The 57671-nt window shown below is 29.9% G+C and carries 59 protein-coding genes, 1 tRNA gene and 5 pseudogenes (1 of these 65 running past the window's edge); 43 read left to right on the top strand and 22 right to left on the bottom strand.

Going from position 1 to position 57671, the window contains the following annotated elements:
* From AJN64_RS00410 to AJN64_RS00365, 10 genes and pseudogenes are all read right to left on the bottom strand, one after another.
* Positions 1-1078 carry the 5' portion of an aspartate aminotransferase family protein gene (locus AJN64_RS00410; RefSeq protein WP_072223577.1) on the bottom strand. It extends 110 nt beyond the left edge of the window, so only the first 1078 of its 1188 coding nucleotides appear in the window; the start codon lies at positions 1076-1078; the stop codon falls past the left edge of the window.
* 3 nt (positions 1079-1081) lie between these two features.
* Positions 1082-1927: pseudogene (argB, locus tag AJN64_RS00405) on the bottom strand (acetylglutamate kinase).
* A 3-nt stretch (positions 1928-1930) separates the two neighbouring features.
* Positions 1931-2377: a GNAT family N-acetyltransferase gene (locus AJN64_RS00400; protein ID WP_044778734.1), complete on the bottom strand. Its 447-nt coding sequence runs from the start codon at positions 2375-2377 to the stop codon at positions 1931-1933.
* Between the two features lie 9 nt (positions 2378-2386).
* Positions 2387-3415 carry an N-acetyl-gamma-glutamyl-phosphate reductase gene (gene argC / locus AJN64_RS00395; protein WP_052949953.1) on the bottom strand — a complete coding sequence of 343 codons (1029 nt, stop codon included), beginning with the start codon at positions 3413-3415 and terminating at the stop codon, positions 2387-2389.
* A gap of 163 nt (positions 3416-3578) precedes the next feature.
* Positions 3579-4670: a DNA adenine methylase gene (locus AJN64_RS00390; protein WP_044778732.1), complete on the bottom strand. Its 1092-nt coding sequence runs from the start codon at positions 4668-4670 to the stop codon at positions 3579-3581.
* A 38-nt stretch (positions 4671-4708) separates the two neighbouring features.
* Positions 4709-5227, bottom strand: coding sequence for a translation initiation factor IF-3 (gene infC, locus AJN64_RS00385; RefSeq protein WP_002851726.1), 519 nt, complete (start codon positions 5225-5227; stop codon positions 4709-4711).
* Entirely contained in the window at positions 5224-7032 is a 1809-nt protein-coding gene (thrS, locus tag AJN64_RS00380) for a threonine--tRNA ligase (RefSeq protein WP_053872230.1), read from the bottom strand. The genes infC and thrS overlap by 4 nt, the downstream gene beginning before the upstream one ends.
* A gap of 130 nt (positions 7033-7162) precedes the next feature.
* Positions 7163-7966, bottom strand: coding sequence for an undecaprenyl-diphosphate phosphatase (locus AJN64_RS00375; protein WP_002861013.1), 804 nt, complete (start codon positions 7964-7966; stop codon positions 7163-7165).
* A gap of 73 nt (positions 7967-8039) precedes the next feature.
* Positions 8040-10037: an OPT family oligopeptide transporter gene (locus AJN64_RS00370; protein WP_079264243.1), complete on the bottom strand. Its 1998-nt coding sequence runs from the start codon at positions 10035-10037 to the stop codon at positions 8040-8042.
* Between the two features lie 182 nt (positions 10038-10219).
* Positions 10220-11560: a CitMHS family transporter gene (locus AJN64_RS00365; RefSeq protein ID WP_053872232.1), complete on the bottom strand. Its 1341-nt coding sequence runs from the start codon at positions 11558-11560 to the stop codon at positions 10220-10222.
* 321 nt (positions 11561-11881) lie between these two features.
* Here AJN64_RS00365 and AJN64_RS00360 point away from each other — a divergent pair, with 321 nt between their 5' ends.
* From AJN64_RS00360 to purF, 5 genes are all read left to right on the top strand, one after another.
* Positions 11882-12229 carry a hypothetical protein gene (locus AJN64_RS00360; RefSeq protein WP_002861010.1) on the top strand — a complete coding sequence of 116 codons (348 nt, stop codon included), beginning with the start codon at positions 11882-11884 and terminating at the stop codon, positions 12227-12229.
* Between the two features lie 134 nt (positions 12230-12363).
* On the top strand, positions 12364-13491 hold the full coding sequence (locus AJN64_RS00355) for a hypothetical protein (protein ID WP_053872233.1): 1128 nt from the start codon (positions 12364-12366) through the stop codon (positions 13489-13491).
* Entirely contained in the window at positions 13491-14672 is a 1182-nt protein-coding gene (locus AJN64_RS00350) for a replication-associated recombination protein A (RefSeq protein ID WP_070292526.1), read from the top strand. The genes AJN64_RS00355 and AJN64_RS00350 overlap by 1 nt, the downstream gene beginning before the upstream one ends.
* Before the next feature lie 62 nt (positions 14673-14734).
* Positions 14735-15463: a 4-hydroxy-tetrahydrodipicolinate reductase gene (gene dapB / locus AJN64_RS00345; protein WP_052802346.1), complete on the top strand. Its 729-nt coding sequence runs from the start codon at positions 14735-14737 to the stop codon at positions 15461-15463.
* Between the two features lies 1 nt (position 15464).
* The gene (gene purF, locus AJN64_RS00340; RefSeq protein WP_002870672.1) at positions 15465-16802 is read left to right on the top strand and encodes an amidophosphoribosyltransferase; all 1338 of its coding nucleotides are present in this window, start codon (positions 15465-15467) and stop codon (positions 16800-16802) included.
* A gap of 2 nt (positions 16803-16804) precedes the next feature.
* On the opposite strand, the gene fliI is transcribed toward purF, so the two are convergent.
* Together fliI and folE are read right to left on the bottom strand one after the other, a co-directional pair.
* Positions 16805-18190: a flagellar protein export ATPase FliI gene (fliI, locus tag AJN64_RS00335; RefSeq protein WP_002854283.1), complete on the bottom strand. Its 1386-nt coding sequence runs from the start codon at positions 18188-18190 to the stop codon at positions 16805-16807.
* Positions 18190-18762 (bottom strand): GTP cyclohydrolase I FolE, encoded by a 573-nt coding sequence (gene folE / locus AJN64_RS00330; protein WP_002880936.1) that lies wholly within the window; start codon positions 18760-18762, stop codon positions 18190-18192. Before folE ends, fliI begins: the two co-directional genes overlap by 1 nt.
* Positions 18763-18905: 143 nt before the next feature.
* Between folE and tig the strand changes: the two genes are divergently transcribed.
* From tig to AJN64_RS00280, 10 genes are all read left to right on the top strand, one after another.
* Positions 18906-20240, top strand: coding sequence for a trigger factor (gene tig, locus AJN64_RS00325; protein WP_070239802.1), 1335 nt, complete (start codon positions 18906-18908; stop codon positions 20238-20240).
* Positions 20240-20824: an ATP-dependent Clp endopeptidase proteolytic subunit ClpP gene (gene clpP, locus AJN64_RS00320; protein WP_002861003.1), complete on the top strand. Its 585-nt coding sequence runs from the start codon at positions 20240-20242 to the stop codon at positions 20822-20824. Before tig ends, clpP begins: the two co-directional genes overlap by 1 nt.
* 35 nt (positions 20825-20859) lie before the next feature.
* Positions 20860-21387 carry a peptide deformylase gene (gene def, locus AJN64_RS00315; RefSeq protein ID WP_002870676.1) on the top strand — a complete coding sequence of 176 codons (528 nt, stop codon included), beginning with the start codon at positions 20860-20862 and terminating at the stop codon, positions 21385-21387.
* Entirely contained in the window at positions 21384-22889 is a 1506-nt protein-coding gene (locus AJN64_RS00310) for a YifB family Mg chelatase-like AAA ATPase (protein ID WP_052949939.1), read from the top strand. The genes def and AJN64_RS00310 overlap by 4 nt, the downstream gene beginning before the upstream one ends.
* A 1-nt stretch (position 22890) precedes the next feature.
* Positions 22891-23589: an NYN domain-containing protein gene (locus tag AJN64_RS00305; RefSeq protein ID WP_002826913.1), complete on the top strand. Its 699-nt coding sequence runs from the start codon at positions 22891-22893 to the stop codon at positions 23587-23589.
* The gene (locus tag AJN64_RS00300; RefSeq protein WP_002851837.1) at positions 23573-24943 is read left to right on the top strand and encodes a bifunctional ADP-dependent NAD(P)H-hydrate dehydratase/NAD(P)H-hydrate epimerase; all 1371 of its coding nucleotides are present in this window, start codon (positions 23573-23575) and stop codon (positions 24941-24943) included. Before AJN64_RS00305 ends, AJN64_RS00300 begins: the two co-directional genes overlap by 17 nt.
* Complete coding sequence (purN, locus tag AJN64_RS00295; protein ID WP_002851620.1) at positions 24934-25500, top strand: phosphoribosylglycinamide formyltransferase; 567 nt, start codon at positions 24934-24936, stop codon at positions 25498-25500. Before AJN64_RS00300 ends, purN begins: the two co-directional genes overlap by 10 nt.
* Positions 25501-25571: 71 nt before the next feature.
* Entirely contained in the window at positions 25572-26291 is a 720-nt protein-coding gene (locus tag AJN64_RS00290; RefSeq protein WP_053872464.1) for a TerC family protein, read from the top strand.
* Positions 26284-26493 (top strand): alkylphosphonate utilization protein, encoded by a 210-nt coding sequence (locus AJN64_RS00285; protein ID WP_002933768.1) that lies wholly within the window; start codon positions 26284-26286, stop codon positions 26491-26493. The genes AJN64_RS00290 and AJN64_RS00285 overlap by 8 nt, the downstream gene beginning before the upstream one ends.
* A gap of 9 nt (positions 26494-26502) precedes the next feature.
* Positions 26503-27687, top strand: a complete 1185-nt coding sequence (locus AJN64_RS00280; protein ID WP_052781292.1) for a metallophosphoesterase — start codon at positions 26503-26505, stop codon at positions 27685-27687.
* Positions 27688-27699: 12 nt separating this feature from the next.
* Here the strand turns inward: AJN64_RS00280 and AJN64_RS00275 are convergent, their stop codons facing one another.
* Entirely contained in the window at positions 27700-29058 is a 1359-nt protein-coding gene (locus AJN64_RS00275; protein WP_053872465.1) for a hemolysin family protein, read from the bottom strand.
* Between the two features lie 98 nt (positions 29059-29156).
* Positions 29157-30356 (bottom strand): putative transporter, encoded by a 1200-nt coding sequence (locus AJN64_RS00270; RefSeq protein ID WP_002866340.1) that lies wholly within the window; start codon positions 30354-30356, stop codon positions 29157-29159.
* Between the two features lie 192 nt (positions 30357-30548).
* On the opposite strand from AJN64_RS00270, the pseudogene AJN64_RS00265 reads away from it, so the two are divergent.
* The 5 genes and pseudogenes from AJN64_RS00265 to AJN64_RS00245 all read left to right on the top strand — a co-directional run bounded on the left by AJN64_RS00265 (position 30549) and on the right by AJN64_RS00245 (position 35435).
* Positions 30549-30679, top strand: a pseudogene (locus tag AJN64_RS00265) (hypothetical protein).
* Positions 30676-31680: a Fe(3+) ABC transporter substrate-binding protein gene (locus tag AJN64_RS00260; RefSeq protein WP_053872467.1), complete on the top strand. Its 1005-nt coding sequence runs from the start codon at positions 30676-30678 to the stop codon at positions 31678-31680. The pseudogene AJN64_RS00265 and the gene AJN64_RS00260 overlap by 4 nt, the downstream one beginning before the upstream one ends.
* Positions 31680-33296 (top strand): ABC transporter permease, encoded by a 1617-nt coding sequence (locus AJN64_RS00255; RefSeq protein WP_070292525.1) that lies wholly within the window; start codon positions 31680-31682, stop codon positions 33294-33296. The genes AJN64_RS00260 and AJN64_RS00255 overlap by 1 nt, the downstream gene beginning before the upstream one ends.
* The gene (locus tag AJN64_RS00250; protein WP_083271904.1) at positions 33280-34188 is read left to right on the top strand and encodes an ABC transporter ATP-binding protein; all 909 of its coding nucleotides are present in this window, start codon (positions 33280-33282) and stop codon (positions 34186-34188) included. The genes AJN64_RS00255 and AJN64_RS00250 overlap by 17 nt, the downstream gene beginning before the upstream one ends.
* A 41-nt stretch (positions 34189-34229) precedes the next feature.
* Positions 34230-35435 (top strand): saccharopine dehydrogenase family protein, encoded by a 1206-nt coding sequence (locus AJN64_RS00245; RefSeq protein ID WP_053872469.1) that lies wholly within the window; start codon positions 34230-34232, stop codon positions 35433-35435.
* A gap of 12 nt (positions 35436-35447) precedes the next feature.
* Here AJN64_RS00245 and AJN64_RS09630 read toward each other — a convergent pair whose 3' ends face one another.
* From AJN64_RS09630 to sodB, 3 genes are all read right to left on the bottom strand, one after another.
* Positions 35448-35810 carry a hypothetical protein gene (locus AJN64_RS09630; RefSeq protein ID WP_002870694.1) on the bottom strand — a complete coding sequence of 121 codons (363 nt, stop codon included), beginning with the start codon at positions 35808-35810 and terminating at the stop codon, positions 35448-35450.
* Between the two features lie 125 nt (positions 35811-35935).
* A complete protein-coding gene (locus AJN64_RS09625) occupies positions 35936-36139 on the bottom strand; it encodes a hypothetical protein (RefSeq protein WP_070292523.1) in 204 nt (67 codons plus the stop codon).
* Between the two features lie 68 nt (positions 36140-36207).
* Complete coding sequence (gene sodB / locus AJN64_RS00230; protein WP_053872470.1) at positions 36208-36870, bottom strand: superoxide dismutase [Fe]; 663 nt, start codon at positions 36868-36870, stop codon at positions 36208-36210.
* A gap of 267 nt (positions 36871-37137) precedes the next feature.
* On the opposite strand from sodB, the gene AJN64_RS00225 reads away from it, so the two are divergent.
* Positions 37138-37320 (top strand): hypothetical protein, encoded by a 183-nt coding sequence (locus tag AJN64_RS00225; protein ID WP_002851904.1) that lies wholly within the window; start codon positions 37138-37140, stop codon positions 37318-37320.
* 135 nt (positions 37321-37455) lie between these two features.
* Here AJN64_RS00225 and AJN64_RS00220 read toward each other — a convergent pair.
* Positions 37456-37530, bottom strand: a tRNA-Glu gene (locus tag AJN64_RS00220).
* Between the two features lie 147 nt (positions 37531-37677).
* On the opposite strand from AJN64_RS00220, the gene AJN64_RS00215 reads away from it, so the two are divergent.
* Positions 37678-38241 (top strand): manganese efflux pump MntP family protein, encoded by a 564-nt coding sequence (locus AJN64_RS00215; RefSeq protein WP_002851996.1) that lies wholly within the window; start codon positions 37678-37680, stop codon positions 38239-38241.
* Here AJN64_RS00215 and miaA read toward each other — a convergent pair.
* The gene (miaA, locus tag AJN64_RS00210; RefSeq protein WP_002851982.1) at positions 38227-39096 is read right to left on the bottom strand and encodes a tRNA (adenosine(37)-N6)-dimethylallyltransferase MiaA; all 870 of its coding nucleotides are present in this window, start codon (positions 39094-39096) and stop codon (positions 38227-38229) included. The two genes, AJN64_RS00215 and miaA, sit on opposite strands and share 15 nt — an antisense overlap.
* Before the next feature lie 70 nt (positions 39097-39166).
* Between miaA and mqnP the strand changes: the two genes are divergently transcribed.
* The 21 genes and pseudogenes from mqnP to AJN64_RS09860 all read left to right on the top strand — a co-directional run bounded on the left by mqnP (position 39167) and on the right by AJN64_RS09860 (position 55231).
* Positions 39167-40051, top strand: a complete 885-nt coding sequence (mqnP, locus tag AJN64_RS00205) for a menaquinone biosynthesis prenyltransferase MqnP (RefSeq protein WP_053872471.1) — start codon at positions 39167-39169, stop codon at positions 40049-40051.
* A complete protein-coding gene (locus tag AJN64_RS00200) occupies positions 40042-40539 on the top strand; it encodes a hypothetical protein (protein WP_053872472.1) in 498 nt (165 codons plus the stop codon). The genes mqnP and AJN64_RS00200 overlap by 10 nt, the downstream gene beginning before the upstream one ends.
* Complete coding sequence (locus AJN64_RS00195; protein WP_002860982.1) at positions 40536-41051, top strand: DUF6115 domain-containing protein; 516 nt, start codon at positions 40536-40538, stop codon at positions 41049-41051. Before AJN64_RS00200 ends, AJN64_RS00195 begins: the two co-directional genes overlap by 4 nt.
* A 12-nt stretch (positions 41052-41063) precedes the next feature.
* Positions 41064-42026 carry a GTP 3',8-cyclase MoaA gene (moaA, locus tag AJN64_RS00190; protein WP_002860981.1) on the top strand — a complete coding sequence of 321 codons (963 nt, stop codon included), beginning with the start codon at positions 41064-41066 and terminating at the stop codon, positions 42024-42026.
* A gap of 2 nt (positions 42027-42028) precedes the next feature.
* Positions 42029-42772 (top strand): 7-carboxy-7-deazaguanine synthase QueE, encoded by a 744-nt coding sequence (locus AJN64_RS00185; RefSeq protein ID WP_044794467.1) that lies wholly within the window; start codon positions 42029-42031, stop codon positions 42770-42772.
* Positions 42769-43350, top strand: a complete 582-nt coding sequence (locus AJN64_RS00180; RefSeq protein WP_002858675.1) for a 6-pyruvoyl trahydropterin synthase family protein — start codon at positions 42769-42771, stop codon at positions 43348-43350. Before AJN64_RS00185 ends, AJN64_RS00180 begins: the two co-directional genes overlap by 4 nt.
* A complete protein-coding gene (locus AJN64_RS00175) occupies positions 43350-43775 on the top strand; it encodes a c-type cytochrome (protein WP_002933342.1) in 426 nt (141 codons plus the stop codon). The genes AJN64_RS00180 and AJN64_RS00175 overlap by 1 nt, the downstream gene beginning before the upstream one ends.
* Positions 43775-44182: a membrane protein gene (locus AJN64_RS00170; protein WP_002851635.1), complete on the top strand. Its 408-nt coding sequence runs from the start codon at positions 43775-43777 to the stop codon at positions 44180-44182. The genes AJN64_RS00175 and AJN64_RS00170 overlap by 1 nt, the downstream gene beginning before the upstream one ends.
* A 1-nt stretch (position 44183) precedes the next feature.
* Positions 44184-44840: a 16S rRNA (uracil(1498)-N(3))-methyltransferase gene (locus AJN64_RS00165; protein WP_002871515.1), complete on the top strand. Its 657-nt coding sequence runs from the start codon at positions 44184-44186 to the stop codon at positions 44838-44840.
* A 78-nt stretch (positions 44841-44918) separates the two neighbouring features.
* Complete coding sequence (gene rpmE, locus AJN64_RS00160) at positions 44919-45119, top strand: 50S ribosomal protein L31 (RefSeq protein ID WP_002860977.1); 201 nt, start codon at positions 44919-44921, stop codon at positions 45117-45119.
* 2 nt (positions 45120-45121) lie between these two features.
* Positions 45122-45946 (top strand): 16S rRNA (cytidine(1402)-2'-O)-methyltransferase, encoded by an 825-nt coding sequence (rsmI, locus tag AJN64_RS00155; RefSeq protein WP_044778709.1) that lies wholly within the window; start codon positions 45122-45124, stop codon positions 45944-45946.
* A gap of 13 nt (positions 45947-45959) precedes the next feature.
* Entirely contained in the window at positions 45960-46643 is a 684-nt protein-coding gene (gene rlmB, locus AJN64_RS00150) for a 23S rRNA (guanosine(2251)-2'-O)-methyltransferase RlmB (RefSeq protein WP_044779788.1), read from the top strand.
* A complete protein-coding gene (locus AJN64_RS00145; protein ID WP_044779789.1) occupies positions 46636-47574 on the top strand; it encodes a membrane protein in 939 nt (312 codons plus the stop codon). Before rlmB ends, AJN64_RS00145 begins: the two co-directional genes overlap by 8 nt.
* On the top strand, positions 47568-48374 hold the full coding sequence (locus AJN64_RS00140; protein ID WP_070243038.1) for a hypothetical protein: 807 nt from the start codon (positions 47568-47570) through the stop codon (positions 48372-48374). The genes AJN64_RS00145 and AJN64_RS00140 overlap by 7 nt, the downstream gene beginning before the upstream one ends.
* Before the next feature lie 11 nt (positions 48375-48385).
* Complete coding sequence (locus tag AJN64_RS00135; protein WP_044778706.1) at positions 48386-49588, top strand: LL-diaminopimelate aminotransferase; 1203 nt, start codon at positions 48386-48388, stop codon at positions 49586-49588.
* Between the two features lie 3 nt (positions 49589-49591).
* Entirely contained in the window at positions 49592-50839 is a 1248-nt protein-coding gene (locus AJN64_RS00130; RefSeq protein WP_044778705.1) for a homoserine dehydrogenase, read from the top strand.
* Complete coding sequence (locus AJN64_RS00125) at positions 50839-51177, top strand: YraN family protein (RefSeq protein ID WP_044778703.1); 339 nt, start codon at positions 50839-50841, stop codon at positions 51175-51177. Before AJN64_RS00130 ends, AJN64_RS00125 begins: the two co-directional genes overlap by 1 nt.
* A gap of 56 nt (positions 51178-51233) precedes the next feature.
* The gene (gene trxA, locus AJN64_RS00120; RefSeq protein WP_002778629.1) at positions 51234-51548 is read left to right on the top strand and encodes a thioredoxin; all 315 of its coding nucleotides are present in this window, start codon (positions 51234-51236) and stop codon (positions 51546-51548) included.
* Between the two features lie 133 nt (positions 51549-51681).
* Positions 51682-52620 (top strand): thioredoxin-disulfide reductase, encoded by a 939-nt coding sequence (gene trxB / locus AJN64_RS00115; RefSeq protein WP_002857228.1) that lies wholly within the window; start codon positions 51682-51684, stop codon positions 52618-52620.
* Positions 52621-52789: 169 nt separating this feature from the next.
* Positions 52790-53506 (top strand): annotated as a pseudogene (locus tag AJN64_RS09900) (gluconate 2-dehydrogenase subunit 3 family protein).
* A 70-nt stretch (positions 53507-53576) separates the two neighbouring features.
* Positions 53577-55231 (top strand): annotated as a pseudogene (locus AJN64_RS09860) (GMC family oxidoreductase).
* Positions 55232-55269: 38 nt separating this feature from the next.
* Here AJN64_RS09860 and AJN64_RS09895 read toward each other — a convergent pair.
* The 3 genes and pseudogenes from AJN64_RS09895 to AJN64_RS00095 all read right to left on the bottom strand — a co-directional run.
* Positions 55270-55392: a hypothetical protein gene (locus tag AJN64_RS09895; protein ID WP_407919714.1), complete on the bottom strand. Its 123-nt coding sequence runs from the start codon at positions 55390-55392 to the stop codon at positions 55270-55272.
* An 83-nt stretch (positions 55393-55475) separates the two neighbouring features.
* Positions 55476-56623 (bottom strand): annotated as a pseudogene (locus AJN64_RS00100) (PhoX family protein); the annotation flags it as partial.
* A 133-nt stretch (positions 56624-56756) separates the two neighbouring features.
* On the bottom strand, positions 56757-57671 hold a 915-nt coding region (locus AJN64_RS00095), incomplete at its 5' end, for a methyl-accepting chemotaxis protein (protein ID WP_002934477.1).

The following is a 57671-nucleotide window of genomic DNA, read 5'->3' as shown; positions in this document are numbered from 1 at the left end:
GCAAAAGTGCATTTTCTTGGCATTTTTGAATGACCTTGGACACTTTTACACTTTTATCAAGACTAAGCCCTTGCATAAACCCTAAGCCTTTGCGTTTTTTACAAAAATCAAATTCTTTGATCAACTCATCTAAACTTTGCTCTAAATAAGGCGTGAGTTTATTGACATTTTCTAAAATTTTTTCTTCTTTAAAAATTTCAAAAACCGCATCCACTCCTGCACAAACCAAAGGATTTCCCCCATAAGTGCTACCATGATCGCCTGCTTCTAAAGAATTGTTTGCTACTTTTTGATTAATCACAAAAGCACCCACACTAAGCCCACAGCCTAAGGCCTTAGCTGAAGTCATGATATCAGGCAAAATTTGTGCGTGCTCATAGGCAAAAAATTTTCCACTTCTACCCATACCACATTGAATTTCATCAGCGATTAATAATATATCTTTTTCATCGCAAAGCTTTCTTAAGGCTTTGTAAAAATCTTTATTTGCAGGATTTATCCCACCTTCTCCTTGTACGCTTTCTAAGATAATAGCACAAGTTTTTTCATTTACCAGTTTTTCAACGCTTGAAATATCATTATATTTTGCAAATTTAACCCCTGAAATTAAAGGTTTAAAAGGCTTTTGATATTTTTCATTAGCAGTAAGCGATAAAGCCCCTAAAGTACGCCCATGAAAAGAATGCTTAAAAGCGATAAATTGTCCACCCTTAATACCTTTGTTAAAGGCGTATTTTCTAGCTGTTTTCATCGCTCCTTCTATACTTTCTGTACCAGAATTTGTAAAAAAAACACGCTCTAAAGCACTAGCTTTGGCTAAATTTTTAGCTGCAGCGGCTATGTTTTCATTATAATATAAATTGCTAGTATGTAAAAGTTTATCCACTTGAGCTTTGATTTTAGCATTAAATTTAGCATGATTATATCCTAAAGCACAAACACCTATGCCACTTGAAAAATCAAGATATTTTTTAGCCTTATCATCAAAAAGATAAACCCCTTGCCCTTTTTCTAAAACTATATCAAAACGCTTATAAGTAGGGATAATATGACTTTGTTCTTTATAATCCATTTTCATCCTTTAACCCACCAAAGTGCCTATACCTTCATCGGTAAAAAACTCAAGCAACAAAGAATGCTTCACGCGTCCATCTAAAATATGCACCTTTTTAACTCCATTTTCACAAGCATCAATGCAAGATTTTAATTTTACATGCATACCACCTTCTATTTTAGGAGCTAAAATTTTAGCCTGTTCAAGACTGATTTTAGAAATTAAAGAATTTTTATCATTAAAATCCTCATAAAGCCCTGCAGTATCCGTTAAAAAAGCAAGTTTTTCAGCCCTTAAAGCCTTAGCAATCGCACAAGCTGCGTCATCAGCGTTGATATTATAAGTATTAAAATCCTCATCCATACCAATAGGAGCAATGATAGGTAAAAAATCTTTTTCCAAAAGCTCTTCTAAAATTTTCGAATTTACCTTTTGTATCGTGCCAACAAAAGCTAAATTTACATCTTTTTTCACACATTCTAAAAGTGCACCATCTTTACCACAAAGCCCTATGGCTTTAACTCCTAAATTTTGTAAACTATGGGCTAAATTTTTATTGATATGATTTAAAACCATACTGGCTACTTCAGTAGTGGCTTTATCACTAACCCTAAGACCGTTTTTAAACTCACTCTTTACGCCTAATTTTTCACACATAGCAGAAATATCTTTTCCTCCACCATGTACGATGATAGGCTTTAAACCCACGAGTTTTAAAAGAGCTATATCTTGCATCACGCAATGCTTTAGCTCTTCATTTTCCATAGCTGATCCACCCTATTTTATAAGTATAATCTTGGAATTAAATTTGCGTATATAAGGCAAAGCTTCGATTAAGACATTAGCTTTTTCTAAATATTTTTGCATGATCATTCCTTAAGCATTAAAGCTAGTTTGATTATACTCGTTTAAAGAAAGATCGTAATAATTCGCATCTTCTCTTAAAGTAAAACCATAATGTTTCCAAAACTCATTGCCCAAATCATTGTTTTTAAAAGCGATTAAGGCGATTTTATTGATCTTTTGAGCTTTTAAAGCCTCAAGACAAAATTTCGTCATCTCGTGTGCTATACCCTTTTTTCTATGATCTTTATGTACACATACATGATAAAATCCCCCTGTACGTCCATCATGCCCGCAAAGTATACTTCCTACAATTTCTTCATCAATCACTGCTACAACGCTAAGATTTGGGTTTCTATCTAAAAAATTTTCTATATTTTCTTTGCTATCATCAATGCTTCTTATCCCAAAGCCTTTTATCTCGCACCAAAGCTTATAAACGACTTCATAATCGCTTTTTTGCATAGCTCGTATTAACATTTTTATCCTTTACAAATTTGCAAAGAATTTAAGTCCTTCATCTTCATCAAAATCAAACATTAAATTCATATTTTGAACAGCTTGTCCTGCTGCACCTTTGATTAAATTATCAATAGCACCAAGCACAATAACACGCCTTGTGCGTTGATCTATACTAACATTGATATCCGCAAAATTGCTTGATTTAACCCACCGAGTCTGCGGAAACGACTGCGGCGGTAAAAGCCTTATAAATTTATTGTTTTGATAGTATTTTGTATAAATATCGCGTATATCTTGTTCTTGCAAATTCTCTTTTAAATTTGCATAAGCACTGATTAAAATTCCTCTTTGCATAGGTACAAGATGAGGGGTAAATTGTAAAGTGATTTTCTCTTTGGCTGCATAGCTTAAATGTTCTTCAATTTCAGGAGTATGACGGTGTGAAGCCAAACCATAAGCTTTGATATTTTCATTAACTTCACAAAAAAGATTTTCCACCTTTGCACTTCTTCCTGCTCCACTTACTCCACTTTTTGCATCAATGATAACTGAGCTAAAATCAATGATCTTTTCTTTAAAAAGCGGATAAAGACTTAAGATAGAACAAGTGGTATAACAACCTGGATTTGCCACTAAACTTGCTTTTTTTATCTCTTCTTTATAAAGCTCGCAAAGTCCATAAACTGCATTTTGCAAAAGCTCTTGATTAGGATGAGTAAATTTATACCAAAGCTCATAATCTTTAGGATTTTTAAGACGAAAATCTGCACTTAAATCAATGATTTTCATCTTTTTTAACAAATTCTCATTTAAAAGCTTAGCGCTAAATTCATGCGGAGTAGCCAAAAATAAAAGATCAAGTTCAAGTTCATCTAAATTTTTATTTTCAAAACATAAATTTAAAGGGGTATTAGGATAAAGATCTTGATAATTTTGTCCCACGCTAGAACTCGAACCTAAATAAGAAATTTCAACTTTGGGATGATTAAGCAAAATGCGTACAAGCTCATTACCTGCATAACCACTCGCTCCTAAAATCCCAACTTTTATTTTCATCTTTATCCTTTAAATGTAAAAGGAAGTATTATAAACAAAAAAAGTTAAAAATTTTAACTATTATTCTCTTCAACCTTATCTTTATTGCTCGAAAATCAAAACATCTGAAAAAATAAAATTAATTTAATCATGCAAAATAAAAAATAATTTTAGCAACAAGAATTTAATTTTTAACTAAAATATAAAGTTGTTCATGAAGATGGATATTACGATTTTTAAGATTGCGAGAAGCTCTAAAAGTATTATATTTTTGTTCTAAAATCCGACATTTTCCAAGAGTACTTAAACGCTTTAAAAAAATTTCTTTTTTTACAAAACCTTCACAATTATAAGAAAGTAAAATCACTCTTGCTTTTAAATCATTAATGAGTTCAAATAAAGCGTCTTGGGCAAATTTTGACTTATTAAAAGTACTACGATTCCAATCTTTTGGAATGCCACTGATTTTAGAAATTTCTTCAGGTTTTTTATAATTTGCGATTAAATTTAACATAAAATAATTAGAACTATAAGGATGTTGATTATAAGGAGGATCAAGATAAACCACATCAAAAAAATCAAGTTCTTTTGCAAGCATGCTTGCATCCTTTTGCATCACTTCAAATTCACAAGAAAAATTTGAAAAAATAGGCATTTTAAGCTCTATTTCTCCTTTAATACGTTTAAGTGCATTTTGTCCTTCGCCACCAAATTTTCCGATACCATCCTTACCCTTATAAAAACCTTTAAAAACTCCACTAGTATTTGAATGCACACTAGCTTCATAAATTAAAGGGGCTATAAAGAAATGTCTCAATTCTTTTGGAATTTCATTTTCAATTCTTTGTCTCATAGTATCAAGATATAAAGCATTTTTAAAAGTATAAAAAACCCTTTCATTTTTTTTAATATCATCATCATCTTTTGGAGCATAAAGCTCACTGATAAAACCTTTTTGAAAACCTAAATTTTGGATTAATTTTTTATAATACTTTTTTATATTTTGAAGCAAATCTTTGTCTTTATTAGCAAGATAACACTCATTGATGAGTTTTGAATAATCTTCTAAATCATTGGCTAAAATATAATTTGAGTGTGCTTTTGCAAAACGACTTACAACACCTGAGCCACTAAATATATCACAAAAACTAAATTTATCTTTACCAAGTTCTTTTTTAGCTACCTTAAAGCCCTTATTTAAAAAACTTAAAAGCGCTCTTTTATTTCCAAGATAAGTTATAATTTGCTCTTTTAAAAAAGAAGGATTTTCTTTCAAAATTTAAAACCTTTAAAAGCCTTATCCACAAAAGTGGATTAAGCTTTTTTTGGAGTTACAAGCATATTTACATAACGACCTTCAAAATTTGGCTCTTTGTCACGATTAGCTTCATTTTCTATCATAGTCCAAATTTTTTCAAGCAAAGCTACACCTGCTTCAGGAGTTGCCATTTCACGTCCTTTTAAGAACACACGAAATCTCACATGCTTACCTTGTTCTAAAAATTCTAAAGCATGTTTTACCTTGTAGTTAATATCATTTTGAGCAATTTTTACAGAAAGTTTGATTTCTTTTATATCAATCACTTTTTGTTTTTTCTTTGCTTCTTTTTGTTTTTTCTCTTGTTGATAACGGAATTTACCATAGTCCATGATCTTGCAAACAGGTGGCTTAGCATCTGCAGCTATCATTACAAGATCAAGTCCTAAACGATTTGCAATTTCTAAAGCTTCATCACTACTAATAATACCATAAACCTTGCCATCATCGCCAACACATCTGATTTCATCCGCTCTTATTTCTTCATTGAGCAATACTTCTTTTTCTTTACTCAAAAGTGTACCTCACTCATTTTCTCCTTAACTAATTTAATAAATTCATCCAAGCTAAGATTTTTTTGTTCTTTAGCTCTTCTATCTCTTAAAGCAACGCTACGCTTTGCCACCTCATCATCGCCTAAAACTAAAATCATAGGTAATTTTTGTTTTTCAGCGATACGAATTTTCTTACTTAAACTCTCATTTTTTTCATACACCTCGCTATCAATATTAAGCTCTAATAATTCTTTTTGAATTTCTTTTGCGTAAGCAATATGTGCTTCGCCTATTGGCACTATACCCACCGCAGTTGGTGCGATAAAAAATGGAAACTCACCCGCACAATGCTCGGTTAAAATTCCTATAAATCTTTCAAAAGAACCTAAAATCGCACGATGCAACATTACAGGTTGTTTTTTTTCATTATCACTATCAGTATATTCGAGTTTAAAACGACTTGGCAGGTTAAAATCAACTTGTATAGTTCCACATTGCCACTTTCTTTTTAAAGCATCGGTGATTTTAATATCAATCTTTGGCCCATAAAAAGCCCCTCCACCTTCATCAATGCCATATTTTAGACCTTGTTCATCTAAAGCTTCCTTTAAAGCCTTAGTTGCCACTTCCCAAATTTCATCATCACCTATGGCTTTGTCAGGTTTAGTTGAAATTTCCATCTCATAGCTAAAATCAAATAATTTCATCAAATTATCCACAAAAGCTAAAATTTCTAAAACCTGCTCTTTAATCTGACTTGGCATACAAAAAATATGTGCATCATCTTGAGTGAATTCTCTCACTCTAAAAAGTCCGTGCAAAACCCCACTTTTTTCATGACGATGCACCACGCCATATTCAAAAAATTTCAAAGGCAAATCACGATAACTTCTTACATCACTTTGATAAATTTTAATATGCCCCACACAGTTCATAGGCTTAATACCATATTCTTGTTCATCAATTTGTGTAAAATACATATTTTCTTTATAGTTTGCATAATGCCCACTGATTTTCCATGCATCTGCTTTTAAAAGCTCAGGCCCACGCACAGGCTCATAACCACGCAAACGATGGATCTTATAAAGCATATGTTCAAGTTTAGATCTAAGTCTTGCACCATTACTTAACCAAATAGGAAGACCTCCTCCGATCTCATCATCAAAAGTAAAAAGCTTAAGCTCTGTTCCAAGCTTTCTATGATCGCGTTTTTTAGCTTCTTCGATAATGGTTAAATACTCTTTTAAACTTTCCTTATCTGCAAAAGCAGTCCCATAAATTCGAGTAAGCATTTCTCTTTTTTCATCACCACCCAAATACGCTCCTGCAACACGAGTGAGTTTAAAAAAGCGTAAAAATTTCGTATTTGGCACATGAGGACCACGACACAAATCTTCAAATTCACCTTGCTTATAAATACTTACAGCTCCATCAGGAATACGCAATAAAACTTCTTGTTTTAAATCATCATTTTGAAATTTAGCCAAAGCTTCGTTTTTTGTGATTCCGTATTTTGAAATTTCAATCTTTGCTTCAGCAAGTTCTTTCATCTTTTTTTCAATTTTTACTAAATCTTCTTCGCCGATCTTACTTTCTACACGAAAATCATAATAAAATCCATCTTCTATAACAGGACCAACGAAAAATTTAGCTTCAGGATACAAACTCTTAATCGCCTGTGCCATTAAGTGTGCACAAGAATGGCGGATTACTTCTAAACTTTCTTTAGAATTATCAAAATAAATTTCTTTTAAATTTGTATCTTTTACACTTTGAGAGTCAATTATTGTCTCATTGTCCAAATACGCAATAACTTCTTTTTCCATATTTTTAACCCTTTGTCGCTCACTTACCCTGTGAGTGTTTATAAAGTTCTAATTTTAACTTTCTAAGACTTAATTATTTTTGAAATTCAGCTTATTTTTAAAAAAATCTTAGAATAAATTTAATATTTATTTATAGCTTAAACTCACTTCCAGCATTTAAAATCCCACTATAATACAAATAAAAGAAAACAAATCCTAAAATAATACGATAAATTCCAAAAGGGATAAAGTCGAATTTAGAAATAAATTTTAAGAAAAATTTTATAACTAAAACTGCAACAATAAAAGCAGTGATAAAACCTATGCTTAAAGGAATTAAAGAATTTGCGTTACTCAGTAATTCAGGCTCTTTATAAATACTATAAGCTGTAGCGATAATCATCGTTGGAATGGCAAGCAAAAAACTAAACTCAGCCGCAACTTTTCTATTAAATCCTAGCAAAAGTCCACCAATAATACTTGCTCCACTTCTTGAAGTTCCAGGAATCATGGCTAAAGATTGAAAAATACCTATACAAAAAGCTTGTTTAAAGCTTATTTCTTCTAAAGAATTAATACGATATTGTTTATTTTTGTGCGCAAGTTCTATAAGAATAAGCACAACACCACCAAAAATGAGCATTCCAACCACAACCCAACCATTAAATAAAGCATTTAAGTATTTTGCCACAAAAAGCCCTATAACTCCAGTAGGAAAAAATCCCACTGCAAGTTTTAACCAAATATCAAGCCCTTGAAACAATTTACGCCAAAATACAAAAATTACCGCCAAAATAGAACCAAGCTGGATAATAATCAAAAAACTTTTCCAAAACTCATCTATATCAATACCTAAAATAGTCGCACCTAAAATCATATGTCCTGTTGAAGAAACAGGTAAAAACTCAGTCAGACCTTCTATAATTCCAAGTATTAAAGCATATAAATTTTCCATTTTAATCCTTGAATGATAATTGCAAAAGAAAAATTATATCAGAATGGATTAAATGGGGTTTTAACCCCAAAAATTAAGCATCTTTTTTAACAATACGCTTAATGAAATATAATACAACTCCCACAAAAAAGATAAGTGCTAAAAGCTCGCTATCATGAAAATTTGTTAAATTTAAAGCTAAAGGATTTTCACTACCACCCATGCTTACTGAAAATACAGTAATTCCTGCGATAATTACCCCAAAAATACTTTCACCCACTATAAGCCCTGAAGCAAAAAGCGTGCCTCTTTGCTCACAACTTGCAAGTTTTTCTTCTTTATGAGAATTTTTTGTATATTTTTTAGTTAAGTATTGCATTACAATATATTTTAAAATTCCGCCTATAACTAAAGGTATATTTACAGCAGGTGGAAGGTAAATACCTATTCCAACGGCTAAAGGTGGCAAAGACATCTTCTGTGTTCTTCTTAAAATTTTATCTATAATAATCATTAAAATTCCTACAAATACACCAAAAGCCATATAACCCCACTCTATATTGTGATGAAAAATTCCTTGAGCGATAGTACTCATTAAATTCGCTTGCGGTGCTGCTAAAGCCGATGAAGCATCCATACCTTCTCTTGGCATTGCCCCAACAAAACCATAGGCTTGATAAAGCAAATTTAAAACAGGAACTATAGCCAAAGCACCAAAAACACAGCCTACAAGTAAAGCAACTTGTTGCTTCCAAGGAGTAGCTCCAACTAAATGTCCTGTCTTTAAATCTTGTAAATTATCATTCGAAATAGCAGCTGTAGCCAAAATAACACTAGTAGTAAAAATAGCTAATGCTACTGCAAATTTAGAAAGCATAGGATCTTGAAAAAGTTCCACACCTAAAACCAAAAAAACAATAGAAGAAATAATAACACCAATAAGTCCGATTCCAGAAATAGGACTAGAAGAAGATCCTACAAGTCCTGCCATATATCCGCAAGCTGCTGCAACAAAAAAACCTATTAAAACAGAAACTAAAGTTCCAACAAATGAAAATAGCATTTGATAATAAATACTTAAGTTAGCATCTTCAACAAAACTATAAAAAGTAATAAATAAACCCACAACCATTAAAACAAAAAGTATAAAAATACTTTTTAAAGAAAGATCTATATTTGTTCTTTCATTTTTTTCTTGATTAGTAATTTTAACATTTTTAACAATTTCTTTAATACCTTCAATAACGGGTTTTAAAAGTTCTATTAAAGTCCAAAACGCTGCTATAGCAATAGCTCCTGTTCCTATAAGCCTTACTTTAGAACTCCATACACTAGAAGCTAAATCTACGGCATTTTTTGCACTATCGAATTCAAAATTTGAAAGATAGGGAGTAAAAATACCCCAAGCTAAAAACATACCTACAAAAAGAGCTATAGCACCTGCTAAACCAACTAAATAACCTGCTCCTAAAAGTGCCAAAGAATATCCCATAGAAAAACCAAAAGCCATTTTATTCCAAATAAAAGCAAAACTACTCTCACTTGCAGCGAGTTTAAAACCATTGCTTAATAAACTAAAAATAGCAGCTATAAAAGAGCCTAATGCTATTTCTTTAATGCCTTGTTTTCCTTTTTTATTACTCTGATCTTTATTGGCTACTTTTAAAATTTCAGCTGCGGCTCTACCTTCAGGATAAGCAAGTTTACTTTCAACTACCATAGCCCTTCTTAATGGTATAGTAAAAAGCACTCCAAGTCCGCCACCACAAAGACATATCATAAAAGTTTGCCAAAGTGGAAATTCACTCCAATACCCACACATAAAAAGCCCTGGGATAACAAAAATAACTGATGATAAAGTTCCTGCTGCTGAAGCTTGAGTTTGAACCATATTATTTTCTAAAATATTTGAAGTCTTAAAAAGACTCAAAACCGCCATGGAGATGACCACAGCTGGAATTGATGATGAAAAAGTAAGTCCCACTTTTAACCCCAAATATACATTTGAAGCTGTAAAAATAATAGTTAAAATACTTCCCAAAATCAAACCCCTTAAGGTAAGTTCTGGTAAATTTTGTTTTTTGTACATCACTTCTCCGTTTTAAAATTTACTTTCAACTTAAAAAATATTCTTATAAGTTTAAATTTATAATTTTTCTCTAAAGCAAAATAAAATAATACAAAAAAACGCTTATATTTTTATAAATTTTTGACTCAAAAATATCATAAAACAATGAACCAATCATTGAAAAATTAAAAGTTCTTTTATTTTAATTATATTATCCCAGCTACCTCAGCAAAAATCAAGCAAATAATACTTATACCCCATATATAAAAAAAGCTTCTTTTGATATGATCTTTAATATTAACCTCTGCTAAACCGCAACCTAGCAAAGTTGCAGGCACAACAGGAGAAATAAATGTCGCACAATTTCTTGCTATCACCATGATAATAGCTATAGTCAAAGGTTCAGCGCCAAAAGCCTTAGTTACACTCAAAACTATAGGCATCACTCCATAAAAATAAGAATCTGTACAAAAAATAATTGCCATTGGAACAGCCAATATCCCTACCATCAAAGGAATATAAGCACCTAAATAATCTGGAACAAAATTTAAAATCAAAACACCCATTTTCTCCATAATACCACTTTTATCAAATACACCTATTAATATCCCAGCACCAATTAAAGTAATATACATAAGCATTGCACCAGCACTTGCACGATCTAAAACTTTTTTAGCTATTTTTAAATTAGGATAATTAAGCGGTAAAATTATTGCAAGTCCTATCATAAAGCAAATATAACTAGGAAAAATACCACTAATTAAAAGCCCAATAACCCCAATAGCTACAAGTAAATTTAACCAAAACCATTTTTCATTATGGTGTTCGCTTTTTTCTATATTTAAATTTATTCCAGACAAGTTACCTGCGCCTGCACCTCTTTTTATTTCTATCTTAGCAATCCAAATTGCCAAAAGAAGGGATAATACCAAACCTACAATCTGAATAGGTATAATATGGTGCCAAAGCAAATTTGCATCCATTCCTATATTAGTAGCCGCTCTTAGAGTAGGACCACCCCAAGGAATAACATTCATAACCCCCATAGCCGAAGTAATAATCAATAACATTGAAGTCTTTCTTATACCTAGGCGCTCATAAATAGGTAATAATGCAGGTATTACAATAAGAAAAGTAGAAGCACCTGAACCATCTAAATGTACAGCAGCAGTAATAAAAACAGTAAGAATGCAAACTTGATATACATTAGCTTTCATTTTTGATAAAAACGCATTTAAAATTTTAGTAAAAAAACCACTTGCATTTAAAACACTAAAAAAGAGTATAGAAAAAACAAACAAAGCTGCCGTATCCGTTACGCTTTTGACTCCATCTTTAATAAAAGCAACCAATGTTTTAATATCAAAAACACCTCCTTTAACCCCTAAAGCTGCACCCACGCCAAAACCAAGCTGTTCAAGAATAAGTAAAATACAAGCTACGCTAATACTTACACTTATAAAAGCTAATGCCGGAGTAGTATAATCTTTTAGCAAAAGCCAAACTATCAATCCTAATGAGAAAAAACCCAATAAAGCTAAAAAAATTCCATATCCTATCCTTTTGTATCATTTTTATTCAATAATAAAATGGATATTTTAAGTCCAACTTATATGTGTTTAAATTTATAGCTTTTTGGAAAAAATATATTTTCTAATGTAACTATTTTAAACAAGAATAAAAAATAATTTTTAATTATTTTTGATAAAGTATTCACTCTTTTAAATTTACAACTAGAAGTAACGATAGTCAAAATATAATAAGTTGCATAATATTATCAAAACTAAAAAGTCAAAATTTTAACTTCACATTCACTTCACTTAAAAAGTTTATAATGTTATCACTTTACATTACAAGGAGAAATAATTATGAAAAAAAGTATTTTATTTACATCAGCACTTTTAGCTAGCTCAATGCTTTTTGCAGATAGTCTAAAACTTGAAGGTACTATTGCACAAATTTATGATAACAATAAAACCTTGCTTATTGACTCTATTTATGGCGGACAAATGGCTATAAAAGTTCTACCAAATACCGAAATAGAAATGGATGATTGTGGTATTTTTGGAACAGATAAAGATGGAACTTTTAAAGATTTACAGGTTGGAAATTTTTTAGAAAGTAAAATTTCTTATGGAACACCTGCTACGCCAAATACTCAGGCTATTCCAGTAGCTAGAAAAATTGAAATTCAATGTTATAAAAAAGCTTATTAATATAAATCCCTTAACAAGGGATTTATAAAAATCATTCTTTACTAAACTACTTCATCACTCTTAAATAAAAATTTAAACTCTTTTTTAACAAGCAATTTATAAAATAACACTTATATTTTCATCTAAGGCAAATAATGAAAAAATGGATTTTTATTGTTTTTTGTTTTATATTAGGTTTTATTATTCATATATTTTATATAGGATACACTAACGAACTTTTATTTAATAAATTTATTAAAAACAGCAATCCTGATTATACAATTACAGATATTTACTTCAAAAAAGGTTTTTTAACTTCTAAAGGAAGTTTTACTTTAAATCACTCTCATACACAGCTTTCAACCAAAATCAACCTTAAATTTAATAATTATTTTTTCTTAAATAAAATTATAAAAGGAAATTTTACAAATCCTTTTGATTTTTTAGATGAAGCATTAAAAAACAATAAATTAGGAACTTTTACTCTTAAATTACACGATAACAACTCTAAAATATTTCTAAATATTAAAGATATAAATTTAAGCAATGGAGGTGGAGATACCATCATAAACGGCGGATATATTGAAGCTTTAATGAATAAAAATTTAGAAATTAAAAACATTAAAATACATTTTGATATGATTGATTTTTCTCAATTTTATACTAAATTTGTATTGCAAAATTTAAATTACGAACAATTTTTTAACAATCCTGTACAATTTTATGAGTTAAATTTATTTAGCGATAGCCAACAAGAGATCAACTTTGATTATCTTGTGCTAGATAACAATAAAATCAATTCTTTTTATAGCAAAAACCAAGTAAATTTTAATGAAGAAAATTCAACAATAAACTTAAACATACAAGGAAAATCCAATGAAATTAATATTGATCTTAAATCTTTATTGGGTCAGAATTTGAATTTTGACAAAACAAAATTTAACATAACCATAAATAAATTTCTTAACTCAAATTTCAATATCTCTCATTTTATTCAAAAAAATCTTGATCTAAAAATACAAAATTTAATTCTTGAAAAAAATAAACAAAATATCAGTCTACAAGGCAATTTAAATATTAACAACTCTTATCAAGCAAAATTACAAGTTATCAGTTCAGATGAGCCAGATGAAATTTTTCCTTGGACAAAGGATTATGGAGGTTTAAATCAATATTTTTTAAAAGAAAATAATAACTTTTTTCTAAATTTATCTTATGATAGCTTAGCCAATCCTCAGCTAAAAATTAATGGTAGTGAATTTTCAAATATGGATTTAAATTAATGAGCCTAGCTTTAACCTTTCGCCCTGAAAATTTTGATGATATTTTAGGACAATATGAGCTTATAGAAATTTTCAAAAAATTTACTGCTTTACAAAAACTTCCTCATAGTATTTTTTTTGGAACAGCAGGTTCTGGAAAAACAACTTTTGCTAGAGTTGTAGCCAAAGAATTTGGCTTAGATTTTTATGAATTTGATGGAGGAAATTTTAAACTCGAAGAACTAAGAAAAATTTTAGATAATTATAAAAATAGTCTTTATAAGCCTTTAATTTTTATTGATGAAATTCACCGCCTTAGCAAAACCCAACAAGAAATGCTTTTAATTCCTATGGAAAATTACCGTTTAATTTTAATCGGCGCAAGCACTGAAAATCCCTATTTTGTTTTAAGTTCTGGCATAAGAAGTCGTTCCATGCTTTTCGAATTTAAATCTTTAGGGGTAAAGGAACTTGAAACTTTACTTTTGCGTGTACAAGAAAAAATGAAATTTAGTATTGATAAAGAAGCTAAAGATTTTCTACTTAAAAGTGCTGATGCAAGAGCTATGCTAAATTTGCTTGAATTTGTCTTGGTTTTAGATGAAAAACATATCAGTCTTGAAAATCTTAAAAAACTTCGCAACACCATAAATAGTGAAGGTGTTAGCTCAAAAGATACACATTATATTTTAGCAAGTGCAATGATAAAAAGTTTACGCGGAAGTGACGTTGATGCAGCTATTTATTATCTTGCAAGACTTATTGATGCAGGAGAAAGTGCGGATTTTATCGCTAGGCGTTTGGTGATTTTTTCAAGTGAAGATGTCGGAAATGCCGATCCAAATGCTTTAAATTTAGCGGTTTCGACTCTAGAGGCTGTTAAAAATATAGGTTATCCTGAAGCAAGAATTATCCTAGCCCAATGCGTAGTTTATTTAGCAAGCACAATCAAATCTAATGCAAGCTACAAAGCTATCAATGAAGCTTTAAACTATGTAAAAAATAATGAAGCTTTAGAAATACCTAATTATCTTAACAACAATCATCAAGAAAAACAAAACTATCTTTATCCGCATGATTTTGGTGGCTGGGTAGAGCAAAAATATCTTAGTAAAAATTTAAAATTTTATCATAGCAAGGGCTTAGGAGAAGAAGCAAAATTGTTAGATAATTTATATAAATTAAAAAACCATAAAGCTTAATTTTATTATTTAAAATTTACAAAATAAATGCTAAAATCAATATTTTATTTTCAAGGAAAAAGATGATTAAAATAGGAATTTATGGCGCTAAAGGACGCATGGGAAAACAGATTGAAGAATGTTTAAAAAGCGAAACGCAAGCACAAATTTCGATACTTTATGATAAGGGTGGAAATTTAGAAGAGCTTTTTGAAAAAAGCGATGTGATTATTGATTTTTCTTCCCCAAGTGGAACTCATGAACTTTTAAATTATGCAAGAACTATGCCTAAACCTTTGGTAATAGGTACAACAGGACTTGATGAGAAAATTTTACATTTGATGCAAAGTGCTAGTGAAGTGATGCCGATTTTTTATGCGACCAATATGTCTTTAGGTGTTGCGGTTTTAAACTATCTTGCTAGTAAAGCCAGTCAAATGCTAAGAAATTTTGATATAGAAATTTTAGAAATGCATCATCGCCATAAAAAAGATGCCCCAAGTGGTACAGCTATGACTTTAGCCCAAAGTGTAGCAAAAGCTAGAAATTTAGAACTTGAAAAAGTAAGAGTAAGTGGAAGAGATGGCATTATAGGTGAAAGAAGCAAAGATGAGATTGCCGTGATGAGTTTAAGGGGTGGCGATATAGTAGGACGCCATACAGTAGGTTTTTATGAAGATGGAGAATTTTTAGAACTTAATCATACCGCTACTTCAAGGGCAACTTTTGCTAAAGGTGCGATTAAAATCGCTATTTGGCTTAGCAAGCAAGAAGCAAAAATGTATTCAATCAATGATTTTTTAGGAATTTAAAATGTGTGCAGTTGTAGGAGTTATCAATTCAAAAAATGCTAGCACTTATGCGTATTATGCGCTTTTTGCTATGCAACACCGTGGGCAAGAGGCAAGTGGTATTAGTGTGAGTAATGGTAAAAATATTAAGACTATTAAAGCCAAAGGTGAAGTGAGTCAAATTTTTAATCCTGATAATCTAAAAACTTTAGAAGGTGAAATCGCTATAGGGCATAATCGCTATTCTACAGCAGGAAATTCAAGCTTAAATGACGCTCAGCCCATAGCAGCTACTTCAGTTTTAGGTGATATTGCTTTAGCGCATAATGGAAATTTAGTCAATAAAGAAGAGGTAAGATCAAGACTTATTCAAGATGGGGCTATTTTTCAAACCAATATGGATACAGAAAATGTTGTCCATCTTATCGCAAGAAGTAAGCAAGAAAGCTTAAAAGATAGATTTATTGAGAGTTTAAAAGAATGTATAGGGGCTTATTGTTTTGTTTTAGCAAGCAAAGATAAACTTTATGTTGTAAGAGATCCTCATGGAGTACGTCCTTTATCTTTAGGACGTTTAAAAGATGGAGGCTATATAGTTGCTAGTGAAACTTGTGCTTTTGATCTTATAGAGGCTGAATTTATTCGTGATGTTAAACCAGGGGAAATGCTTATTTTTACTCAAGGAAATGATAAATTTGAAAGTATAGAACTTTTTTCTCAAACTCCTAGAATTTGTGCTTTTGAATACATTTATTTTGCTAGACCTGATAGCATAGTAGAAGGTAAAAGCGTGTATGAAGTGCGTAAAAAAATGGGCGAAGCTTTAGCTAAAAAATTTGTTTATAAAGCAGACTTTGTCGTGCCTGTGCCAGATAGTGGAGTAAGTGCAGCTATAGGTTTTGCGCAATATTTACAAATCCCTCTTGAAATGGCAATAGTAAGAAATCATTATGTAGGAAGAACCTTTATAGAGCCAACTCAAGAGCTTAGAAATTTAAAAGTAAAACTAAAGCTTAACCCTATGCGTAAAGTTTTAGAAGGCAAAGAAATTGTAGTCATTGATGATAGCTTGGTGCGTGGCACTACTTCTAAAAAAATAATTTCTTTACTGCGTGCTGCAGGAGCGAGCAAAATCCATCTTGCTATAGCTTGTCCTGAGATCAAATTTCCTGATACTTATGGCATAGATACTCCAACTTTTGAAGAACTTATCAGTGCAAATAAAAATGCTGAAGAAGTGCGTGAATATGTAGAAGCCGATACGCTAAGTTTTTTAAGCATAGAAGAATTAACCCAAAGCATAGGCGATGAAAGGAAATATTCTTTAATCAGTTTTGATGGAGATTATTTTATTAAATAATTTTATTTTAAATTAGGATTAGGCAAGGTTGCACTTGCACTTCCTACATTTATATTTTGAGTTGGTGGCAAAGGAGTATTTGGTGTATCAATTTGACTTAAAAGCTCTAAAGTTTGATTAAATTCGAAGCTTTCTTCAGGATTTTGTCCTAAGAATTTTTGCATAAATTCTTTTTTAGAAATAGCTTCATCAAGTTCTTTATCACTTCCTTTCTGATAAGCACCGATGCGAAGCAATACTTCATTTTCTTTTAAAAGCGAGTTTAAACGCTTAAATTTTCTTGCCCAAAGTTTATGTTCAGGACTTATAATGTCACTCATCACCCTTGAAGCGGAGTTTTGTATATTAATAGGAGGATAAATTCCAAAGTCTGTTAATTCACGGCTTAAAACAATGTGTCCATCTAAGATAGAACGACTTTGATCGGCGATTGGATCGCTCATATCATCTCCATCTACCAAAACGGTAAAAAAGGCTGTTATAGTGCCTTTACCTTCTTCTTTACCCGTTCTTTCCATGAGTTGAGGCAAAAGACTTAAAACACTTGGCGGATAACCTTTGGTTGTAGGAGGCTCCCCAAGAGCTAGTCCAATTTCTCTTTGTGCCATAGCAAAACGCGTTACACTATCCATGATAAAAAGTACATCTTTGCCCTGTTCTTTAAAGTATTCTGCCACACTCATTGCGCAAAAAGCACCGTATTTACGCATCAAAGCACTATCATCACTTGTAGCAACAATAATCACTGTATCATCGAGCTTTCCGCCTAAATTTTTTTGTATAAATTCAGGAATTTCACGCCCCCTTTCTCCTATGAGCGCCACTACCTTTATAGGAGCTTTGGAATTTTTAACTATCATTCCCATAAGAGTGGATTTTCCTACCCCACTTCCTGCAAAAATACCAAGTTTTTGCCCTACACCACAAGTTAAAAGTGCGTCTATAGTTTTAACACCCACGGGAAAAACTTCTTCTATAAGCCCTCTTTTCATCGCATCAATAGGTGCACGCATTATAGGCATATATTTACTTACTTCTATAGCTCCTTTACCATCTTTTGGACGCATAAAAGGATCTACTACTCTGCCTAAAAGTTCATCGCTAACGCCTATTTGCATACCTGCATCACTTATGAAAGCACGATCGCCTATTTTAAAACCTTCTATAAAAGAAAAAGGGCTTAAATAGCTAAATTGTTCTTTGATTTCTACAACCATAGCTAGAGTGTTTAAATTTTCATTTTCATTGGAAACTAACTTCACTATATCTCCAACCCCTGTTTTAAGCCCACGAATTTCTATGCTTGTAGCAGAAATTTTTGTAATCTCTCCAAAAATAGCACTTAAATTTTCTTTACCGAGTTTAGAGCGTAATTTTTCAAGATTCATTAAAATCTTACCTGTTTAGCAGAGTTTATGAGAGAAAAAAATTCCTCTCTGGTTTTTTCATTTTTCAAGAAAATTCCACGCAAAGCTGAAGTTGTAGTGGTGGAATTAGCTTTTTGCACTCCACGCATTTCAACACACATATGTCTTGCTTCTATGACTACACCCACACCTTTTGCATCGACATTTTCCATTAAAGCTTGTGCGATTTGTTCGGTAAGTTGTTCTTGAATTTGAAGTCTTCTTGCAAACACTTCTACAAGGCGTGGAATTTTGCTTAAACCTACTACTTTTTTATTAGGGATATAGGCTACATGAGCACGCCCAAAAAAAGGTAAAAGATGATGTTCGCAAAGACTGTAAAATTCTATATCACGCACCAAAACCATTTCATTATTAGAGCTTTCAAATAAAGCATTATTTAAAATATCTTTGACATTTTGCGTATAACCACTAGTAAGAAATTCATAAGCTTTAAAAACACGATTTGGTGTTTTAATCAGTCCTTCACGATTTGGATTTTCTCCTATAATTTCAAGCATAGTTTTAACACAATCTTCAAATTTTTTTTGCAAACTTTTCTCCAAAAATATTTTTATTATTTTAATAATAATGTAATATTGCAATTTTATCATAAATTACTTTAAAATTTTATGCAAGTAATAAGGAAAAATTTGCTATGATTGAAAGCAAATTTTATTTTATAAGGAAAAAAACTATGGAAGTAAAGGCAAAGCAACTAGATTCTGTTAATGCGACTGCTAGTGTAAAAATTCCTTCAGGAATCATTAAAAATGAAGTAGAAAATTTAGCAAAAAAAGCTTCTAAAAGCGTAAAAATGGATGGGTTTAGACCAGGAAAAGTTCCTGTAAGTGCTGTACTTAAAAGATATGAAAGAGAACTCACTCAAGACGCAGAACAAAATCTTTTTAAATCTGCTGTAAATAGTGCTTTACAAGAACTTAAAAAAGAAAGTAAAGAGCTTGTAGGTGAGCCATATTTTGAAAAATTTGATCGTAAAGATGGAGAAATTATTGCTGAGTTAATACTTTCTTTTAAACCTGAAATTAAACTTGAGGGTTATGAAAAACTCATCCCTGAATATCAAACTCCAAAAGTAAGTAAAAAAGAAATTGATGAGAAAAAAGATGAACTTTTAAAGCGTTTTGCTACTCCTGAAGCTATAAAAACAAAAAGAGCTTTAAAAGAAGGTGATTTTGCAAAATTTGATTTTGAAGGTTTTGTAGATGATAAAGCTTTTGAAGGTGGTAAAGCTGAAAATTATGTTTTAGAAATTGGTTCTAAGCAATTTATTCCAGGTTTTGAAGATGGTATGATAGGAATGAAAATAGGTGAAGAAAAAGATATCAAAGTAACTTTCCCTAAAGAATACGGTGCAGCGCATTTAGCAGGTAAAGATGCGGTATTTAAAGTAAAACTACATGAAATTCAAGAGCTTAAAATTCCAGAGCTTGATGATGAAATGCTTAAAAAACTTTTACCAGGAGAAGAAAAAACTAGTGTTGAAGTTTTAGATGAAAAATTAAAAGAGCAAATCAAAAATGAAAAGCTTTTTAAACTTGCAAATGACGAATTAAAAGGTAAATTTGCAGATGCTTTGATTGAAAAATATAATTTTGATTTACCTAAAAGCATAGTAGAACAAGAAACTGATATGCAAATGCGTGCAGCTTTTAATACTTTTAGTGAAAAAGAAATTGAAGAGCTTAAAGCAAGTAAAGAAAAATATCAAGAAAAACGTGATTCTTTTAAAGAAGAAGCGCAAAAAAGTGTAAAACTTACTTTTATTATTGATGAGCTTGCAAAATTGCGTAAGATTGAAGTAAATGATCAAGAATTGATTCAAGCGATTTATTTTGAAGCATATCGCTATGGTATGAATCCAAAAGAGCATTTAGAAAACTATAAAAAACAAGGAGCTTTACCTGCTGTGAAAATGGCTTTAATTGAAGAAAAACTTTTTAATGATATTTTTATGCCAAAAACAGAAAAATCGGAAAAAGCGAGCAAAAAAGAGAAAGAAGATAAATAATGTTTATTCCTTATGTTATTGAAAAATCCAGTCGTGGTGAAAGAAGTTATGACATTTATTCACGCCTTTTAAAAGATAGAATTATTATGCTAAGTGGCGAAATTCATGATGAACTTGCTGCTTCTATCGTAGCACAACTTCTTTTTTTAGAAGCTGAAGATCCTACAAAAGATATTTATCTTTATATTAATTCTCCAGGCGGTGTCATTACAAGTGGTTTTAGTATTTATGATACTATGAACTATATCAAACCTGATGTTTGTACGATTTGCATAGGACAAGCTGCTTCTATGGGAGCATTTTTGCTTAGTTGTGGCGCAGAAGGAAAGCGTTTTGCTTTGCCTAATTCACGCATTATGATTCATCAACCTTTAGGTGGAGCTAGAGGTCAAGCCACAGATATTGAAATTCAAGCTAAAGAAATTTTAAGACTTAAAACTATACTTAATGATATTTTGGCAAAAAATACTAAGCAAAAAGTTACAAAAATAGCAAAAGATACAGAAAGAGATTTTTTCATGTCAGCACAAGAAGCTAAAGAATATGGACTGATTGATAAGGTTTTGGAAAAAAGTTTTAAATGATTTCTTTGGAGATCATTTAAAACAAAGGTTTTTTAATGGTTAGAAAAATTATCACTTATCCTAATCCTAGACTTTTTTTAAACTCTGAAATTGTAAATAAATTTGATGCAGAACTTCACACCTTGCTTGATGATATGTATGAAACTATGATAGCAAGTAATGGAGTAGGTTTAGCAGCTATTCAAGTGGATATTCCTTTGCGTGCTTTACTTGTGAATATTTTTGATGAAAATGATGAACAAAAAAAAGAAGATTTGCTAGAGATTATTAATCCTGAAATTATTCCTTTAGATGAAGAAATGATCACTTGCACAGAAGGGTGTTTGAGTGTGCCAGATTTTTTCGAAGAAGTAAAACGCTATAATCATATCTTACTTAAATATCAAGATCGCTTTGGAGAATTTAAAGAACTTGAAGCAAAAGGTTTTTTAGCTGTGGCCATTCAACACGAAAATGATCATTTAAATGGACATTTATTTATAGAAAAAATTTCTTTTGCTAAGCGTCAAAAATTCGATAAAGAATTTAAGAAAAAGAAGAAAAATCATAAAAAAGAGAAATGAAAAAACTAAAGTGCATAAGCTTTCATGAAGGCTTAGACATTATAGAGGTAGAATCCACTTTTACAAGAGGTTTGCCAAATTTAAGCATAGTAGGACTTGCAAGTGTAGCGATTAAGGAAAGTATCGAACGCATCAAAGCCACGCTTTTAAGTTGTGATTTTGCTTTTCCTGCTAAAAAAATTACTATCAATCTTAGTCCTTCAGGCATCCCAAAAAAGGGATCTCATTTTGATTTGGCCATTGCTTTATTAATCCTTTTGCAAAATGAAGAATTAGATGACTTTTTTGTAGTAGGAGAATTAGGACTTGATGGAAGTATTAAAAGCACTAACGAGCTTTTTTCTTTGCTTTTGTTTCTCTCTGCTAAAATTAAAAAAGCTAAAATCGTTGTTCCAAAAAGCATAGCTCAAAAAGCTTCCATGATACCAAATTTGGAGGTTTATGGACTTGAAAATTTAAATGAAGCAATAGAGTTTTTTAAAGAAAAAAATTATGAAAATTTTCACTTCTCGCACAATCATCCTTTATTTACAAACCCTTTGCAAATAGAAAATGAAATTTTTTTACAAAATATGGATTTTAAACTTGATTTTAAAGACATCAAAGGGCAGGAAAAAGCTAAAAGAGCTTGTATGATAGCTGCTTTAGGTATGCATAATATCTTATTTGAAGGAAGTCCAGGAAGTGGTAAAAGTATGTGTGCTAAACGCCTTGTTTATATCATGCCTCCTCAAAGTTTAAGTGAAATTTTAATGCAAAATGCTTATATGTCTTTAGATTCAAAAGATTGTGAATTTACTAAAATTCGTGCTTTTCGTCATCCTCATCATACTTCTACAAGAGCAAGTATTTTTGGCGGAGGAACAAAAAATGCTAGAATTGGAGAAGTCGCACTTGCAAATGGTGGAGTATTGTTTTTTGATGAATTTCCACATTTTAACAAGCAAATCATAGAGAGTTTAAGAGAGCCTTTAGAGGATCATAAAATTCATATTTCAAGAGTAAATTCTAAAATCACTTATGAAACAAAATTTAGCTTTATAGCTGCCCAAAATCCTTGTCCTTGCGGAAATTTATTTTCTAAAAATCTTTCTTGTGTTTGTAGTGAAAATGAGATTAAAAAATACAAAAATCACATTTCAGCTCCTATTATGGATAGGATTGATCTTTATGTAGCTATGGATGAGATCAGCAAGGATGATAAAACGAGTATAAGTTCTAAAGAAATGAGTGAAAAAATTTTACAAGCTTTTATTTTTGGTAAAAAACGGGGGCAAAAAGAATTTAATGGGAAATTAAAAGATGAAGATTTAAGTCGTTTTTGTGTATTGGAAAAAGATGCCAAAGATACACTAGATTTAGCAATTTCACGTTATAATCTTTCTTTGCGATCACTCAATAAAATTTTAAAAGTTTCAAGAAGTATAGCGGATTTAGAACAAAGTCTTAATATTAACAAAACCCATATTTTAGAAGCTTTAAGCTTTAGAGCAAGGAATTAAAATGGAAAATAAAAGTATAGCTATCTTTATAGATGCAGAAAATATCCCTGCAAAATACGCTAAAAGTATTTTTGATATCGCTTCAGATTATGGAGAGGTTATCATTAAACGCATTTATGGAGATTGGACTCAAAAAAATATACAAGGTTGGAGAGAGCAAATTGCTGAATATTCTTTAATTGCTATGCAACAATTTAATTTTGCAGCCAACAAAAACTCAAGCGATATGTATTTAATCACTGAAATCATGTCCATATTTTATGAAAAAAACATAGATATTTTTGTTATTGTTTCAAGCGATAGCGATTATACTTCACTCATTCAAAAATTAAGAGAAAATAAAAAACAGGTTATAGGAATGGGGCTTGAAAAGTCTATAAAATCTTATGTAAATGCCTTTAGTGAATTTTTTTATTTAGATAAAGATGAGAGTAAAAAAGAAGATATTTTAAGTAAGGATTATTTAAGAGCTTTAATCAATATCACCGAACAACTTATCGATGAAAAAGGACGTGCCGAATACGCACAAATCCGTACTAATATGAACCGCAAATACTCGGATTTTCATCCGCAAAATTATGGTTTTAAGAATTTTCGTGCTTTGATCCAGAAATTTTTACCCAAAATGAAAAAATTTGAAGAAGAAAGAGAAAAAAATATATATTTTTTGGTGAAAAAAGATTATGAAAGCTATTATTGATAATATAAAAATTTTAGAACAAAATGCTATAAATAAAGGCTTAGATGAGCTTATTTTAATGGAAAATGCGGGATTAAATTTAGCCAAGCTAATTAAAAAAGAAGCTAAAAAAATTCGCATTCAACGCAAGATTAGAAAAGTAAAAATACTTTTTTTATTAGGCGGGGGTAACAACGCTTCAGATGGCTTGGTGGCTTTAAGAAATTTAAAACACGCTAAAGCTTATAAAATAGGCTTTAAAGAAAATACGCTTTTTAAAAAACAAGAGCAAATTTTACAAAATTATGCTTTTAAATTTTGTAAAAAAGAACCCAATTTTAAAAAATTTCATATTATCATTGATTGTATTTTAGGTACAGGTTCAAATCGTTGTTTAGATGAAAAAACAAGTTTAATTATTCAAAAAGTTAATCAAAGTAAGGCTTTAAAAATAGCTTGTGATATACCTACAAATTTGGGATTTTATCCTTGTTTTAAAGCTGATATTACATTTTGTATGGGAGCTTTAAAGGAAATTTTACTTGAAGATTTTGCTAAGGAATTTGTAGGAAGGATTAAAATAGCCAATTTAGGCATTAGATCTAAGAAATTTTACCCTAATTCTCAAGCTTTTTTGCTTGAAAAAAAAGATTTAAAAACTATAGATAGAAAAATCAACGCCAATAAAGGAAATTTTGGCCATATTTATATAGTTGCCAATGCAAGTGCTGGAACTTTAGCAGGACTTGGAGCCTTAAATTTTGGAGCAGGTCTTGTTTCTTTAGTAGCACAAAAAAGTTTCTCGCCTCTTTTGATGTTAAAAGAAAAAATTGAAAATAATGCAAGTGCTATTGCTTTAGGTATGGGGCTTGAAAATTTGGATTTTCTAAAAGATGAAATTTTGCAAAACACTCCTTTGATCTTGGATGCAAACTGCTTTTTAAGTGAAGCTTTGCTTTGGTATTTAAACAGAAAAGATGTTGTTATAACCCCTCATCCAAAAGAATTTATAAAACTTTATAAAATGTGCTTTGATGAGAATTTAGATATAGAAACATTGCAAAAAAATCGCTTTTTCTATGCTAGAAAATTTTCACAAAATTATGATTGTGTTCTTGTTTTAAAAGGAGCAAATCCTATTATTGTGCAAAAAGAAAAATTATTTGTTGTAAATTTAGGAAATCAAGCCTTAGCTAAAGGTGGGAGTGGAGATGTTTTAAGTGGAATGATTGCTGCACATTTAGGTTTTGGTTTTAGCGCTTTAGAAGCAGCAAAAAATGCTACTTTAGCTCATGGACTTGTTGCAAAAAAATATAAATTTAATAAAAATAGCTTTGACGCTTTAAAACTTATCAAAGGATTAAAATGCTTGTAAAATTAGCTGTACTTTTTAGTGGAAATGGAAGTAATTTAGAAAATATTTTAGAAAAACTTCATAAAAAAACCATAGGGGAAAATACCTATGAAGTAGTACTTTGCATTTGTAATAAAAAAGATGCTTTTGGTGTACAAAGAGCAAAAAAATTTGGTCTTGATACTGTCATTGTTGATCATAAGGCTTATAATACTCGTGAAGAATTTGATACGATTTTGGTACAAAAAATCAAAGAAAGTGGAGCAAATCTTACTGTATTAGCAGGTTTTATGAGAATTTTAAGTCCTGTTTTTACAAAAAATATTAAAGCAATTAACCTTCATCCTTCTTTATTACCCCTTTTTAAAGGAGCACATGCGATTAAAGAAAGTTATGAAAGTGATATGAAAGTGGCTGGAGTCAGCGTGCATTGGGTCAGTGAAGAACTTGATGGTGGAATGATTATAGCTCAAAAAGCTTTTGAAAAAAGAAATTTGAGTTTTGAAGAATTTGAAGAAAAAATTCATAGTCTAGAACATGAAATTTTACCCTTAAGTGTGATTGAAATTTTTTCTTAAAGAATTAAAGGTATTTGCTTTAAAACTATAAAATATCGCTTTAAAAAATTTTAAAATTTTCAAGGAAATTTATGTTTGAATGGATATTTAGTATTGATGCTTGGATTACTTTAGCTACTTTAAGTGCTCTTGAAATTGTACTAGGGATAGATAATATCATTTTTTTAGCTATTTTAGTAAGCAAACTACCCCCTGAACATCGTGATAAAGGACGTATTTTAGGTTTAGCTTTTGCAATGATTACAAGAATTTTACTTCTTTTATCTCTTTTTTGGGTGATGAAACTTGTAACACCTTTGTTTAGTGTATTGGACAATGAAATTTCAGGAAGAGATCTAGTTCTTTTACTAGGTGGGCTTTTCTTGATTGTAAAGTCTATTAAAGAAATTAAAGAGCAAATTTCTCATCAAGAAGAAGGCCAAAGTCATTTTAAAGCAAGCAATAAACTTTGGATAGTTGTAGCTGAAATTGCTGTGATTGACATAGTGTTTTCGCTTGATAGTGTTATTACCGCAGTAGGAATTGCTCAAGATGTAACCATCATGATTATCGCTGTTATTATCGCAGTAGCTGTGATGCTTTTTGCTTCTAAACCTATAGCAAATTTTGTTGAAAAATATCCAAGCATTAAAATTTTAGCCTTAGCTTTTTTGGTGTTAATAGGCGTAGTTTTAGTTGCTGAAAGTTTTGATATTCATATTGATAAGGCATATATTTATACTGCTATGGCTTTTGCTTTAGTGGTGCAAATTTTAAATATTTTAGATCAAAGAAAGGAAAAAAATGGCTAAAGACGCTAATGGAACAGAACTTAACGCAGGTGATAGCGTGAGTGTAATAAAAGATCTTAAGGTTAAAGGTGTAAGTACAACTTTAAAACGTGGAACTACTATAAAAAATATTAAGCTCACTTCTAAAGAAGGTGAAATTGAGGCTAGAGTAGACAAATTTGGAGTTATTGTTTTAAAAACTGAATTTTTAAAGAAAATCTAGGCAAAGAATGTGCGAATCTTACTTGTTTTAAGAGGGAATTATTACGCAGGACAAGAAGAATTTATCAAAAATAATAAACTTCAAAATTATACACTTGATTTAAATGCTTTGCGTCTTTTATCAGGAAGCGTTAAAAATATAGTCAGTGAATATAAAATTTTAAATGTTAAAAATGATGAAGATTTGAGTAAAATTTTACTCAAACTTCTAGAAATGCGTATGCAAAAAGGTGAATTTTGCATCATAAACGCTTACAATGAAACATTAAAAATTTATAAAGACTTAGCTAAACAATATCGCTATAAAATGTATGTTATTGTTTTTGATAGCTCTTTAAAACAATGTCAAGAAAAAAATCTTTTAGAAGCTAAAAAAAATGGATATATCATCCCTTATGCTCTTTTGGAAAAAACTCAAGATTTACTCAAAAAAAATCCAAAAAAATACCCAATTTTAGACTCAAGAGACTGGAAAAAATGTCTTTACCAAATGCCAAATTTAAGCAAATACAAAAAAATTCATCATATAGGAGATTTACAAGGTTGTTATAGTGTTTTAAAAGAATACATTAAAACAATCAAAGAAGATGAATTTTATATATTTTTGGGAGATTATATCAACAGAGGTATAGAAAATGGCAAAGTAATAAAATTTCTTTTAAAAATTTGCGAAAAAGAAAACGTATGCTTATTAGAAGGAAATCACGAAAGACATCTTATAAAATGGGCTAATGGAGAATTGTCAAATTCCAAAGAATTTAATGAAAATACTTTAAAGGATTTTAGAAAAGAAAAACTTACTCCAAGAGATGCTAGAAAACTCTATCCTCATCTAAAAGAATGTTTATACTACAAATTCCAAAATAAATTCATATTTTGTTCACATGGAGGAGTAAATTTTATACCCTCCAAACCTGAAAAAATAAGTTTTATACCAAGCCATGATTTTATTTATGGTGTAGGTGGATATGAAGACAGTCAAAAAGTAGCAAATCAATTTTGCAATTTCACCTCGGACAATCTTTATCAAATCTTTGGACACAGAAATAAAGAAAAACTTCCTATGAAAATAGCCAAAAGAGTATTTTTATGCGAGGGTAAAATAGATGATGGTGGATATTTACGCGTAGTTACACTAGATAAAAAAAGTTTTGAGTGTATAGAAATTAAAAACCAAATTTACAAAAAGAAATAAGCCTAAAGAGGCTTATTCTTCATCTTTATTTGTTTTTTTAACCACCTTAACACGCTCTATAGAATTCCCATCCATTTTTTTAACTTCATAGTAACAAAGTTCATCTTCAATGCGATCTCCTACCATAGGCAAGCGTCCTAAAAGATTAAATACATAACCACCTATAGTAACTTGTTCTAAATCCTCATCATAGTTTATTACAAGCATTTCTTCAACAGTTTCTATATCGCATCGTCCTTGAAATTCATAGATATTTTCAGCAAGTTTTTTATAGCTGTCTTCTTCATGCTCGCTTTTAATTTCGCCAATAATTTCTTCCATGATATCTTCCATGGTTAAAATTCCAGCAGTTCCACCATACTCATCAACTACTAATGCAGTATGAGAGCGTTCTTTATTCATCATTACAAGTACTTTTGAAATGCTGATATTTTCAGGAACCAAAATCAAAGGTTTAACAAAAGTATCTAAATTTTGACTTTTATGGCTTAATTCATTTTGTATTATATCTCGTATGTGTATCATCCCTAAAATAGTATCTTTAGAACCATCAATATAAGGAAAGCGAGTATGTTTATATTCACAAATGATTTGCATATTTTCTTCGTAACTTTTTTGTTTATTTAGACAAATCATATCTTTTCTAGGAGTCATAATCTCTTTAGCAACAGTATCTGAAAAATCAACAGCATTGCGTATGATCTCTGTTTCAAATTCATCTAAAACTCCACCTTTTTGACTCTCACTTGCTATGATTTTAATTTCTTCTTCGCTATGAGTTAGCTCGCTTTCTTTAGCAGGTTTTATTCCAAAAAGTTTCAAACTTATAGCTGCTAAAAAATCGAAAATTTTAATACAAGGCAAAAAGAGTATCCAAAACCAATGAAGAGGTCTAGCTATAAATAAAACCGCTTTATCTGCAACTGCAATAGCTATACTTTTTGGCACAAGTTCTCCTAAAACCACATGTAAAAGAGTAATAATGCTAAAAGCAATAATGAAAGCCATAGTGTGGATAATAACAGTGCTAAAACCAAGATTAATAAGCGGAATTTCTAGCATTTTTGCAATAGCAGGCTCACCTATCCAACCAAGAGCTAGAGAACTTAAAGTGATTCCTAATTGACAAGCACTAAGATAAGTATCAAGTCTTGAAGTAACCTCGAAAGCTTTCTTGGCACCAGCTTTTTTTTCTTTTACCATCTCTTCAAGCTTGGAACGACGTACTTTAACAATACTAAATTCAGACAAAACAAAAAAACCATTTAAAAACACTAGAGCAAGTGCAACAACAACCATAAGTATAGAATATCCTGCATCAAAAGATGCTGTAGAAGTTTGGTTTAAATCCAAAACCTGACTGGGGTCCAATGAAGCTCCTTAAGAAATAAAATATTATTAAACCTTATTATACACAATTAAAAGTAAATTTAATATTTGAATTTTTTCTTGTATTTTATAAGAAAAAACTAAGACTTATAAGAAATATTTTTCTCAAATTCTTTTAAACGCTTATATATACTTCTAAGTTGAGTGATAGTTGTCCAGTTTGTGATAAAAACACTAAAAGAGCTTCGTACTTGATCAAATGCATTATTAATCTGCATTACAATACCAAGTCCTATAGCTCCGGCAAAAAGCCCTGGTGCCATGATTAAAAATGGCACTATAACTATCATTTGCTCAAATAAAATGAGCCAAATATTAAAATATCCATAATGTAAAAAAAGTCTTTTATAGTTAAATTTAAGCCCTGTAAAAAGCTCTATCATAGTCTCATTTTTAGCGTATTCTTTGCGATTATCCTCAGCATAAACAAGCTCTTTTCTAAAAGCTGCTTCAGCTTTTTGATTGTTATATTCAAGTCCAGGAAGCTTAATACCTACAAACCACGACACAACCAAGCCTCCTAAAGAAATCAAAAGTGCAATATAAACAAGCAAACCATCAATGTTTTTTAAAAAATAAAAAGAAGAATTTTCGCTTAAATTTGCAAATAAAGCTTTACTCACAACATCACTTAAACTCCATAAAATCGGAATAAATGCTACAAGGGTCATCAAAGCTTTTATAAAACTAAGTCCTAAACTCTCTACAATTTTAGAAAAATTATAAGTATCTTCTTGAATTCTTTGCGAACTTCCTTCTATATTATCATCTTTATTTTTCCAAAATTTTAAATAAGAAAAAGTCATAGCCTCACGCCACTTAAAAGCATAGACGCTAGCAAAATAGATATTAATCGTAGCGATTAAAACATAAGGAATAGCAATAGCCAAAAAAACTAAAATCAAAGCATAAAAATCATTTGCTGAATAATTTGGCTTTTCAATCATAGCCCTAGAGTTGAAAAAATATTCTAATAAATTTTGATAATAATACAATGCGCCTTTATTGATAAAATTAGCTTTTTGGAAATTTTGCTCAGCTCTTTGATTAGCCTCTTGGATTAAAGTGGTATTATTTTCAAGATTTTCTTCTATTTTTTGCGTAGAATTAGAATCCAAAAGTTCTATTTTTGGCTTTTGTAAAACATTGTAAAAATCACTATACCATGAATTGATTGCAACGTTTAAGCTTGTTTGTATATATAAGAAAAATAACAGTAAAAAAAGTCCCAAATAAGCCCATAAAGCCCATTTTTTACTTGCAAAAAATGAAGAAAACATGCTACTACCTTTTAAAAGAAAAATTTTAATCAACTTTATTTAATCAAGAGTTTATTAAAAATCATAAATTTATCAACACATGTGTCAAAAATAAACCTCTTTATTCTTTAAAGAAATATAAAAATATAAAGATTACGTCATATTTACTTTTTAATATTAATATTTCTTATCAAAATATCTAAAAAGGAATTAATGTCTATGAAAAAAATAATTTTATTTTTACTATGCGTTGGCTTTGCTTTTGCTTGCTCTGAACATTCTCATACCGATTTTAAAGATCTTAATAAAACCGAGTATAATTCTCAATAAAGGATAAAATATGAAAAAAATCTTTCTTATGTTTTTAACGGCTTTTTCATTTTTAGGTGCTAGTGAGCTTAATATTTACTCAGCAAGACATTATAATGCTGATTTTGAAATCATAAAAAAATTCGAAGAAAAAACAGGTATTAAGGTCAATCATACTCAAGCTAAAGCTTCAGAACTTATTAAAAGACTTTCTCTTGAAGGAAGTAATTCCCCTGCTGATATTTTCATCACAGCTGATATTTCAAATCTTACAGAAGCTAAAAATTTAGGACTTTTATCCCCTGTTTCATCAAAATATTTAGAAGAATTTATACCTGCTCATTTAAGAGATAAGGATAAAGAGTGGTTTGCGATTACAAAAAGAGCAAGAATTATTGCTTACAACAAAAACGCAAATATCGATATTAGCAAAATGAAAAATTATGAAGATTTAGCAAAAGCTGAATTTAAAGGAGAAATTGTTATGAGAAGTGCTACAGCTCCTTATAGCAAAACTCTTTTAGCATCTATTATAGCTAATGATGGAAATAAAAAGGCTAAAGCATGGGCTAAAGGTGTGCTTGAAAATCTTGCGACAAATCCAAAGGGTGGAGATAGAGATCAAGCCAGACAAGTATTTGCAGGCGAAGCTAAATTTGCAGTTATGAATACTTATTATATAGGGCTTTTAAAGAATTCTAAAAATCCAAAAGATGTAGAAGTGGGGAATTCTTTGGGTATTATTTTTCCTAATCAAGACAATAGAGGAACGCATATTAACATTAGCGGTATTGCTATGACAAAATCAAGTAAAAATCAAGATGCGGCTAAAAAATTTATGGAATTTATGTTAAGTCCTGAAATTCAAAAAATTCTTACTGATAGTAATTATGAATTTCCTATAAGAAATGATGTAGAATTAAGCCAAACGGTAAAAGATTTTGGAACTTTCAAAGAAGATCAAATCCCTGTGAGTAAGATAGCAGAAAATATTAAAGAAGCGGTTAAAATTTACGATGAAGTCGGTTTTAGATAATGTATAAAACCTTAAAATACTATAAACTCGGGGCAATTTTACTTGCCCTTTTTCTTGCTTTACCTATTTTTGGTATTTTTGCTGAACTTTTTTATATTTTATTTCAAAATTTTAATACAAGTGATTTAACCCAATTTTCATCTATTAAAGAAAATTTGAGTCATTTTTTTGATTATTTATTTTTAAAATTCATCAAAGATACTTTTATAATTAGCATGGGAGTATTGTGTTTAAGCTTGATTTTGGGTGTGAGTTCTGCTTATTTGATCGCAAATTATGATTTTTATTTCTGTAAAATTTTAGAAAAATTACTCATTTTACCCTTAGCCATACCTGCTTATATTTTAGCCTTTGTTTATGTGGGAATTATGGATTTTCAAGGATTTTTTCACGAAAATTTTGGCTTTAGGATAGATTTTTTCAATCATTATGGTGTTATTTTTGTTTTGGCTATTTCTTTATATCCTTATATTTATTTATTTGCTAAAACAGCTTTTAAAAGTGAAGCTAAAGAGGCTTATGAAGTAGCTAAAATCATGAAATATTCTGAATTTAGAATTTTTACACGCGTGGCACTTTTGAGTGCAAGACCTGCCATTTTTTCTGGAGCTTTATTGGTTTTAATGGAAACTTTGAGTGATTATGGTGCAAGTGCTTATTTGGGAGTGGATACTTTTTCGGCTGGAATTTTTAAACTCTGGTATGATTTGAATGATTCTTATTCTTCTAGTGTTTTATCGGGTATTTTAATGCTTTTTGTATTTTTGATTATGTATGTGGATTATTATTATAAAAATAAACATCATTATAGTTTTAATCAAAATTTAGCTCTTTTTATCAAAAAAAGAAATTTAAATCCTATTAAACAAATTCTATCCTGTATTTATTGTTTTATGATTGCTTTTGTAGGTTTTATTTTACCTTTTATTTGGCTAGTTTATTGGGGGCTAAAAGATCATAAGCTTTTTGAATCACAATTTTATATTATCAGTTTTCAAACTATAATCTTAGCTTTAGTCACTGCTTTAATTACCACTTTTTTAGCTTATTTTTTGATGTTTAGTTCTAGGATAGTTAAAAATCATTTTTTTAATTTATTTATTTTAAAAATAAGTTCTTTGGGTTATTCTATACCTGCTGCTGCTTTAGGGATTAGCATTATAGTACTTTTTGTATTTTTGGATAAAATTTTTCATATGAGTTTATTAGGAAATTCTTTACTTGTTCTTGTTTTTGCTTATATAATTCGTTTTTTAGCGAGTGCAATTTATTCTTTAGAAGGAGGATATAATAAAATTCATCTAAATATTGATGAGGCAAGTTTAAATTTAAGAGCGAGTTATTTTATTTTATTTTTTAAAATTCACACACCTTTAATGAAACATTTTTTATTTTTAGCTTTTATTATTGTTTTTATTGATACGATTAAAGAACTTCCTTTAAGTAGAATTTTAGCGCCTTTTGGCTTTGAAACTTTAAGTGTTAAAGCTTTCTGGTTTGCAAGTGATGAAAGAATTTATGATGCAGCTTTGCCTTCCTTGTTTATCGTTTTTCTTTCTTTAATGGTTGTTGTTTGGATGGATAAAATCACAAGGAAAGATGATGTTAGAAATTAAAAATTTATCTAAAAATTTTGGAAAAATACAAGCTTTAGAAAATATCAATCTTCATGTCAAAGAAGGAGAATTTTTAAGCATTTTAGGAGGTAGTGGAAGTGGAAAAAGCACACTTTTAAGGATTATTGCTAAGCTTGAACAAGCTAGTTCTTATGATTTGTTTTCTTGCAAAGGTGAAGTGGCTTTGATGTTTCAAAATTATGCTTTATTTCCTCATTTAAATGTTGAAAAAAACATACTTTTTGCACTTTATGATAAAAAAGATAAAAATCAAATTTTAAATCATTTGCTTAAAACTTTTGAAATTGAAGATTTACGATATAAAAAAATCGATGAAATTTCAGGAGGGCAAGCGCAAAGAGTGGCTTTTGCTAGAGCTATAGCAAGAGGATGTAAGCTTTTGCTCTTAGATGAACCTTTTTCTAATTTGGATCAAAATTTAAAACAGGATTTAAGAAGAGAATTGAAAAAAATGATAGAAAATCAAGGCATTACGGCTATTATGGTAACTCATGATATTGAAGATGCTTATTGTATGTCTGATCAAATCGCTTTTTTAGAAAAAGGAAAAATTTTAGCTCATGCAAATCCTAAAGAACTTTATTTTAAACCTGATTTTAAAAGTGCACAAATTTTACCTGATTTAAATATCATAGAAGAAAAACTTGATTTAGAAGATGAATTTTTTGCTTGGATAGCTTCAAAAAATTATATTTTTGGTTATGCAGAGCTTAAAATAGGAAATCGCTTTGAGGCTAAAATTTTACAAAAAGAATTTTTAGGGGCTTTTTGTAGGCTAAAATTACTTTATAAAAATATAATTTTTTTTATTTTGGTGAGTTCAAGTTATGATTTAGAAGAGAAAATAAGTTTTGATATTATCAATTTTTAGTTTAAATTTGATAAAATCAAAAAAATTTTTGAAGGATAGGAATGAAAAATCTTTTAATCATAGGCGCAGGTGGGGTAAGTCGTGTGACTACTGTAAAATGTGCAATGAATTCTGATACTTTTAGTAAAATCACTTTAGCTAGTAGAACAAAAAGCAAATGTGATGAAATCGCTGCTTTTATCAAAGAGCGTTTAGGGGTTCAAATTGAAACGGCACAAATTGATGCTGATGATAGCAATGCAGTTGTAGAACTTATCAAGAAAACAGAAGCACAAATTTTACTCAATGTGGCTTTGCCTTATCAAGATTTGAGTTTAATGGATGCTTGTATAAAAGCAAAAATTGATTATGTAGATACGGCAAATTATGAACATCCTGATTTAGCTAAATTTGAATACAAAGAGCAATGGGCGAGAAATGATGAGTTTAAACAAGCAGGAATTTTAGGACTTTTAGGAAGTGGATTTGATCCTGGTGTAACTAATGTTTTTTGTGCTTATGCACAGCAAAATTTATTTGATGAAATTTCTTATATAGATATTTTAGACTGCAATGCAGGTGATCATGGCTATGCTTTTGCGACCAATTTTAACCCTGAAATCAACCTGCGTGAGGTTTCTGCTAAAGGGCGTTATTGGGAAAATGGCAAGTGGATAGAAACGCAGCCTATGGAAATAAAAATGGAGTGGGATTATCCAGAAGTAGGTGTGAAAGATAGCTATTTGCTTTATCACGAAGAACTTGAGAGTTTGGTAAAAAATATCAAAGGTTTAAAAAGAATACGCTTTTTTATGACCTTTGGACAAAGTTATTTAACTCATATGAAATGTCTTGAAAATGTTGGAATGTTAGGGATTAAACCTGTGATGCACCAAGGAAAAGAAATCATTCCTATAGAATTTCTAAAAACCTTACTTCCTGATCCTGCAAGTTTGGGACCACGCACTAAAGGTTATACCAATATAGGTTGTGTGATTCGTGGTAAAAAAGATGGAAAAGACAAGCAAGTTTATATTTATAATGTTTGCAATCATGAAGAATGCTACAAAGAAACTGGTGCACAAGCTGTGAGCTATACTACAGGTGTTCCTGCTATGATAGGCACGAAATTAATCGCTAAAGGGATTTGGCAAGGAAAAGGCGTGTTTAATATGGAAGAATTTGACGCTAAGCCTTTTATGGAAGAACTGAATTCTCAAGGACTTCCTTGGAAGATTATCGAAATGACTCCAAGCTTAGGAGAGTAAGTGCTAGAGCACTTACTTTTGTCCTATATAAATAAAGTGCTCCACACTGCCTTCAAAATTATACAGATTAATTAATTCATAATCTCCCCAAAATAAAGGTTTAAAAGGTTTAAAATCTTCTTTTAATTCTTCTATGTCTTTAGTAAAGCGTATATATGAAGAACCACTCAATCTACCACTTGGACATCCTTTTACTTCACGCAAGCCATTATCCATAAGTTCTCCTCTTTCATACATACTATAGCCTTTATCGCTCATCATGGTTGCAAATATAATAGCTCCTTCATTGCATAGTTCATAAAATTCTTGCACAGCTTCTTTAAAAGCTTGTTTTGTAAGATAATATAAGCTTTGATTTGCAAATATAAAATCCATTTTTGTATTGAAGAGTTTTTTAAAGCTAGAATTAGGAGATATGATGTGAAAATTTTTAGAATCTAAGCAAGGATCTTTTTCCCAAACTTTTTTTAAACTAGGAACTATATCAATGCCATAAGGCTCTATACCCCCCCCCCGGTTATATTTTTAAAATACTTAGAATGCACTCCATTTCCGCAACCAAAATCAAGTAATTTTCCACTTATTTTGCTTAGTTTGTATTTTAAGATTCTCTCGTAAAATCTTATAACATGACCATCAGGATATTGAAGTCCATAACCTTCTTTGTCATATTTTTGAGTATATGCAGATAAAGAATTATCCATTTTTGTCCCTTTTTGTGTAGAATGTTGACTTAATGTCAAAATCCATTCTAGCACAAAAAAGATTAAAGTTATTTTACAGGGTGAAGTTCATTTGCATAAAAGCTAACTGATCCCATGCCTTCTTTTAAAGCCCATTCATAAGCTTTTGCAACAAATTCCCAGTTAATATGAGCATAGAATTTTTCTAAATAAGTAGGGCGTGCATTGCGATGATCTACATAATAAGCATGTTCCCAAACATCTACAACAAGTAAAGGAACTTTATCTTCAGTAATTGGTGTAGCTGCGTTTGAAGTACCTACAAATTCTAGTTTTTGATTTTTAGTATTATAAACTAACCAAAACCATCCTGAACCAAAAACTCCTGTAGCACCTTTGATAAATTCAGCTTTGAAATTTTCTAAAGATCCAAATTCTTTTTCTAGTGCCGCTTGTAAATTAGCATCTATACTTTGACATGAACCGCCACAGCCACAGCCTGTACTTGGCTTAATGCAATCAAAATAAAAATCATGATTATAAACTTGAGCTGCGTTATTAAATACGCCCCCATTTGAAGTTTTGATAATACTTACAAGATCTTTACCTGCAAATTCAGTATCTTTAATAAGATTATTTAGATTTGTAACATAAGTATTGTGATGTTTTCCATGATGATAGCTAAAAGTTTCAGCACTCAAAAAATCACCAAAAGCATTGGTATCATAAGGTAATTTTCTTAATTCAAACATAATTTCTCCTTTATTTTTAGTTTGATATTGAAAATATTACCATAATAATATTAAAAAGAGTAAAAATATCTTAAAAGCTTAGTGGGTAAAATTTCTATTTATTTAACCTAAATAAAATAAGATACATTTATAATATATTTTAATAATAATTTAAATATATTATAAAAAATTATATTTTTTTGAAATATTTTTACAAAAATATCTATTTGTTGATTTTTAATAATTACAATTAATTTGCAACTAAAAATTATTCATAAGGAGGAAAATATGAAAAAAGTTGTACTAATCTCAGCATTACTAGGTGCTTTCGCAGCTAATGTTTTTGCAGCTAATACTCCAAGCGATGTGAATCAAACACATACAAAAGCTCATCATTCAAAAGCTAAAGCTGATAAAAAACATGAAGCTAAAACTCACAAAAAAACAAAAGAGCAAACACCAGCTCAATAATGCCCAGCCTTGATATAAGTCTATAATAGACTTATATCAAAAGCTATTCGTATTCTACAAAATAAATTATTAATATTTATTAAATTTCAATAGAAAAAATGAAAAAATTGTTATTTTAAAAGAAAAATTAAAAAGTGGTGACCCATACGAGACTCGAACTCGTGTTACCGCCGTGAAAGGGCGATGTCCTAACCGCTAGACGAATGGGCCACTTTTAAGGAGTAAAAAATAAAAATGAAATTGAATTATATATATTTATTTCTTAAAATTTAATTAAATATATCAAAATTATGTGATTTTTATCTTTGTTTGATTATAATTTCATCTTCAATTTTTTATAAAATTTTAGGATTTATTATGGATTTTTATAGTCTTATTTTTTTATCCTGTGCTTTAGGAATGGATGCTTTTGCTGTATCACTATGCAAAGGTTTTAGTGTTAAAAAACTACATTTAAAACATTATCTTATTGTTGGAATTTATTTTGGTGGATTTCAAGCTTTGATGCCAACTATTGGTTATTTTATAGGCATAACTTTTGCATCTTTTATTGCGAGTATTGATCATTGGATAGCTTTTATTTTACTTTCTTTAATAGGATTAAAAATGATCAAAGAGTCATTGGAAAATGAAAATTGCGATAGTAATGCCAATCAATTTGGCTTTAAAACCATGCTAGCTTTAGCAATTGCTACGAGTATCGATGCACTAGCAGTTGGTGTGAGTTTTGCATTTTTAAATGTAAATTTATTATTAGCTATATTTTTAATAGGTATTATCACCTTCATTTTATGTATCATTGCTCTAAAAATAGGGAATAAATTTGGAATTTATCTTAAAAATAAAGCTGAACTTTTAGGCGGATTGGTTTTAATTATACTAGGAGTAAAAATTCTAATAGAACATTTATTTTTCGATTGAAAATTTCATTCTTAAAGTAGCTAAAGCTTTATCAAATTCCAAGGCTTTACTTTGAAATTTTTTATTAAAAGTTCTTTGTCTTTTGGCAAGTTGTGTAGTATGTATCGTGATTAAATTTTCAAGCTCTTTAAAGGAAATTTCTCCATCTAAATATTCTTTACACTCTTTCAAACCTATAGAATTTAATGCTTTAAGTTTATGATCAAATTTAGAAAAAAGAATTTTTGCTTCATCTAAAAGTCCATTATCAAGCATTTCTTTTGTTCTAGTTTTAATACGTTTTTTTAAAATTTCTTTATCCCACGCAAGCTCATAAATTTCTATATCTTTAAGCACCCCAGTTTTTTGTGTTCTTTTTAAAAATTCACTAGGAATTTCTCTTGTTTGTTCATAAATACCCAGCCATTTTTTTAATCTATAAGTATCATTTTTTTCTATTTTATAGTTTGGATCAATATTTAATAAAAGAGCATAAATTTCATCGTTATTTAAAGAACTCTTTGACTCTAAGGTTTTTTCACTTAAACCATCTATCATAGTTTTTAAATAAAATCCAGTTCCACCTACTATAATTAGAGGTAAATTTCTAGCTAAAGCAAATTCTTTTGCTTTTTGATATTCTCTTATGAATAACTCAACATTAAAATGTTCATTCACGCTCAATAAATTTACCCCAAAGTATTTTATACTCGCAAGATCATCTTGTGAAGGCTTGGCACTTGCTATATTAATCTCTTTATAAACACAAAGACTATCAAGACTTAAAACAACAGCATTAAATTCTCTTGCTAAAGTATTGGCTATGTATGTTTTTCCACTCGCGGTTGTTCCTATTAATGCTATTTCAAAAAACATTTTAATATTTATCCTAAAATTTATAAAAATTTTAGTAAAATCATAGCAAAAAATATTTTAAAGTAGAAAAATGAACACATTCTGGATAAAATTTAAAGATATTTTAGAACTTGTAGTATTTAAACATTCTATTTTTGCTTTGCCTTTTTTATTTTCCTCTATGATTGTAGCATCAAAACTTACAAATGACACTGCTTGGTTTGGTTTTAAGGCATTGATTTTAGGTATTATTTGTGCGGTAAGTGCAAGAAATTTTGCCATGGCTACAAATCGTTTAATGGATGAAGATATAGATAAGGATAATCCTCGTTGTGCAAATCGTCCTAATGTCAGTGGAAAAATAGGTAGAAAAAGCGTATGGATTTTTATTATTATTAATGCACTTATTTTTATATTATGTTCTTATTTTATTAATACCTTGGCTTTTTATTTGTCTTTTCCTGTGCTTTTTGTATTGGCTATTTATTCAGCTTTCAAACGCTTTAGTTCTTTAGCGCATTTAGTTTTAGGATTTTGTTTAGGACTTGCGCCTATTGCAGGAAGCGTTATAATTATGGGTGAAATTCACATTTATAGCGTTATTTTATGTTTAGGTGTAACTTTTTGGACAGCTGGGTTTGATCTGCTTTATTCTTTACAAGATATGGAGTATGATAAAAAAATAGGACTTCACTCTATCCCTGCTAAATTTGGCTCAAAGGCTACTTTATTTATATCAGCTTTTTGCCATATTTTAGCGGTATTATTTTGGCTTCTTTTTGTGTGGGAAGTTTGGGGTGTAGCACTTGGAAAAATAGCACTTACTGGGGTAATTATAAGCGGTATTATTTTAGCCTTGGAACATAAAATTGTTCACAAGAATTTTGCTCATATTGATAGAGCATTTTTTACTCTCAATGGTTATTTAAGTATTATCTTTTTTATTTTTATTTGGATTGATTTATTATGGAATTAACACTTTTTAAAGCAGGATTTGAAGCTCATTTAGAATGTTGTAAAATAGAAAATAACCGTTTTCTTGGAGAATACCTAAAACTTGGAGCAATTTCTCAAATTTTAAAATGGAAAAAACTTGCTTTACGCATTGATTTTGACGAGGGTGAAAAAATTATTTTTGATCTTCTTTTAAGTCTAAAAGAAGATATTTTAAGGCTTGAAAATTCTTTAGATAAAAATAAAGAACTTATACCGCTTAAGCAAAAAGGGGTAGTAGAATCTTTGAATTTTGAATATCTAAATTTTTTGGATACTATTTTAGAAGAAGATAAAGAATATTATTTAAGATTTGATTTAAATAATCAAAAAATAGCTATTTTTATCAAAGCTCAAAGTCAAACATTGGCAAAAATTATCAAAATTAAGCCTGAAGACAAAATGGCTTTTGATACTTTTGTTGTTGAAATTCAAAGAAATATGATAAGAAATAAGAAAGGCCAAGAATGAGTAATGATGTACTTTATTTAGTTTTTATAATTGTGCTTTTAATTGCAATGCTAGCCTATATGAATATCAAAGAAAGAGAAAATAATGCAAAAATAGCAAAACTTCAAAATGTGATAGAAGATATTACCAAAGAACTTCATTATTTTCGTAAAGAATTAGGGGTTAAAGATGATAGCGAAGAGGATGAAGACTATAAAATCTCTCTTTTAAAAGAAGAAATTATGATTGAACTTGATAAACAAATCAGTTCAAAAATCACTCCTGTTTTAAGAACACTAAAAACTATGGAACATATCATAGAAGATTTTCAAAATGAACAACAAAATCGTCTTTTAAATTTGGAACAAAAAGCACAAAGCATGGCTAAACTTACACCAAATTACGATACAGAAGAACAAAAAATAGAAAATCTTTTCAAAGAAGGAAAAAGCATAGAACAAATCGCTAAAGATTTACGCATTGGCACTGGAAATGTAGAACTTGTCTTAAAATTTAAGAAATTAATAAAATAGAATGGAAAATAAATGCTTATAGATCAATTCGGTAGAAAAATAAATTATCTTAGAATTTCAGTTACACAAAGATGTAACTTTCGCTGCCTTTATTGTATGCCAAAAATTCCTTTCGATTATCAGCCAAAAGAAAATTTATTAAGCTTCGAAGAACTTTTTTTATTTATCAAAGCAGCTATAGACGAAGGAATTGAAAAAATCCGTATAACAGGTGGGGAACCTTTATTAAGAAAAGATTTAAGTATTTTTATAAAAATGATTAGCGATTATAAAAGCGATATTGACCTTGCTATAACTACAAATGGATTTTTACTAAAAGACTTTGCTAAAGACTTAAAAAATGCTGGACTTAAACGACTTAATATTTCACTTGATACCCTAGATCACAAAAAAGCAAAAACTCTTGCGCAAAAAGATGTATTAGATAGTGTTTTATCTGGAATTGATGAAGCTTTAAATCTAGATTTGAAAGTAAAACTTAATACTGTAGCTCTTAAAAATTTAAACGATGATGAACTGATATCTCTTTTGGAATTTGCAAAATCAAAAAAAGCTCAAATTCGCTTTATAGAATTTATGGAAAATACTCATGCTTATGGTAAATTACAAGGATTAAAAAGAGATGAAATTATACAAATTTTAAGTCAAAAATATCAAATTCAACTTATAAAAAAAGATGAAAAAGCACCTGTGAGTATTTACAAGGCAGATGATTATGAATTTGGAATTATAGATCCTCATAGCCATGAATTTTGCGATTCTTGCAATCGCATACGCTTAAGCGCTGAAGGCTTGTTAATACCTTGCCTTTATTTTGATGAAGCATTAAGTATAAAAGAAGCGGTTCGAAAAGGTGATATTAAAGCCGCTGTAGAAATATTACAAGAGGTATTAAGAAATAAACCAGAAAAAAATAAATGGAGTGTTGTTGATAATAAAACCTCATCTCGTGCTTTTTATCAAACTGGAGGTTAATTTTGCAACTTGTTGAAAGTTTCTTAAGTATTCAAGGAGAAGGTAAATATAATGGAAAATTAGCTATTTTTATGCGTTTTGCTGGCTGTAATTTCAACTGTTTAGGTTTTAATGTAAAAATATCAAAAAACAATAAAACTCTCATCGGATGTGACACGATAAGAGCTGTTTTCACAAAAGATTTTAAAGAAAGTTATGAAACTTTAAATGCTAATGAACTTTTAAAAAGAGTGATAAAATTAAAACAAGGTTTTAATCCTATAGTTGTTATCACAGGTGGAGAGCCATTAATCCATTATGAAAATCCTGAATTTATAGAATTTATCCAAATGTTATTAAAAAATAAATTCGAAATACACTTTGAAAGCAATGGAAGCATAGAAATTGATTTTGATAGATATCCTTTTTACAAAGAATGTATTTTTGCTTTAAGCGTTAAACTCCAAAATAGCGGGATAAAAAAAGATAAACGATTAAATTTTAAAGCTTTAAAAGCATTTAAAAATTACGCAAAAGATAGTTTTTATAAATTTGTTTTAAATGCCAATACCCTTGATAATTCATTTTTAGAAATCAATGAAATTCTAAAAGAAGCTCCAAATCAAATTTTTTGTATGCCTATGGGTGAAAATGAGCAAAATCTTAAAAAAAATGCTCAAAAAATTGCTGAATTTTGTATTAAGAATGGTTATAATTATTCTGATAGAATTCATATTCGTCTTTGGAACAATAAAGAGGGTGTATGATTATAAGAAAATTATTTGAATTTGAAAACGCACACATTGTTAGATTTTGTTCTTCTAAGCGTTGCAAAAGTAGCATTCATGGACATTCTTACAAAGTTGAAGTTTTACTTGAAAGCAAATATTTAGATAATGCTGGAATGGTCTATGATTTTGGACTTTTAAAAACCTATATACGCCAAATTATTGATAGTTTTGATCATGCTATCACTCTTTTTAAATATGATGACGCAAAATATTTAGAAGAAATGAAAAAATATTCAAGTCGTTGGATTTGCCTGCCTGTTAATGTAAGTGCTGAAAATTTTTGTCGTGTATTTTTCATACTTATAGATGCTCTATTAAAACAAACAAAAATGGTAAATGGAGAACAAGGAGTAACTTTACAAAGCATCATTGTTCATGAAACAAGAACAGGCTATGCACAAGGTTTTAGAGAAGATGCCTATAGTGAGCTAATGCCAAAAATTTCACTTCAAGACATAGAATTTTCTAATGGCATTAAAGCAGAATGGAATGATATAGATTTTTATAACAAATTAAAAAATGAAGAAATTTTTATAAATCCAAAGGAGATTTAATGCAAAAAGCTAAAATTTTAATTGCCTTAAGTTTTTTTTTATTAGTTTTATCTGCCTGTTCTAATGATGAAAAAAATATTTCCAAGACTCAAAATACAGATCAAGAAGTAGTCCAAATAGAACAAAACGATGAAAAAACAGAATTAAGTGACTCCAACCTGCCTTTACCTGTAGATGATGAAGCACAAAGTTCAGATGATGAACATGAAGCCAATCCTAGTATTATCAACTCTTTATATAAACAAAAATGCGCCACTTGTCATGGAGAAAAAGGAGAATTAAAACCTAAAAACAGCACGGCCATTAAAACCTTAGGCAATAAAATTTTTATACAAAAAATAAAAATGATAAAAGATAAAAACCATAGTTTTTTAAGCGATGAACAAATTCAAAATTTAGCTGATTTTATAAACAAAGGAAAATAATGGATCAAAGTTACGAATTCTTTTTAGCTTTACATCTTTATAGTCTTTATGCGAGCGGTTTTTTAATGCTTTTTTATCTTATACTAACACAAGGAAATTTTAAAACCGAATTCATTTTTATTCGCAGAATACGATTATTTTTACCAATTTATTATTTATTTTTAGCTTTGATTATTTTTACAGGTTGTTTGTTATCAGCAATGAAACAATTTCAAATGAATGTCAATATCTGGGTAATGATTTTTTCTTGGATCTTAATTTTTGCCTTAGCAATTTTTCACTTTGTTTGTTTCAAAAAAGCAAGAAGATTTAGAAAATATGCCACTTTTAGATGGATTAGTTGTTTGATTTTACCTTTTGAAATTTTTTTATTGTTTTTGCCTTTTTTAATAGAAAGATATCTATAAAATGCAATTTTTGTATAACAAGCAAGCTGGAGAAGAGTTTATACAACTTCAAGGAGAAAATTTTAATCATTTAAAAGTAAGAAGAGTAAAGGAAAATTCGGAGCTAAATCTTAGAAATTTACAAGATAATTTTCTTTACAACTATACAATCACAAATTTAACAAGAAATTCTTGCACTTTAAAATTTTTAAACAAAAAATCACAAAATATAAAACAAAGTGAATTAAACTTAGCCTTAGCCATTATAGATATTAAAATTTTAGAAAAAACTCTACCTTTCTTAAATGAACTTGGAGTAAAAAAATTACATTTGGTTTTTACAAATTTTTCACAAAGAAATTTTAAAATCGATTTAGAAAGATTTGAAAAAATCATTATTTCTTCTTGTGAACAATGCGGTAGAAATACTAAAATGGATTTAATTATCCACCAAAGCACTCAAGAATTTGTTCAAAAATTTCCAAATGCAATTATGGTTGATTTTCAAGGAGAACAACAAAGTCATTTCGATGAAAAAGAATTATATTTTATAGGTCCTGAAGGTGGATTTAACAATGATGAGAGATTATTGTTTAACCGGAAAGTCTCTCTTAAAAGCTCTAATATTCTAAAAAGTCAAACAGCTATTATAGCTATAGCTTCAAAAATTTTGCTTTAACTTTTCTTAAATTAATCTCTTTTTTATGTTAAATAATTTATAATCACGGCTTATTGTTTTAATTTTTAAGGAAAACTAATGAAAAAAGAAATTCACCCAGAATACGTAGAATGCAAAGTAAGTTGTGCTTGTGGAAATACTTTTACAACAAAGTCAAACAAAGCAGAATTAAAAGTAGATATTTGTTCAAATTGCCATCCTTTTTTTACAGGTAGTGAAAAAATTGTAGATGCTGCAGGTCGTGTAGAGAAATTTAAGAAAAAATACGCAATGCAATAATTATGCTTTATTTTATTCCTACTCCCATAGGAAATTTAAGCGATATTTCTTTTAGAGCCTTAGAACTTTTAAAGACTTGCAATCTTGTGTTTTGCGAAGATACGAGAGTAAGTAAGTCTTTGATTTCATTATTAAATGCAAAATTTCACACTGATATACATATTTCTAAATTTATAGCCTTACACTCCCATAATGAAAAAGAGGTTTTAGCAAGTATTGATTTAAAAATATTTGAAAAAAATGTAGCTTATTTAAGCGATGCAGGAATGCCAGGGATTAGTGACCCTGGCAAGGCTTTGGTAGAATTTGCACAAGAAAATAATATCGCCTATGAAATTTTACCAGGTGCAAATGCAGCCTTAGTTGCTCTTGTAAGCTCGGCATTTTGTCAAAAAGAATTTATCTTTATCGGTTTTTTAGCAAATAAAGGCAAAGAAAGACAAAAAGATATAGAAAAAATTTTAAACTTTCCTTATCCAAGTATTATTTACGAATCTCCCAAGCGTATTTTATCTTTGATAGAACAAATTATGATTCTAGACAGCCAAAGAGAAATTTTCTTGATTAAAGAAATCAGTAAAAAATTTGAAAATAAATTTAAAGGCAATGCTAAACAGCTTTTTGAAATTTTAAAAAAGTCTAATTTAAACGGCGAATGGGTTGTAGTACTACAATCAAAAGAACAAAATTTTTTGCAAAATACTCTTTGTGAAAAAGATATTATGGATTTAGAGCTGCCTTTAAAAGCAAAAGCAAAATTATTATCAAAGTTTAATGGAAAAAATGCAAAAGAAATTTATCAAAAACTGCTTTTAAGTCAAGATTAGGTAAAATTTTAATATGATAGTTTATGGGAAGCAAATATTTTTTTATATTTTAGAATATCATAAAGACTGTATCAATGAGCTTTATTTAGCAAAAGAATGTGATAAAACTACTTTTTCCAAAATCGCAAAATCAGGTTTTAAAATCAAAAAACTTGATTTTAAAACTGCTCAAGCTTATGCGAAAGGTGGAAACCATCAAGGTTTTTTGCTAGATATTAAAGAAAGTTCTTTTGCGAATTTAAATGAGGTCAAAAAAAATGATTTTATTGTTATGCTTTATGGAATTAGTGATGTAGGAAATATAGGGGCTATCACGCGTACAGCTTATGCTTTAGGGGTTGGAGCTTTAATTTTTATTGGTGAAAAATTAGCCATGGAAGGAGTAATTCGCACAAGCAGCGGAGCGGCTCTTGATTTACCTATTGTGATAAGCAACGATGCTTTAAGTGTAATAAATGAACTAAAACAAGTGGGTTTTTATTTTTATGCGAGCGATGGCTCGGGAAAAGAAATTCACAGTGTAAAAATAAGCAATGGTAAAAAAGTTTTAGTTTTGGGGAGTGAGGGTTTTGGTTTAAGCTCTAAAATTGTAAAAAAATGCGATGAATGTGTGGGCATTGCGATGAAAAATAATTTTGATAGTCTTAATGTCAGCGCTGCTTTTGCAATACTTTGTGATAGGATGTTAAATGCTTAATTGGAAAAAAATACAAGAATTAAATTTAAAAGAAGTTGCAGCAAAAACACAAATTGAACTTGATTTTCTTGAAGCTTTAGCAGAAAAGAATTTTGCTGTTTTAAGTCGTTTTAATGTTAAAGGTTTTGTTAAAATTTTAAGCAGAGAATACGAACTCGACTTTAGTGATTTTAACGAAGAGTATGAAGCTTATCTTAGTGAAAACAATCCTACTCCACAAACAAAATCAAAAATGATAACCCCAAAACTAGATGCTTATAGTCAAAAATCCTCTAATGCTTGGCCTTCTTTGATTATTCTTATTGTTTTAGTGATCATAGGAAGTGGAATTTATTATTTTGATACACTTAAAACTTTTTTCAAAGATGAACAAAATAATACTAGTACAACAGTTATAGATATCATAGGACAAGCACAAGAAAATTTAAAATCTTTAGGTGGAAATAATGTTGTTGTTATAGACAACAATAAAGCACAAGAAACAAATAAAACAGAGAGCGTTTTACCAATCCAAAACATCTCATTACAAGAAAATGATAAAAACATAAGCATAGAAAATAATATCAGTGAAAATAACACAACCTTACTTGATGAAGAAAAAAATACCCAAATCCAAGAAGACATAAATACACCAAAAACTGATTCTTTAAAAGAAGCACATTTTAAAATCTCTACCAAGATTTGGATAGGTTTGATAGATTTAAAAAGCCTTAAAAAAACAAGCTTTGTTAAAGAAAAAGATTTTAATATTTCTTTAGATAAAGATCAGTTAATTTTAACAGGAGCTGCAGCTTTAACAATGTTTGATCAAGAAAATAAAGAACAAAAATTTCCTGCAGGAATTTCAAAACGTTTCTTGATTAAAGATGGAAAAATTACAAGTATTTCAGCTGCTGAATTTGCAAAATTAAATAAAGGCAAAGAATGGTAAAAAAAATTATTATTCTTACTCTTTATGTTAATATATCTTTTGCAATCTCAAGTCTTGATTTGGCAAAAAATTTAGTAAACAATCCTAGTAAAAATTCTCAACTAGAATTATTATTTTCAAATAATTCTTACATAGATAATAATGGAAATTGTGATATTGCAAAAATATCTCAAATATTAAAAACCAATTCTTTAATTGCCTTAACACTATCAAATCCTCAAACTCTGAGGCTAAATTTTAAAGCAAAAGCTGATGAAGTTATGTTTTTTAAAATTTTATCCGATGTTTTAACAGATGCCGGATATATATATTTTATCCCTACAGATTTGATTTTAAGAGAAGGAAATATTGACTATACCATACAAGTAGAATCTCAATATATTTTAGATCCTGGAACGCTTTACAATCTCTTAAAAGAAAATTCTGTCTATATAGATAATATTAAGCGTATTGGGGCATATGATTATGAATATGATTTAAATTTTTCCAATGCTGTATTAAAAACCAATACAAATGTTAATTTAAATACTCCAAAATCATTAGAAAAGCCCCTTAAAGACTATGTGCTTGATTTAAAAAATGCTACAAATTTGATTATTGATGCAAATGATTTAGACAATTGGTTTCCTAAAATCTTCTTTTTAGATAAAAATCTAAATCTAATTAAAGCAGTAAAAAGCGAAAATAAAAATAATCATTTTTCAGAACTTATTCCAAATGGTGCTATATATGCTATTGTAAGCGATATGTATAGTTTAGATAATATACGCAGGGGTTTAAAAATCACACTTAAAAAATAAAGGATTAAGAAATGTTTGATGAAATCCGTTTTAATACCATAGAAAGACTTCCAAATTATGTTTTCGCAGAGGTAAATGCGATAAAAATGGCAGCAAGACGTGCCGGAGAGGATATCATCGACTTTTCAATGGGAAATCCCGATGGTAAAACTCCACAACACATTATAGATAAACTTTGTGAAAGTGCTAACAAAGATAAAACCTCGGGATATTCTACTTCCATGGGGATTTATAAACTTCGCTTAGCAATTTGTAATTGGTATAAAAGAAAATATAATGTCAATTTAGATCCTGAAAATGAAGTTGTAGCTACCATGGGTTCAAAAGAGGGTTTTGTAAATCTTGCAAGATCGATTATAAATCCTGGAGATGTTGCTATTGTGCCAACTCCTGCTTATCCTATACATACTCAAGCTTTTATTATAGCAGGAGGTAATGTAGCAAAAATGCCTTTAGCTTATAATGAAAAATTTGAGCTTGATGAAAATCAATTTTTTGAAAATTTACATAAAACTTTAAATGAAAGCATCCCGCGTCCAAAATATGTCGTTGTTAATTTCCCGCATAATCCAACAACAGTAACTTGTGAAAAAAGTTTTTATGAAAGATTGATAGCAACAGCAAAAAAAGAAAGATTTTATATTATTTCAGATATTGCATATGCAGATTTAACTTATGATGGCTATAAAACTCCTTCTATTTTGGAAATTGAAGGTGCAAAAGATGTAGCGGTAGAAACTTACACTCTTTCAAAATCTTACAATATGGCAGGCTGGCGTGTAGGTTTTGTAGTAGGAAATAAACGCTTAGTCAGTGCGCTTAAAAAAATAAAATCTTGGTTTGATTATGGTATGTATACACCTATTCAAGTAGCAGCTACCATAGCTTTAGATGGAGATCAAACTTGTGTGGATGAAATCCGTGCAACTTATGATAAAAGAATGCGCATTTTACTTGAAGCTTTTGAAAATGCAGGCTGGAAACTTCAAAAACCAAGAGCAAGTATGTTTGTTTGGGTAAAACTCCCTGAAAGCAAAAGACATTTAAAAAGTTTAGAATTTTCAAAGCAACTTTTACAGCGTGCTAGTGTTGCAGTAAGTCCTGGGGTAGGTTTTGGCGAAGCAGGTGATGAGTATGTAAGAATTGCTTTAATTGAAAATGAAAATCGCATACGCCAAGCTGCACGCAATATCAAAAAATATTTAAAAGAGTAAGTTATGAAAGTAGCAATTCTTGGTTATGGCACTGTTGGAAGTGCAGTGGTTAAATTTCTTTTAGAAAACAATAAACTTATTCGTGCGAGATGTGGGCAAAGCATAACTCCTGTGATCGCTCTTGCTAGAAGTCCTAAAAAAAACGCTTTAATTCCAATTACTCATAGCGTTGAAGAAATTTTAAATGCTGATGTAGATGTTTTTGTGGAGTTAATGGGTGGAGTGGATGAAGCTTTTAAAATAGTGAGTGAAATTTTAAAAAAGAAAAAAGCTGTTGTTACTGCAAATAAAGCTATGCTTGCTTATCATCGTTATGAACTTGAAAATTTGGCTAAAAATTTAGCCTTTGGTTATGAAGCAAGTGTGGCTGGAGGAATTCCTATTATAAAGGTTTTAAAAGAAGGTTTAAGTGCAAATAATATTTTGGCTATAAAAGGGATTTTAAATGGTACGAGTAATTATATTTTAAGTTCTATGAGTCAAAAAAATATGAGTTTTAAACAAGCCTTACAAATAGCTCAAAATTTAGGCTATGCAGAAGCTGATCCAACTTTTGACATAGAAGGACAAGATGCAGCTCATAAACTGCTTGTTTTATCAAGTATCGCTTATAATCTTAAAGCTAAACCTGAAGATATTTTGATCGAGGGTATTAGCGAAATTGCGCCTGAAGACATGTATTTTGCTAATGAGTTTGAATTTACCATAAAACTTTTAGGTATAGCCAAGGTGCGTGAAGATAAAGTAGAATTAAGAGTGCATCCTACTATGATAGATAAAGAAAAAATGCTTGCAAAAGTCGATGGAGTGATGAATGCTATAAGTATTAATGGAGATTTGTTGGGTGAAAGTTTGTATTATGGAGCAGGAGCAGGAGGAGAGGCCACTGCAAGTGCTGTGATTTCAGATCTTATGGATATAGCAAGAGATCAGGTAAAAGCACCAATGCTTGGTTTTGTGAATACTTTAGAATACGAGCTTTTAAGCAAAGATGAAATTTATACAAAATATTATTTAAGGGTGAAAGTTGAAGATAAAATAGGGGTTTTATCTAAAATCACACAATTGATGAGTGAAAATAATATTTCTATCGATAGTTTTTTACAAAAACCTAAAAAAAATGATGAAAATTACAGTACTTTATTTTTTACTACGCATTTAACTTATGAAAAAAGCATACAAAATTTGCTTGAAATTTTACGCAAACAAGATTTTATAAAAACCAAGCCTTTTATGATGCGTATAGAATAATGGGTGTAAAAGCTTATTTAGATGGAATTTTAGGTGAAGATAAGGCTTGTAAATTTTTAAAAAAACAAGGCTTTGAAATTTTAAAAAGAAATTTCCATTCTAAATTTGGAGAAATCGATATAATAGCCAAAAAAGATGAAATTTTACATTTTATAGAGGTTAAATTTACTCAAAATGATTATGAAGCTTCCGAGCGTTTGAATAGAAAAAAACTTGAAAAAATTTTAAAAACTATAGAATTTTATCATCTTAAAAATGGAATTTCATCGGATTTTCAGATTGATCTGATTTGCATTAAAAATGATGTGATACAATTTTGCGAAAATATAAGTTTTTAAGCTGATATTTAAAAAAATAAAATACAATTAGACAAAAATTAAAGAAAGGAAAAATTATGGGAAAATATATTGAATTAACAAGTGATAATTTTGCTCAAGCAAAAGAAGGTGTAGCTTTAGTTGATTTTTGGGCTCCATGGTGCGGACCTTGTAGAATGCTTGCTCCAGTTATTGATGAACTTGCAAATGACTTTGATGGTAAAGCTAAAATTTGCAAAGTAAATACAGATGAACAAGGTGATTTAGCAGCTGAATTTGGTGTTCGCTCTATTCCTACGCTTATTTTCTTTAAAAATGGTGAAGTTGTAGATCAACTCGTTGGTGCACAATCTAAACAAGCAATTAGTGATAAACTAAACTCTTTACTATAAACTAAAGGCTAGTATAACTAGCCTTCTTCTTAAAAATTTCAAATTTATACTAAATAATAATTTTTATTAACTACTATTAAGAATAATTTTTATATCATTATTAATAATAAAATTCAATATAAAGGAAATGTAGATGTTAGATGTAGCAATCATAGGTGGAGGTCCTGCTGGACTTAGTGCCGGACTTTATGCAACTAGAGGTGGTCTTAAGAATGTAGTAATGTTTGAAAAAGGTATGCCTGGCGGACAAATTACCTCAAGTTCTGAAATAGAAAATTATCCAGGTGTAGCCCAAGTTATGGATGGAATTTCTTTTATGGCTCCTTGGAATGAACAATGTATGCGCTTTGGTTTAAAACATGAAATGGTTGGAGTAGAACAAATTTTAAAAAATAGTGATGGAAGTTTTACCATCAAATTAGAAGGTGGTAAAACAGAACTTACTAAAGCTGTGATAGTTTGCACAGGTTCAGCTCCAAAAAGAGCAGGTTTTAAAGGCGAAGATGAATTTTTTGGAAAAGGTGTAAGCACTTGTGCAACTTGTGATGGATTTTTTTATAAAAATAAAGAAGTTGCAGTTTTAGGTGGTGGAGATACGGCTTTAGAAGAAGCTTTGTATCTAGCAAATATTTGTTCTAAGGTTTATCTTATCCACCGCAGAGATGAGTTTAGAGCAGCTCCATCTACAGTAGAAAAAGTTAAGAAAAATGAAAAAATAGAACTCATTACTAGTGCAAGTGTAGATGAAGTATATGGTGATAAAATGGGTGTTACTGGTGTAAAAGTAAAATTAAAAGATGGTAGTATTAGAGATTTAAATGTTCCAGGAATTTTTACTTTTGTTGGTCTTAATGTAAGAAATGAAATTTTAAAACAAGACGATGGTAAGTTTTTATGCAATATGGAAGAAGGTGGGCAAGTAAGTGTTGATCTTAAAATGCAAACTAGTGTTGCTGGACTTTTTGCCGCAGGAGATCTTAGAAAAGATGCACCTAAGCAAGTGATTTGTGCTGCAGGTGATGGAGCTGTAGCTGCATTAAGTGCTATGGCTTATATAGAAAGCTTGCATTGATTTTTTCTTATTGTAGGCTAGAATTCCTAGCCTAAATCTTTATATCAACACTCCTTAAAAATATAAAATATTTTTTCATAACGTTTTATAAATATTATTAAATATAATTTAAATTATACTTAATTTTGTTACATAATTACACATTTAAAAAAATAAGGAAGGAAAAAACATGGACAAAAAACAAAGTCGCAGAAATTTTCTTAAAGCCTCATCTTTGTTTGCTTTAGTAGGTGCTATCGCACCAAGTATGGTTTTTGCTCATACGCACAATCAAAACAATTTGAATTCTACTCAAAATTATCGTGCTAGAATTTTTTTTAATAATTCTGCACAACTTGATATTCTGAGTGAAGCAGTAGAAAGAATTTTTCCCGAAGATGATTTAGGACCAGGTGCTAAAAAATTAGGTGTAGCTATTTTTATAGATAATGAACTTGCAGGAAATTACTGAAGTGGAGCAAAAGATTATCGCTTTGGACCTTTTATACAAGGAAAGAAAAATCAAGGTTATCAATATCCTTTAACTAGAGCCGAACTTTTTAAAATGGGGGTAAATGCTTTAGATGAAGAAGCAAAACTTCGTTATAAAAAAGGCTTTGTAGAGCTTAGCGCAAAACAAAAAGATGAAGTCTTAAGAGCTTTTGAACAAGATAAAACAAAGGTTTCTTTTGGAGATAAGATAAAAGCTAGCGATTTTTTTACAGAGTTAAGAAGCATAACTATAACAGGAGTTTATGCTGATCCAATTTATGGCGGCAATGCAAATATGCAAGCTTGGCGCATGAAAAAATTCCCAGGCGCTCAAATGACTTACGCAGCTCAAGTTTTAGATGGAGATAAATTTGAAGTGATAGAGCCTATTTCTTTGGCTGATATGTCACATTAAAGGAATACAAATGGCAAAAATACTTAAAAAAACAGATGTTGTTGTTATAGGTTTAGGTTGAAGTTCTTCTATTGTTGCAAATGAATGCGCTAAAGCAGGGATTAAAGTTGTCGCCTTAGAAAGGGGTGGACATCAAGATACTTCGGATTTTTTGGGTGCGCATGATGAGTATAAATATGTAAATAATGCTGCAATGAAACAAGATTTAAGTAAAGAAAGTATATGTGTTAGGAATAATGATAATGAAATTGCTTTACCAATGAGAAAAAATTATGCTTTTGATGTCGGTAATAATGTTGGTGGAGCAGGAGTTCATTGGAATGGCATGAGTTATCGTTTTCTACCTTATGACTTTCAAATAAAATCTTTAACAGAAGAAAAATATGGCAAAAATAAAGTTTCTAAAGAATACACTATTCAAGATTGGGGTGTAAACTATGATGAAATGGAACCTTACTACGACAAAGCTGAAAAAATGATGGGAGTTTCTGGAGAAGATAAAAGTCCTTTCTCAGGAAAAAGAAAAAATTCTTATCCAAATCCTCCTTTAGAAAAAACAACTATGTTAAAAAAATTTGATAAAGCAACGAAAAAACTTGAATATCATCCATGTATGGTTCCTGCTTCAAACTCATCTCAAACTTATACAAATCCTGATAAACAAAGCTTGGGAGCATGTCAATATTGTGCTTTTTGTGAGCATTTTGGCTGTGAATATGGTGCAAAAGCTTCTCCTATAGTAACAACTATACCTTCAGCTTTAGCAACTAAAAACTTAGATATTAAAACGCATGCTAATGTTTTAGAAATTTTGCATAAAGATGGTAAAGCTACAGGGGTAAAATTTATCAATACTTTAACTTTAGAAGAATTTATCCAGCCTGCAGAAGTGGTTATGCTAGGCTCTTATGTTTTCAACAATGCTAAACTTTTAATGGTTTCTAATATAGGCGAAATTTATAATCCAAAAACAGGCAAAGGAACTTTAGGAAAAAATTATAGTTATCAAATCACACCTAGTGTTAATGGTTTTTTCAAAGATCCATTTAATTCTTATCTTGGATCTGGGCACTTTGCAATTGGATAGATGATTTTAACGGGGATAATTTCGATCATTCTAAACTTGATTTTATTCATGGAGCAAGCTTTAGAATTTCCCAAAATGGAGCAAGACCTATAGCATCAAATCCAATTAAACCAGGTACACCTTCATGGGGAGCCGAATTTAAAAAAGCTTCTATTTATAATTATACTCGATTTACTTATATTGGAGCTCAGGGTGCATCTATTCCTTATATAGGTAATTATTTATCCCTTGATCCAACTTATAAAGATGCTTATGGACTACCACTTATCCGCGTAACCTATAATTTTACCAAACAAGATAAAAATCTTTATAATTTTATGCTTCCAAAACTAAAAAGCATCATGCAAGAAATGGGAGCGCAAAATATTTACACTTCGCCAAAATTAGGAGATTATGGAGTAGTTTCAAATGGTTGGTATACTTCTACCCATATTGCTGGCGGAACTATAATGGGTACAGATAAAAGTACAAGTGTAGTTAATCCTTATTTACAACATTGGGATGTTAACAATCTTTTTGTCGTAGGTGCAGGAAATTTTCCACATAATCCAGGCTACAACCCTACCTTAACCTTAAATGCTTTAGCCTATCGTGCTAGCGAAGCTATTATAAAATATTTAAAAACTGGTAATTGCTAATGCAGTAATTAAATTCCAAGCCTTAAGCTTGGAATTTATTAGCTTCCTATCACTCCACTATCAAGTTTTCTTATCATCATTACACTCGATCTTGGCGTTTTTCCATAAGGAAAAGTACTACCTTTTAAACCTTCTCTTGGGTGTTGTATACCTACAAACATTGTAGTATAACCCTCACTAAAAACAATCCCTGTTAATTCACAAGCAATAAACCCTGTTAAAAAACGTCTGATTTCCCTATTTTTGGATTTACTGCTAGCATGCAGTTATTCCCATACCTTCGTATTCATCTTTATTAGATAAGATCCATCTGTTTGCATCCAAAGTCTTCCATCTCTATCAAATTTAAGCTCATCAAGAGATAGGTTCTTGGTGGTTTTATTATTTGCTAGTATTGCAAATACTTCTTTAGAACCACTTTGCTTGTGGCTTGCTATCCATTTTCCCTATCTTTTAAAATCTCCCACTTTACCATTAAACTGTCCTATATACAAAATGCTTTCATCTAATAATTTTGCTATATTAGCACCTTTTTTATATTTGTGTTTACTAATAAATTTAAAAATAACACGTCATTCACCCATATAAACCCGTCTTTTTTACGATAATTCCTATATTTACATGTTTAAACACCCTAAAGAAGTTCTTTTAAAGCATATTTTTATATTAAAAGATTGATTTCGTCGATATTTTTAGCTAAATCAAATATTTCATCAAAATTCTAAATTTTCATCTAAAATTCAAAAAATCGTCAAAATTTTCTTCACAGGTGATATAAGTTTCCCAAAGTGTTTGTTCATTCGTATAATTTGCAAAAGTTCCATGAACAAATTTTTCATTTTTTAAAACTTCTTTTTTAGCTGCTCCACTTACTTGCATTTTAGTGTTTGCATCGATTCTGCGGTTATACTTAGAGTCTAAAAACAGTCCAATCATCATCTTTTTTTCGATTTCTAAGACACTCACACCCACACTAGCTTGCTCATATAAAATATCTTCTTTGCTTAAATTTTTGCTATGGATGATTAAATATAATTTCAGGATTTATATATTCATTATTAACGGCTAAAATTGCTCTATTTTTTGAAAGTGGAAAAAACTCATACCATCATCGTTATCTCTAAAAAACCAAATGAGCATTTTAACTACATTTATATCGATGATTTTATTTTCATCATAAGGTTTTGCTTTACTAAAAGTGGATTACCTCAAGAAATTAAAACCCTTGCTTCATAACCTTGTGGTGCTATAACTTTATCTTGTGTGCTTGCATCAACAACTTTAAAACCTAGAAAATCCTTATCCTTAAGCATAGCAGCACTTAAATTTGAACTTAAAAAAAGCCACCATAGAACCTAAAGCTGAACCTTTTAAAAACAATATTCTTTCCATTTATTTTTACTCCATTTAAAATTTAAAACAATGGAAATATAAAAATATTTGGAAACTTTTTAGAAATTTTGATGAAAAATTTAAATCGAAGAAAAAATTTATACCTAGTTTTTCACTAGGTATAAATGACTAATTAAAACCTCTTCTTCTTAACATCTTCTAAGATATTATTAGCTATATCACTTACTGTACTAGAAATAATAGCTGATTCATTAGCAATTTCAACATTATCTTTAGTAGTTTGATCAATTTGTGCTACGCTATCATTGATTTGAGTAATACCTGCAGTTTGTTCTTTAATACTTTCTGCCATATCATTGATAGATTGAACAAGTAAATTAGTATTAGCTTCTATTTCAGATAAAGACTTTTGAGTTCTCTCAGCTAGTTTTCTAACTTCATCAGCCACAACAGCAAAGCCTCTACCATGTTCTCCAGCACGTGCAGCTTCAATAGCTGCATTTAAAGCTAGAAGATTGATTTGATCTGCGATATCTCCTATAATACCTGTAACATTTTTAATCTCTTCAGATTGAGTGATAACATCACTAGTTTTAACTGAAACATTTTGCATAGAAGAAGTGATCTCTTCTAAAGCTGCTGCAGTTTCTTCTAAAGATTGAGCTTGAGAATTTGAAGAAGTGGTTAAGCTTTGAACAGCAGTTTGTAATTTTCCACTTTCATTAGCTAAAGCATTAGCAAAGTCTGAACTTTGTTTTAGCATTTTAACTATTTCATCACCTAAAGCATTAGTAGTTAATTCAACACTTCCTGAAGCATTAGAGATTTTATTTCTAAAATCTAAGCTTTTGTATTCTTCAAATATTTTATGAATAACATTCATATCAGAACCTACTCTAGCTTGTAAAACATCAAGAAGTTTATTTAGAACATTTTTAAGTTCAATAAGCTGTGGGTTTCTTGGATTAGCAGTAATTCTTGCTGTTAGATTACCACCTTCTACAACTGATACGGTTTGAACTGATTCTTTAACAGCTTGATTGTCTTGTTCTAAACCTTTTTTAGTAGCAAGGATGTTTTCGTTGAT

This window comes from Campylobacter sp. BCW_4332, assembly GCF_001763175.1.
Lineage (GTDB): Bacteria > Campylobacterota > Campylobacteria > Campylobacterales > Campylobacteraceae > Campylobacter_D > Campylobacter_D jejuni.
The sequence above is the reverse complement of the archived record's forward strand: the minus strand, read 5'-3'. Positions and strand labels throughout refer to the sequence as shown.

What these genes read in the sequence shown, in the direction of transcription:
- AJN64_RS00400 (WP_044778734.1), bottom strand. Translation starts at nt 2,377, where the DNA reads ATGTTAATACGAGCTATGCAAAAAAGCGATTATGAAGTCGTTTATAAG.
- argC (WP_052949953.1), bottom strand. Translation starts at nt 3,415, where the DNA reads ATGAAAATAAAAGTTGGGATTTTAGGAGCGAGTGGTTATGCAGGTAAT.
- thrS (WP_053872230.1), bottom strand. Translation starts at nt 7,032, where the DNA reads ATGGAAAAAGAAGTTATTGCGTATTTGGACAATGAGACAATAATTGAC.
- AJN64_RS00375 (WP_002861013.1), bottom strand. Translation starts at nt 7,966, where the DNA reads ATGGAAAATTTATATGCTTTAATACTTGGAATTATAGAAGGTCTGACT.
- AJN64_RS00360 (WP_002861010.1), top strand. Translation starts at nt 11,882, where the DNA reads ATGAAAAAAAGTATTTTATTTACATCAGCACTTTTAGCTAGCTCAATG.
- AJN64_RS00355 (WP_053872233.1), top strand. Translation starts at nt 12,364, where the DNA reads ATGAAAAAATGGATTTTTATTGTTTTTTGTTTTATATTAGGTTTTATT.
- AJN64_RS00350 (WP_070292526.1), top strand. Translation starts at nt 13,491, where the DNA reads ATGAGCCTAGCTTTAACCTTTCGCCCTGAAAATTTTGATGATATTTTA.
- dapB (WP_052802346.1), top strand. Translation starts at nt 14,735, where the DNA reads ATGATTAAAATAGGAATTTATGGCGCTAAAGGACGCATGGGAAAACAG.
- purF (WP_002870672.1), top strand. Translation starts at nt 15,465, where the DNA reads ATGTGTGCAGTTGTAGGAGTTATCAATTCAAAAAATGCTAGCACTTAT.
- fliI (WP_002854283.1), bottom strand. Translation starts at nt 18,190, where the DNA reads ATGAATCTTGAAAAATTACGCTCTAAACTCGGTAAAGAAAATTTAAGT.
- tig (WP_070239802.1), top strand. Translation starts at nt 18,906, where the DNA reads ATGGAAGTAAAGGCAAAGCAACTAGATTCTGTTAATGCGACTGCTAGT.
- clpP (WP_002861003.1), top strand. Translation starts at nt 20,240, where the DNA reads ATGTTTATTCCTTATGTTATTGAAAAATCCAGTCGTGGTGAAAGAAGT.
- def (WP_002870676.1), top strand. Translation starts at nt 20,860, where the DNA reads ATGGTTAGAAAAATTATCACTTATCCTAATCCTAGACTTTTTTTAAAC.
- AJN64_RS00310 (WP_052949939.1), top strand. Translation starts at nt 21,384, where the DNA reads ATGAAAAAACTAAAGTGCATAAGCTTTCATGAAGGCTTAGACATTATA.
- AJN64_RS00305 (WP_002826913.1), top strand. Translation starts at nt 22,891, where the DNA reads ATGGAAAATAAAAGTATAGCTATCTTTATAGATGCAGAAAATATCCCT.
- AJN64_RS00300 (WP_002851837.1), top strand. Translation starts at nt 23,573, where the DNA reads ATGAAAGCTATTATTGATAATATAAAAATTTTAGAACAAAATGCTATA.
- purN (WP_002851620.1), top strand. Translation starts at nt 24,934, where the DNA reads ATGCTTGTAAAATTAGCTGTACTTTTTAGTGGAAATGGAAGTAATTTA.
- AJN64_RS00290 (WP_053872464.1), top strand. Translation starts at nt 25,572, where the DNA reads ATGTTTGAATGGATATTTAGTATTGATGCTTGGATTACTTTAGCTACT.
- AJN64_RS00285 (WP_002933768.1), top strand. Translation starts at nt 26,284, where the DNA reads ATGGCTAAAGACGCTAATGGAACAGAACTTAACGCAGGTGATAGCGTG.
- AJN64_RS00270 (WP_002866340.1), bottom strand. Translation starts at nt 30,356, where the DNA reads ATGTTTTCTTCATTTTTTGCAAGTAAAAAATGGGCTTTATGGGCTTAT.
- AJN64_RS00260 (WP_053872467.1), top strand. Translation starts at nt 30,676, where the DNA reads ATGAAAAAAATCTTTCTTATGTTTTTAACGGCTTTTTCATTTTTAGGT.
- AJN64_RS00255 (WP_070292525.1), top strand. Translation starts at nt 31,680, where the DNA reads ATGTATAAAACCTTAAAATACTATAAACTCGGGGCAATTTTACTTGCC.
- AJN64_RS00250 (WP_083271904.1), top strand. Translation starts at nt 33,280, where the DNA reads ATGATGTTAGAAATTAAAAATTTATCTAAAAATTTTGGAAAAATACAA.
- AJN64_RS00245 (WP_053872469.1), top strand. Translation starts at nt 34,230, where the DNA reads ATGAAAAATCTTTTAATCATAGGCGCAGGTGGGGTAAGTCGTGTGACT.
- AJN64_RS09630 (WP_002870694.1), bottom strand. Translation starts at nt 35,810, where the DNA reads ATGGATTTTATATTTGCAAATCAAAGCTTATATTATCTTACAAAACAA.
- AJN64_RS09625 (WP_070292523.1), bottom strand. Translation starts at nt 36,139, where the DNA reads ATGGATAATTCTTTATCTGCATATACTCAAAAATATGACAAAGAAGGT.
- sodB (WP_053872470.1), bottom strand. Translation starts at nt 36,870, where the DNA reads ATGTTTGAATTAAGAAAATTACCTTATGATACCAATGCTTTTGGTGAT.
- AJN64_RS00225 (WP_002851904.1), top strand. Translation starts at nt 37,138, where the DNA reads ATGAAAAAAGTTGTACTAATCTCAGCATTACTAGGTGCTTTCGCAGCT.
- AJN64_RS00215 (WP_002851996.1), top strand. Translation starts at nt 37,678, where the DNA reads ATGGATTTTTATAGTCTTATTTTTTTATCCTGTGCTTTAGGAATGGAT.
- miaA (WP_002851982.1), bottom strand. Translation starts at nt 39,096, where the DNA reads ATGTTTTTTGAAATAGCATTAATAGGAACAACCGCGAGTGGAAAAACA.
- mqnP (WP_053872471.1), top strand. Translation starts at nt 39,167, where the DNA reads ATGAACACATTCTGGATAAAATTTAAAGATATTTTAGAACTTGTAGTA.
- AJN64_RS00200 (WP_053872472.1), top strand. Translation starts at nt 40,042, where the DNA reads ATGGAATTAACACTTTTTAAAGCAGGATTTGAAGCTCATTTAGAATGT.
- AJN64_RS00195 (WP_002860982.1), top strand. Translation starts at nt 40,536, where the DNA reads ATGAGTAATGATGTACTTTATTTAGTTTTTATAATTGTGCTTTTAATT.
- moaA (WP_002860981.1), top strand. Translation starts at nt 41,064, where the DNA reads ATGCTTATAGATCAATTCGGTAGAAAAATAAATTATCTTAGAATTTCA.
- AJN64_RS00180 (WP_002858675.1), top strand. Translation starts at nt 42,769, where the DNA reads ATGATTATAAGAAAATTATTTGAATTTGAAAACGCACACATTGTTAGA.
- AJN64_RS00175 (WP_002933342.1), top strand. Translation starts at nt 43,350, where the DNA reads ATGCAAAAAGCTAAAATTTTAATTGCCTTAAGTTTTTTTTTATTAGTT.
- AJN64_RS00170 (WP_002851635.1), top strand. Translation starts at nt 43,775, where the DNA reads ATGGATCAAAGTTACGAATTCTTTTTAGCTTTACATCTTTATAGTCTT.
- AJN64_RS00165 (WP_002871515.1), top strand. Translation starts at nt 44,184, where the DNA reads ATGCAATTTTTGTATAACAAGCAAGCTGGAGAAGAGTTTATACAACTT.
- rpmE (WP_002860977.1), top strand. Translation starts at nt 44,919, where the DNA reads ATGAAAAAAGAAATTCACCCAGAATACGTAGAATGCAAAGTAAGTTGT.
- rsmI (WP_044778709.1), top strand. Translation starts at nt 45,122, where the DNA reads ATGCTTTATTTTATTCCTACTCCCATAGGAAATTTAAGCGATATTTCT.
- rlmB (WP_044779788.1), top strand. Translation starts at nt 45,960, where the DNA reads ATGATAGTTTATGGGAAGCAAATATTTTTTTATATTTTAGAATATCAT.
- AJN64_RS00145 (WP_044779789.1), top strand. Translation starts at nt 46,636, where the DNA reads ATGCTTAATTGGAAAAAAATACAAGAATTAAATTTAAAAGAAGTTGCA.
- AJN64_RS00140 (WP_070243038.1), top strand. Translation starts at nt 47,568, where the DNA reads ATGGTAAAAAAAATTATTATTCTTACTCTTTATGTTAATATATCTTTT.
- AJN64_RS00135 (WP_044778706.1), top strand. Translation starts at nt 48,386, where the DNA reads ATGTTTGATGAAATCCGTTTTAATACCATAGAAAGACTTCCAAATTAT.
- AJN64_RS00130 (WP_044778705.1), top strand. Translation starts at nt 49,592, where the DNA reads ATGAAAGTAGCAATTCTTGGTTATGGCACTGTTGGAAGTGCAGTGGTT.
- AJN64_RS00125 (WP_044778703.1), top strand. Translation starts at nt 50,839, where the DNA reads ATGGGTGTAAAAGCTTATTTAGATGGAATTTTAGGTGAAGATAAGGCT.
- trxA (WP_002778629.1), top strand. Translation starts at nt 51,234, where the DNA reads ATGGGAAAATATATTGAATTAACAAGTGATAATTTTGCTCAAGCAAAA.
- trxB (WP_002857228.1), top strand. Translation starts at nt 51,682, where the DNA reads ATGTTAGATGTAGCAATCATAGGTGGAGGTCCTGCTGGACTTAGTGCC.
- AJN64_RS09895 (WP_407919714.1), bottom strand. Translation starts at nt 55,392, where the DNA reads ATGTTTGTAGGTATACAACACCCAAGAGAAGGTTTAAAAGGTAGTACT.